Consider the following 44,695-nt stretch of genomic DNA (forward strand, 5'->3'; position numbering starts at 1 on the left):
GGTATCGGCGGGGCAGGGCCTGGCTTGATGGGCAATCACGGAAAATGCGTGCAGCATGTTTCCGGTAGCGCCAGCCCACGCCCGGCGAGCGCGACGGAACGGGCACGCAGAAACGAAAAAGGCCGCGATGCAGGGCATCGCGGCCTTTCAGGGGTGACGCAGGAGATGCGTCAGCGGATCTTGTTGAACAACGACATCGACTGCATCTGCGAGAAGATCGTCTGTGCCGCCTGCAGCGCGGTGCTCTGCAGCTGGTACTGGCTCAGTGCATCGGCATAGTCCAGGTCGCGCATCTGCGACAACGTGGTCTTCAGGGTCACGCTGTTGGCTTCACGCATGTCGGCGGCATTGTCCAGTGCCTTCAGCTGCGCACCGCCGGCCGCACGCGAATCGATCATCCGCTCCGACGCACGGGCCACATCGCGCAGGGCGCTCTGCAGTTCGTTCTGCTGCGCGCTCATCTTGGCGGTGGTGCCGGTGTCGGCATCAAGCGCGGCAATCAGCTTGTCCATGGTGTCGAAGATGTCGCGGCTGGTGGCCGGCTTCACGTTGAAGCTGTCACCGGCAGCGGGTGCGCCGGTGATCTGCAGGCGGACACCGTTGACTTCCACGTTGTCACCGGCCTTGAACGTGCCGGTGCCGGTCACGTTGCCAGCGCCGTCCAGTACCTGGTACTGGTCGGCGGCGGTGAAGCGGATGCTGAAGGACTGGCCGTTCCAGCTGTCGCTGCCATCGCGGGTGATGTTGGTCAGCACGCCGTTGCCGGTATTGCCGGCCGCGGCAACACCATCGACGAAGCCGTCGCCGGTAGGAATGCGCATGAAGATTTCGCTGCCGGGCAGGGCATCCCGCACATAGGTATCGGGGCCGACTTCAATCTGGCGCTGGGTCTGGTCGCCACGGTAGACCACCTTGCCATTGATCTTGGCGAACGGCGGATCGCCATCGTTGGTGCCGCCGAACACGTAGCGGCCGGTGCCGTCGTCGGCGTTGGCCAGCGACAACAGGCCCTCGCGGATCTGGTTCAGTTCGGTGATCAGCGTTTTCTTGTCGGCGGCGCCCAGCGCCGGATTGCTGGCCTGGATGGTCAGGTCGTTGACGCGCGCCATCAGGTCGTTGACCTGGGCCAGGGTGTTCTCCTGTACGCCCAGTCGGTTCTGCACGTTGCCGGCATTCAGTTTCATCCGGTCCAGTGCGGCCAGGCTGCGGTCAAGCCCGACCGCCGCACCAGCGGCAACCGGATCGTCCTTGGCGCTGACGATCTTGCTGCCGGTGGCGATCTGCTGCTCCAGGTGGCTGAGCTTGGCCTGCTTGGCCATCATCAGCGACACGGACTGGTTGAACATCATGCTTGTGGAGATACGGCTGCTCATCGACGGACGGCTCCCAGGATGGTCTGGAACATGCTGTCGGCGGTGGAGATCAGCTGCGAGGCTGCCTGGTAGGCCTGTTGCAGGCGAAGCATGTCGGCCGCCTCTTCGTCCAGATTGACGCCGGATACTTCATCGCGTGCTTCCTGCGCCTTGTCATTGATCACCAGCTGCGCTTCCAGCGAATACTCGGCCGAGCGGGCGGCTGCACCGACCTGGGTGGTCAGGCCACCCAGGGCGCCGTTGAGGGTGACCGTGCCGCTGTTGAATGCCTTGGCGCTCTCCACCTTGGACAGCCTGGAGGCGTTGCTGTTGTCCGACGAGCCCGCCGGAGTCGGGGTGATGTTGAAGGTGTCGCCAACCTTCGGCGCACCGTCCAGCACGAAGCTCCAGCCATTGGCACTGATGGTCTGGCCGGGAGTATAGGTCTGCGGCGGGCCCCCATCGATGGTATAGGTGGTGGCCGAGGTGAACACGATCGCGGCCGGATTGCGCAGGTTGGCGTTGGTCGAATCGCTGACGGTGACACCGCTCAGCTTGCCGGTGCCCGTGTTGGACGTCGCCGCCGCGCCCTTCACCGCCGCGGCAGCGGCGATGCGCGACGGATCGGTGATCGCCACTTCCATGCTGCCCGCCACGCCTGCGGTCGGCTGCAGCAGGAAGCGGTCGTTGGCCGCCGGGGTACCGCCGACCACCAGCTTGACGCCGTTGATCACCAGTGGATCGGCGGCCGTACCGGTGCCGGTCAGCGGAACGTTGGCACCGGTGTCGGCACGGCTGGCCTTCCAGTTGGTGCCATCGAACTGCAGCACCACGTTCTGCGCGTCCAGCTTGCCGAGGTCGCCATAACTGGCGCTGAGGCTGGCGGTGCCGGTGTTGGCATTGTTGGCGGTGACGCGCGGGTTGCCGATGTTGAAGAAGTCACCCCCCAGCTGGCCATACAGGTCCACGCCCTGGTGATGCACCTGGTTGAAGCTCTCGGCCAGGCCTACCGCCAGCTTGCCCAGTTCGGCCTGGGCAGGTGTCAGCACGGTGTCGCGGAATTCCAGCAGGCCGCCGATCTGGCCACCGACCGCCTTCGGGTCGAGGCGGATGGTGTTGCCCTGCGTTTCCAGCGCCAGCTGCAGGCGCTCGGGCTGGTACGGGTCGGCCACGGTGGTGACCTTGGTCGCCGTGGTGCCCACCACCAGTGCGTTGCCGCCGGCGGTGTAGACATTCATGATGCCGCCGTCCTGGATCACCGCCGTGCCACCGGTGTAGCCGATCAGCTGGGTGATCAACTGGTCGCGGCGGTCGAGCAGGTCCGGTGCGGCGGTAGCGATGTTGGTGCCGATCGCACCGTTGATCTGCGCGATCTCCTGCGCCAGCCGGTTGACCTCGGTGGCACCGGCCAGCAGGCCGTTGTTGACCTCGCTGTTGAGGTTGTTCAGGTGGGTGTTGAGCTGCACGAAGCGGTTGGCCAGCGCCTTGCCACCATCCAGCATGTTCTGGCGGTCGGCGGTGCCGGCGGCATTGGAGGACAGGCCGCTGACCGAATCGAAGAACTTCGACCAGACGCCGGACACGTTGGTTGCCGCGTCGGAGAACAACGAATTGACCCGGTCGGCCATGCCGGAGAGCTGCTTCAGGCGCGCCAGCTCGCCGCTGCTGTCGAGCAGGCGCGAGATCGCCAGCTGGTCGGCGGTACGGCGGATGTCGGTGATGCGGGTGCCGTTGCCGACCGTGCCGTAGCCGTAGTTCTGGGGATCAGCGGTGGCGAAGTTGACCTTCTGCCGGCTGTAGCCCGGGGTATTGAGGTTGGCCACGTTGTGGCTGGTGGTCGCCAACGCACGCTGGAAGGCGAGCAGGGCACCGGTACCGGTGGAAAGTACGCTGGACATGGGGTTCCTCAACGACGGGTGATACCCAGCGCCGCGGTTGCGGTGCTGGCGAAGGTCTGGCCAAGGCGCGAGCCGGCATCGGCCACGGCGCTGACGGCGCGCTCGATGGTCGGTCCGCCGGCGATCGCGGCGATCTTGGCCGCGTAGCGCGGGTCGGTGGCATAGCCGGCGCGCTGCAGGCCACGGGCGAAGCCCTGCACGTCGGTGCCGGCCTGCAGGGCCTGCTGGTAGCGCGGGCTGGTCTTCAGCAGGCGCACGTAGTCGGCAAAGCTCTCGGCCGGCGAACTGTAGGCGCGGAAGCTGGCGGTCTCGTTGCGGCGCACGCCATCGACGTACTCGTGGGTGCCGGCCACGGCGCGCTGGCCGTTCCAGCCATTGGCCTTGATGCCGAACAGGTTGTGCGAGGTGCTGCCGTCGGCATGCTTGATGTGGCGCTTGCCCCAGCCGGTTTCCAGCGCCGCCTGGGCAACCAGGGCGCGGGCATCCACGCCCAGTTCCTTGGCCGCACGCTGCGCGTGCTGCCAGATGCTGGCGACGAAGCCTTCCGGGGTGTGTTCGCCCAGCTGGGCGACGGCGGTACGGGTCGCCATCGCATCGGCCGGGCTGATGGCCGTACCGCGGTTGCTGGCGGTGGCCGCCCACTGGTCGCTGTTGGCAGCCCAGTCCTCGCCTTGCAGGCCGCCGATGTACGGATCTTCGGTACCCAGCGAGCGGTGCATGCTGCTGCTTTCGCGCCCGGCGATCAGGTCCAGCGCCTGTTCCATCGGTGCAACCGCCGCGTGTGCGCCGGACTGCGCGCCGGCGGCCATCTGCTGCAGAAGGCGCACGGCCTGGCTGCCGTCTTCCAGCGGCAGCGACGGTGCCGGCTTGGCCGGTGCATTGAGCTGATAGGCACGGCTGGCCTTGGCCGGGTCCACGCGGGTATCCAGCGCCGGGCCATCGGCGGCCTGGCCGGACAGCTGCCGGCTGATCATGCCAGACAGGCCAAGGCCCTTGCCGCGGGTCATCGCCTCGGCAATCTTCTGGTCGTACATCTCGCGGAACATCTTGTTTTCGCCGGGGAACAGCGAGTCGCCGAAGCTGGCGTCACGCATGCTCTTGACCAGCATCTGCGCGAACTGGCCTTCCAGCTGGCGCGCGACCTTGTCGATCTTCGCCGGATCGTTCTGTTGTGCCGGGTGCAGATCGAATGCGGGATTGATGCGCATATCAGATCACCTCGAGCTCGGCACTCAATGCGCCGGCCTGCTTCAGGGCTTCCAGGATCGCGATGAGATCGCCTGGTGCTGCGCCCACGGCGTTCACCGCGTGCACGATCTCGTCCAGGGTGGTGCCGCCGCTGAACTTGAACATGCGGCTGCCGTCGTTGGTGGCGGTGATGGTCGACTGCGGGCTGGCCACGGTGCGGCCGCCGGACAGCGCATTGGGCTGGCTGACGTTGGTGTTTTCCTGGATGGTCACGGTCAGCGAACCGTGCGAGATCGCGGCAGGTCCCACGCGCACCTGCTGGCCGATGACCACGGTGCCGGTACGCGAATTGACCACCACCTTGGCCGGAGCGCTGCCCGGGGTCAGTTCCAGGTTCTCGATGCGCGCCAGCAGGCCGATGCGTGCGCCCGGATCGGTCGGCGCGGTAACCGCCACGGTCACGCCGTCGACCGCACGCGCCGCACCGTCGCCGAACGCATTGTTGAGCGCAGCGACCATGCGCGAGACCGTGGTGAAGTCATTGTTGTGCAGGTTCAGGGTGATCTCGCCGCCGTTGGCCAGCGGATCAGGCAGCGCACGCTCCACGGTCGCACCGTTGGGAATGCGGCCGACGCTGGGCACGTTCACCGAGACACGGGAACCATCCTTGCCCTGTGCACCAAAGCCGCCCACGATCAGGTTGCCCTGGGCGATGGCATAGATCTGGCCGTCGGCGCCGCGCAGCGGGGCCATCAACAGTGAACCGCCACGCAGCGAGACCGCGTTGCCGATCGAGGACACGGTGATGTCGATCGGCTGGCCCGGCTTGGCGAACGGCGGCAGTTCAGCGTGGATCGCCACGGCGGCCACGTTCTTCAGCTGCGGGTTGACGTTCGGCGGAACATTCACGCCCAGCTCGCCGAGCAGGTTCTTCAGGCTCTGCACGGTGAAGGGCGCCTGGCTGGTGCGGTCGCCGCTGCCATCCAGGCCGACCACCAGGCCGTAGCCCACCAGGGCGTTACCACGCACGCCGCCGACCTGGGCCAGGTCCTTGATGCGCTCGGCGCTGGCCGGGGCTGCCACGATCATCAGCATCAGCGCGACGAACGACGCCACGCGGCGCTGCCAGGAAGAAGAGGGGAGGAGTTTCATGGCCATACTCAGAACGGCGTCAGGCCGGAATTGAAGAAGCGGCTCAGCCAGCCCATCGCGTTGGACTGCGCGACCGGGCCGCGGCCGCCGTAGACGATGCGGGCTTCGGCCACGCGGCTGGAAGGAATGGTGTTGTCCTGGCTGATGTCGCCCGGGCGCACGATGCCCTGCACCTGCACCAGTTCATCACCCTGGTTCAGCCGCAGGTTCTTCTGCCCCTGTACCACCAGGTTGCCATTGGGCAGGCGCTGGATCACCGTGACCGTGACACTGCCCTGCAGGCGGTTGCTCTGTGCGCTGTTGCCCTTGCCGGTGAAGTCACGCGCGCCCTTGGCCGTCGCACTGAGGATGTCCTTGCCGCCCAGGGTGACCGGCGCACCGAGGATGGACGGCGTGCCCAGGCTCAGGTTGGATTCCTTGTTGGTGGCCGTGTTGGCGCTGGTCTGCGCGGTGGTGTTCTCCAGCAGGGTGATGGTCAGCAGGTCGCCGACATCGCGCGCGCGACGGTCCGAATACAACTGCAGGGTCGGGCCGGCCGCGTAGATCGCGCCGGCGGTCGGTTCGGCCTGCGGTGGCATGATCGGCTGGATCGGTGCCATTGCCGGATAGGGGCGCACATCGCCGGCAATGACGCAGCCACCGAGCAGGGCAGCCACGGTGCAGGCGAGGGCAGTGCGGGCGAAGTTGGAAATGGGCGACATGGCGGTTTCCCGGGTTGGCCGGTCAGAGCTTGTTGTTGAGGTAGCCGAGCATCGAATCGGTGGTGGAAATCGCCTTGGCGTTCATTTCGTAGGCGCGCTGGGTTTCGATCATCGACACCAGCTCTTCCACCACGTTGACGTTGCTGCCTTCCAGCGCGCCCTGCACCACGGTGCCGAGGCCGTTGAGGCCGGGGTTGCCGTTCTGTGCCGGGCCGGAGGCCGTGGTCTCGAGGAACAGATTCTCGCCACGGGCCTGCAGGCCGGCCGGATTGACGAAGTCGGTCAGGGTCAGCGCGCCGACTTCCACCGAGGCGGCGCCGTCGGCCATCTTCACGCTGATGGTGCCGTCGGTACCGATGGTTACCGACTGCGCGCCTTCGGGAATCTGGATGCCTGGCTGCACCGGGTAGCCGCTGTTGGTGACCAGCTCGCTGTCCTGGTTGATCTTGAACGAGCCATCACGGGTGTAGGCCGAGCTGCCATCAGGCATCTGAACCTCGAAGAAGCCGCGGCCATTGACCATCACGTCGAGGGCGCGGCCGGTCTGCTGCTGGCCACCCTGTTCAAAATTCTTGGCGGTGGCGACCACGCGCACGCCGGTACCCAGTTGCAGGCCGGTTGGCAGCTGCGTCTGTGCCGAGGAGGAGCCGCCGGGCTGGCGCACCTGCTGGTACAGCAGGTCTTCAAAACTGGCACGGTCCTGCTTGAAGCCGGTGGTGTTGGTGTTGGCGAGGTTGTTGGAAACCACCGACATGCGCATCTGCTGCGCATCCAGTCCAGTTTTCGCGATCCACAATGCCTGGTTCATCTTCGATGTCCTGTCTGGTGAAGCCGGCCGCGTGGTGCGGCCCTTGTATGCGGGTGTGCAAGCGGTGTGCCAGCGCCGCTGTCAGCCGGCGCCGGAATTCCGTCAGCTGCCCAGGCGCAGCATGCTGTTGGCGCTGCGCGCGTTCTCGTCGCCGTGCTTGATCACCTGCACCTGCATTTCGTACTGGCGCTGCAGCTGGATCATCTGCACCAGCGCGCCAGCGGCGTCCACGTTGCTGCCTTCCAGCTGGCCGCTGTGCACGGCCGTGCCCTGTGCCGGGGCGAACGGCTGGCGCGGGTCGGTGTTGCGGAACAGGCCATCCAGGCCACGCTCAAGGCGCTCGTCCGGCGCCTGCACCACCTTGATCCGGCCGATCTGCGCCATCGTCTGCGGGCCTTCGCCCTGTGGAATGATCGAGAGCGTGCCGTCGGCGCCGATCTCCATGGCCTGGTAGGGCGGAATGGCGATCGGATTGTTGTTGTCATCCAGTACCGGACGGCCGCTGGAGGTCACCAGCTGGCCGTTCGGGGTGACCGACAGTGCAGCACCGCGCGTGTACGCCTCGCTGCCGTCGCTGGACTGCACCGCCAGCCAGGTGCCGGTCTGCAGGGACAGATCCAGCGGCTTGCCGGTAATGTGCTGCGAGCCGGGCGTGCGGTTGAAGCCGGCGTCGACGTGCAGCGCATCCACCCGCGAGGCAAAGCCCGGGCCCTTGATCGGGAAGGCTTCGGTATTGGCCAGCGCTTCCTTGAAGCCAGGGGTGTCCGAGTTGGCGAGGTTGTGGCTGAGCGTTCCCTGCGCCTGCAGGGAGGCGCGGGCACCGGTCATCGCCACGTAAAGGGCTTTATCCATGCGGGGAGTTCCGTGACAGGGTCAGCAGCTCATCAACGGATGTTGATGACGGTCTGGGTGATCTGGTCCTGGGTGGTGATCATCTGCGCGTTGGCCTGGAAGTTGCGCTGCGCGGTGATCATGTTGACCAGCTGCTCGGTGAGGTCGACGGTGGATGCTTCCAGCGAGCCAGCCTGGATCTTGCCGAGGTTGGAGGTATCCGGCATGCCGGTGCGCGGCGTGCCCGAGCTGAAGGTGTCCACCCACAGGTTGTTGCCCTTCGATTCCAGGCCCTGCGGATTGTTGAAGGTGGTCAGCGCGACCTGGCCCAGCGGCTTGTCGGCGCCATTGGAGTAACGCGCGTAGACCACGCCGGTTTCCGACACGGTGATCTCATTGAGCTTGCCGGCGGCGTAGCCGTCCTGCTGGGTGTTGCGCAGCGCGAACTTTTCGCCGTACTGGGTCGAGCCGCTCACGTCCAGCGTCATGTTCAGCACGCCGGCACCGGTGGTCGGGGTGAAGGTGCCGAGACTGACCTTGCCGTTGGCAGGTGCGACCAGCTTGCCGCTGTTGTCGAAGGTGACCGGGGTCGGTGCGCCGGCCGGCTGGCCATCGACGTAATTGCGCACGGTCCATTCGTTGGGGTTGGCGCCCTTGACGAAGTACGAGACCTGGATGTGGCTCACGCCCAGCGAGTCGTACACGGTGATGCCACCGCTGGAGTGGTTGTAGCTGTTCGAATCGGCCGGGTCGAAGGTCGCCACCGTCGGTTGCTTGGCGTTGGCCGGCAGGGTGAAGCCAACCTTCACTTCGCTGGTCTGCTTCGGCGGGCTGTCGGTGGTCAGCAGCTGCAGGTCGACCAGGCGGCCGGCATCGAAGTTGGTGCCATCGGCATTCGGTGCGAACACCTGCAGGCGCGCGCCCTGCGGGTTGACCACGTAGCCCGATGCATCGGTCTGGAAGTTGCCGGCGCGCGAGTACACGCGGGTGCCGTTCATGTTCATGGTGAAGAAGCCTTCACCGGAAATGGCCATGTCCAGGCTGCGGCCGGTCTGTTCGTTGTGGCCCTGCTTGAACTGCTGGGCGACATTGGAAACGCGCACGCCAGAGCCGACCGCGTTCTTCGACAGGCCATAGCCGGTGGCCGAGAAGAGGTCGGCGAATTCGGCGCGCGATTCCTTGAAGCCGGTGGTGTTGACGTTGGCGACGTTGTTGGCAGTGACGCTCAGGTCGGAATTGGCGGCATTGATGCCGGACAGCGAGACATTGAAGCCCATGGGATGCTCCTGGTAAGTGCGGGGTGTGCGGCTCAGCTGACGCGGAGCACGTAGTCGATCGGGGCCGTGCCCAGGCCCTTGAGGTTCAGGTACAGGCCGTCGGAACCGACGGTCACGCTTTCCACCGGCGCCTGCACGTAGGTGGACAGCTTGGTGCTCTTGCCGGCGGTATCGACGTGGTTGGCAACGATGGAGTACTTGCCCGGCTCCATGCGCTTGCCGTTGGCATCCTTGCCGTCCCACTGGAACGCAGTCTCGCCGGCGGCCTTGGCTTCCACGCTCAGCGAGGTGACCTTGGCGCCGGTGGCATCGGTGATGTCGACGGTGATGATGCCGGCCGAAGGCGCGGCCACCGTGCCTTCAACGTTGCCTTCCTTTTCCAGCACCAGCTTTTCCGACGGCACCAGCACCTGGTGGCCGACCAGCGCCGCACCACGCAGCACCTGGTCGCTGGCCATCGATTCCTGGAATCCCTTCACCGTCTTGTTCAGATCGGTGATGCCCTGCACGGTGGACATCTGCGCCATCTGCGCGACCATCTGCGTGTTGTCCATCGGCTTCAGCGGATCCTGGTGCTGAAGCTGTTCGGTCATCAGGCGCAGGAAATCGGCCTGGTCCAGCGTGTTCTTCTTCTTGGTGGCGTTGCTGTTCGGGGCGTTCAGACCGAGTGCGGTGTAGACGTCCTGGTTGGTCTGGTTGTTGACGGCGGTGGTCATGGCGGTATCCGGTACTGCGGGCCTCAGCGGCCCATGGTCAGGGTGGCCAGGGCCAGTTCCTTGGCGGTGGTCAACATCTCCACGCCGGCCTGGTAGTTGCGCGAGGTCGAGATCAGGTTGACCATCTGCGCCACCGGGTCGACGTCGGGCTGGTAGATGTAGCCATCGCCATCGGCCAGCGGGTGGCCCGGCTCATAGCGCTTGATCGGCGCCGCATCGCTCTGGGTGATCTCCTTCACCTTCACCGAGGTGATGTTCGGATCGTTCTTGCTGGTGACGGCCTGGAAGATCGGCTCCAGCGGCTTGTACACCGCGTCGGCGGAACCGGCGACGGTATCGGCGTTGGAGAGGTTGGAGGCGATGGTGCTCATGCGCACCGACTGCGCCTGCAGCGCGGAGCCGGCGATATCGAAGATCGGCAGGTTGCTCATGGCTTATTGCCCCGTGATCGCGGTCAACATGGAACGCACCTTGCTCTCGACGAAGCTGAGCGAAGCGCGGTACTCGAGCGCGGCGCGGCCATAGGCCGCACGCTCGGCATCGGGATCGACGGTGTTGCCGTCCAGGCTGGGTTGCACGCCTTCGCGCGCGATCTGGAACGGGTTCAGGCCACTACTGATTTCGTAGTGCTGCTCATGGGTGGTGGCCATCAGGCCATTGGCATCCTGCCCCTGGGCATGGCGCAGGGCGGCATCGAAGTCCAGGTCCTGGGCCTTGTAGCCGGGAGTGTCGGCATTGCCGAGGTTGCTGGCGATCAGCTTCATCCGCTGTTCGCGCAACGGCATGGCCTGGGCATGGACGCCCAGGTAGTCGGTAATCAGGTTGCGCACGGTGCACTCCCACGGGAACGTTGCCCGGGAAGCTGCAAGGGGTGTGCCAAATTCGAGAGGGTAGTGCCGGCCGCTGGCCGGCTCCCCGATGGATCTGCGGTTGCCGGCCAGCGGCCGGCACTACCGGATCAGTGGCCTCAGGCCGCCAGCGCCACCTTGCGCAGGCGGTCCAGCACGAAATCGGCCAGCTCGTGCGGCGAGTACTTGGCGACGAAGGCGTTGGCGCCCACGCGCTCGACCATGGCGTTGTTGAAGACGCCCGACAGCGAGGTGTGTAGCAGCACGTACAGGCCGGCCAGGCCCGGATGGCGCCGGATTTCCGTCGTCAGCGTATAGCCGTCCATGGCCGGCATCTCGATGTCCGAGATGACCATGGCATAGCGCTCGGCCGGGTTCTCGCCCGAGGCGTGGATCTGCAGCAGATGGTCCAGCGCCTGCTTGCCATCGGAGAGCAGGGTGGCACCCACGCCCAGCTGGTCGAGCACGCTGCGGATCTGCTGGCGGGCCACGCGCGAGTCATCCACCACCAGTACCTGCAGCTGCGGGCCGTCGGAGGGCATCGCCATCGCCGGATCGAGCACCGCTTCGCCGCGCACCTGGGCGATGTCCGCCAGCACGCTTTCCACGTCGATCACCTGGATCAGTTCACCCTGGAAGCGGGTCACGGCGGTCAGGTAGCTCGATTCGGCGCCCAGTTCCGGCGGCGGATGGATGTCTTCCACCGCGATGTTGACGATGCGCTCCACGCCGCTGACCAGGAAGCCCTGGATCGAGCGGTTGAACTCGGTAACGACCAGGTAGCCGGGCGAGGTGTCCGCCTCCGGCTCGCGCTCGGGATGGCCGATCGCCAGGCCGAGGTCCAGCACCGGCACCGAGCGGCCGCGCACGTCGGCCACGCCGGAGAACTGGCTGGGCAGCCCGGGCACCTGGAACAGTTCCGGGCGTCGCAGGACTTCCTGCACCTTGAAGACATTGACGCCAAAAAGCTGACGTCCGCCGAGACGGAACAGCAGCAGCGCCAGGCGATTGTGGCCGGCCAGACGGGTCCGCTGGTCGATCCGGTTGAGCAGGTCATGGGACATGGCTGCTGTATCGGCGGGGTAGGCGCCGAACTTGAGGGCGCTGTGCCGCCCGCGCGCTCCACACCGCTTCTGTAGAGTCGACTGTTAGTCGACTGCTCTTCTAGCAGACTGCGCTTCGCGGTCGACTGCTCTTATCCGATCGCGGGAAATCCCGCGCTTCGCGCGAAAGTCGACTGACGCGAAAGTCGACTAACAGTCGACTCTACAGGCCCCATCCCGAGACCTCGTCTCTGGCACACACCTTGCACGCAGCTGGGCCAGGTCCCATCGACAGGAGGCGCCATGCGCCGGGTCACATCTCTATTGGCCATCGCGCTTGCTGTGGCCTCGCCGTGGGCGACGGCCGCCGACTGGCAGCCCGTAGCCAGCATCCGCGCCGCAGCGTTGTCGACGCTGCCGGCCGGCAGCGAGGGTGAGGCCCAGGTGGCCGATGCGCTGCGCCTGCCCAAGTGTGGCGGCGCGCTGCAGGTACAGCCAACCGCCAACACCACGGTGGAGGTCAGTTGCCCTGATGCGGGGGGCTGGCGCCTGTTCGTGCCGGTGAAGGTGCGGCGCAACCAGACCGTGCTGGTGCTCAATCGTGGAATCGGCACTGGAGAAACCCTCACCGCCGCCGATATCACCACTGCCCAGCGTGACGCTGCCCGGATTGCCGGTGCGGTGCTGACCGATCCCAATGCAGCGATCGGCCGCATCGCCCGCCGTCCGTTGCAGGCCGGAGCCCTGCTGTCGAACAACGACCTGGTGGTTCAGCGTCTCATCAAGCGAGGAGACAATGTGGCCCTGGTGTCGCGTCGCGGTTCGGTCGAGGTCCGAATTGCCGGCCGTGCGATGGGTGATGCCGGTGAGAACGAGCGGGTCTCGGTCGAGAACCTGTCCTCGCGGCGGATCGTGCAGGGCACGGTCGATGCCGCAGGTGACGTAATCGTGGCGCGTTGAATTACCGCAAAATATCCCTAAAGATCACGGCCCTGCGGCCGTTATCCCTTGTGAACGGCAACTCCAGGACACCCCATGAGCCAGAAAATCGACGGCAACCTGCAGGTCCCCCAGGCACTGCGCAGCGTGACGACCCCGGCCAACAAGCCCGGCGTCAGCACCGATGCGGCGGCGCGCCCGGTCGAGGCGGCCGACAGCCTGCGCCTGACCGGCGAGGCCACCAATCTGCAGGCCATCGAGCGTGAGCTGACCACCGCCCCGGCGATCGACGCCCAGCGCGTGGCCGCCGTGCGCGAGTCGCTGCAGAACGGCACCTACAAGATCAATCCGGACGCGATCGCATCGCGCATGCTCGATCTGGACCAGCAGCTGCACGGATGACCGCGGCGATGAGCGAGCCGCTGCAGCGCCTCGCCCAGGCCCTGGACGTTGAACGCCAGGCCCTGGTCGAGCACGACGTACACGCCTTGATCCGGGCCACCGGCGCCAAGCTGGAAGCGCTGCGTGCGCTGGAAGGCGCGCCGCCGGTGGGGCAGGGCGAGCAGCTGCAGGAACTGGCCGAGCGCAACCGCGCCAATGGCGTGCTGCTTTCGCGGCGCCGACGCGAAGTCAACTGGGCATTGCGCCAGTTGGGCCGTACCGAAGACGCCTCGGCCTATGACGCCAAGGGCCAGTCACACACCGTCACTGCCCGCCGCCCACTCGCCGTCGCCTGACGCGACGGCGGTCGCACTACCCACCCCCGCGGGCTGAAGCCCGCTGCGTGACCGCGTATATTGGGCGCCTGTTCGAACGTCCCGAGTCGCCGTGTCCGCTGCCAACGCCCTGGTTACCGCCCCCCTTCCTCCGCAGCCGGTGCTGCAGGCCCTGCTTGAGCGCCTGCGCGAAGGGCTGCTGCTGTTCACTGAAGACGGGCAGGTGGCGCTGGCCAATCCGGCTGCGCAGAACCTGTTGGCCGGTGGGGAGGACGGTGCATTGCCGCCGCAGCGGCTGCGTGAGCTGCTGCCACCCGATGCGCTGGAACAGGCGCGGCAGCATGGTCACTGGAACGGCAGCCTGCCGCTGGGGGAGGGTGTGGTCATCGCCCACCTCTACCACCACGGCCCGGTCGGCCAAGGGCACTTCCTGGCGTTGTTCCGCCATATCGAAGGGCAGGAAGACTACGAGCGCGAGCTGCAGCAGCGCCATGCCGAGCTGCGGCAGGCCTACCTGCGCCTGAACGGTACCCAGGAAAAGCTGCTGCAGTCGGAGAAGATGGCCTCGATCGGCCAGCTTGCCGCCGGCGTTGCGCACGAGATCAACAATCCCATCGGCTACGTCCACTCCAACCTGGGCAGCCTGCAGGAATACCTGCGCAGCCTGTTCACCGTCATCGAAGCCTATGAGCGCGCCCTGCGCGCGCCGGACCCGAAGGCATTGATTCCGGAAATCGACGATATCCGTGACCGCCTGGACATCGATTTCATCAGCCGCGACCTGCCGCAGCTGATGGCCGAATCGCGCGAAGGCATCGAACGGGTGACCCGCATCGTGCGTGATCTGAAGGACTTCTCGTATTCCGGCCGCGACGAATCGTGGAAGCTGGTCGACCTGCACGCCGGGCTGGAATCGACCATCAACATCATCTGGAACGAGCTCAAGTACAAGGTCACCCTGGTGCGTGAGTTCGGCCAGCTGCCGCTGGTGGAATGCCTGCCGTCCGAGTTGAACCAGGTCTACATGAACCTGCTGCTCAACGCCGGCCACGCCATTGCCGAGCGTGGCACCATCACCGTGCGTACCGGTGTCGACGGTGATCAGGTATGGGTCGAATTTGAAGACACTGGCGGCGGCATCTCGCCGGAACTGCGCCAGCGCATCTTCGATCCGTTCTTCACCACCAAGCCGGTGGGCAGCGGTACCGGCCTGGGCCTGTCGATCTCCTACAGCATCATCAACAAGCACCATGGCCGCATCGACCTGGACAGCACCCCGGGCGTGGGCTCGCGCTTCCGCGTGGTGCTGCCGGTGAAGCAGCCGCGCTGACCCCTTCGGGTAGTGCCGGCCGCTGGCCGGCAACCTCATTGAACCGGGCATCGAGAGCAGCCGGCCAGCGGCCGGCTCTACCAGGGCTTGTCCCCGACCTGGGTTCGCGCTTCGGGTAGTGCCGGCCGCTGGCCGGCAACCCCATTGAACCGGGCATCGAGAGCAGCCGGCCAGCGGCCGGCTCTACCAGAGCTTGTCCCCGACCGGGTTCGCGCTTCGGGTAGTGCCGGCCGCTGGCCGGCAACCTCCTTGAACCAGGCATCGAGAGCAACCGGCCAGCGGCCGGCTCTACCAGGGCTTGTCCCCGGCCTGGATTCGCGCTTCGGGTAGCGCCGGCCGCTGGCCGGCAACCTCATTGAATCCAGCATCGAGAGCAGCCGGCCAGCGGCCGGCTCTACCAGGGCTTGTTCCCGACCTGGATTCGCGCTTCGGGTAGTGCCGGCCGCTGGCCGGCAACCCATTGAACCGGGCATCGAGAGCAGCCGGCCAGCGGCCGGCTCTGCCAGGGCTTGTCCCCGACCGGATTCGCGCTTCGGGTAGTGCCGGCCGCTGGCCGGCAACCCCTTTGAGCCAGGCATCGAGAGCAGCCGGCCAGCGGCCGGCTCTACCAGACGGGATCGTTACCGCAACGGGCGATCCTCGCCGCCATCGCCGCTCTCCGCAGGCGCCGGACCGGCGTTGCTGCGACGCTGCTCCTCATAGGTGCGGAACGCCTGGTGGATGTGCTTGCGGAGCTCATCGTCGTTCCACGGCTTGGTCAGGAAGCGATAGATCGCGCCGCGGTTGATCGCGTCGGTCACGGTGTTCAGATCGGTGTAACCGGACAGCACCAGGCGGATCGTGTCCGGGTACAGCATCTTCACCCGGCCCAGGAACTCGGTGCCGCTCATGTCGCTCATGCGCTGGTCGGACAGGATCACCTGCACGTCGTTGATCGCCAGCAGGTCGAATGCATCGCGCACGTTGCCAGCGGCCAGGATGCGGTAGCCATCGCGCCGGAACAGGCGAACCAGCGAGCGCAGTACGTTCTCCTCGTCGTCCAGCAGCAGCAGCGTGCGGTCCGGGCGGGTCTCGGCGAAGGCTTCCGGGCGCAGGTAGCGGCGGCGCAGGGTCATGCCGGCGGCATCGGCCGACATCGGTTCGCCGAACAGGTAGCCCTGGAACACGTCGCAGTCGTTGCGGCGCAGGAAGCCCAGCTGCGCCTGCGATTCCACGCCGTTGGCAATGACAGTCATGCCCAGCTGGTGGCCCATGGCGATGATCGCGCGTGCGATGGCCGCTTCGCGGTTGCCGGCTGGTGCACTCTTGATGAAACTGCGGTCGATCTTCAGCTTGTCCACCGGGTAACGCACCAGCGCACTGAGGCTGGAATCGCCGGTGCCGAAGTTGTCCAGGCTCAGGCTGATGCCTTCGTTGCGCAGGTTGGCCAGTGTCTCGTGCACGAAATTGACATTGTTGGTCAGCGCGCTTTCGTTGATCTCCAGCGTCAGCATCTGTGCCGGCACGCCCGCGGCCTGGATCAGGCCCATCACTTCAGCGAAGAAGTTCGGCCGCAGCAGCTGCAGGGTGGAGACGTTCACGGCAATGGTGAAGTCGTCGAAGCCCTGGTCGCGCCACAGGCGGGCCTGCTTGAGCGCGCCCTCCAGCACCCAGGTGCCGATCTGCACGATGATGCCCAGTCGCTCGGCGGTGCGCATGAAGCGCTCCGGCACCAGCATGCCCAGCGTGGGGGACTGCCAGCGCAGCAGCGCCTCCATGCCCACCACATGGCCGTCGCGGGCACTGACCAGCGGCTGGTAGCGAAGCTTCAGCTCACCGTTGGGGATCGCGTCGACGATCTGGCGCGCGATGATGCTCTCGCTGTGCGCGCTCGGCGGGGTATCCACTGCATGGATGCGCACCGCGTTTCCACCTTCGCGGGCCGCCTGGTACAGCGCATCCTCGGCGTGGTCGAGCAGTCGCGAGGCGTTACTGGCGTGTTCCGGGCACAAGCTCACCCCCAGCTTGCCGGTCATGAACAGCGTGTACGGCAGCACCGACAGGGGCAACTCCATCTGTTGCCGGATTTCCTCGGCGAAGTCCTCCGGCAGCGGCACGTCGGCGTTGCGCGGGACTGCGATCAGGAACTCGTCGCTGCCATGCCGCCACAGTTTGCCGCGACCCCGCAGGTAGGACTGCAGCCGCTGCGCCACCAGCACCAGCGCCTGGTCACCCACCTCGGCGCTCATGTTCTCGTTGACGGAAGCGAAGTGGTCGATGTCCACGTGCATCAGCATCAGCGCGGTGCCGCCGGAGGCCGCTTCGGCGACCATCGCCTGCAGCTCGGGGTTGCCGGCACCGAGGCGATCGGGTGCATCATCGATGCTGACCGGCGGCTGGTTGGGATTCCACATAGGCTCAGTATTCCGGTGACTCAACGGCGGCCATGCTGGCCGCTTGGTAGGGGAGGTGAACGTCGATCAGGGTGCCTTCGCCATGTGCGGACTCGATACGCACATGGCCGCCGACACTCTGCGCGCGCTCGCGCATCACGATCAGGCCCAGGCCGCGCGGGCCGTCCGGGTCGAAACCTTCGCCGTCGTCGCGGATCTGCAGGTGCAGGCTGCGCTTGCCGATGTCGCGCAGCTGCAGGTGTACCTGGCTCGCGCGCGCGTGCCGCAGCACGTTGGTCAGGCTCTCCTGTGCGATGCGGAAGCAGGCCTGTTCGATGCTGTTGTCGGGGCGATGAGGCAGGGGCTCGATCTCGGCCAGCAGCTCCACCTGCGAAGAACGGAACAGCACCCGCGCCTGCCAGCTGAGGGCTGCTTCCAGGCCCAGCGCGTCCAGCTGCGGAGGGCGCAGCAGGGTGGAGATGTCGCGCAGCTTGGCTACCGTGGTGTCGGCCAGGCTGACGATCTGTGCCAGGTCCTCGGCGCGGCGTTGCGGATCGTGCTCGTCCTGCGCGGCATGGGCGGACAATTTGATCGCCGTGATCGCCTGGCCGATGTCGTCGTGCAGATCGCGCGAGATCGCGCGGCGCTCGTCTTCCTGCAGGGAGAACAGGCGGCCGGCCATCGCCTGCAGTTCGCGGTTGCTGGTTTCCAGTGCACTGCGCGTCCGTTCGGAATCACTGAGGTCGCGCACGATCAGCAGCTTGCAGTCGCGGCCACCATAGCGGACCTCGCCCACCGCCAGGCCGGCATGGAAGCTGCGGCCGTCGGCGCGCTGCATGGCCACCACGCTGCTGTGGCCGGGGCCCAGGTGTGGCTGCCCTGCACGCAGCTGGCCGCGGACGCGGGCCAGATCACCGGCAGCGACCAGCGCCGACAGCGGCTCACCCAGCAGGGTATGGCTGCCATAGCCGAACAGGCTGGCCGCCCAGGCGTTGGTGTACAGCACGTGCTCGTCGGAGAGGATCACCACGCCATCGGGCAGCACCCGCACCAGCTCTCGGAACTGTTCTTCGCGCTCGCGCAGCAGGCGTCGCGATTGCTCCCGCTCGGTCACGTCCTGCAGGGTGCCCAGTACGCGGCTGCGGCTGGACTCATCGACACCACTGGCGGCACGCAGGTGCACCATCAGGGCGCGTCCGTCCATCGACAGCAGGGGCAGCAGTACGTCCACCTGCACCGGATCACCCGAGCAGAGGTCGGCCAGCAGCTGTTCGGTCTGGGTGGCGGTGGCAGGGTCGGCGGGAACCAGCAGCTCGTCGAAGCGGTGCCAGCGGCGGGCTTCCGGCGGCCGGCGGCCAAGCAGTCGGTAGACCTGGTTGGAATAGCGGCCCATGCCGGTGGACGGGTCCAGTTCCCAGGCGCCGATGCGCGCCAGTTCGTGGGCTTCTTCCACCCGCGCAAGCGCCTGGTCACGGCGCAGCTGGGCCAGGTCTTCGGCAGTGCGGTCGATGGCAATCAACAAGCGGGCGTTGTGGCCGTCATAGCTGATGGCGTTGGAGCGCAGTTCCATCTGCCGCAGCGAGCCGTCACGCAGCTGCAGCTGGGTACGCAGGATGCACAGTTCCTCCGGCGCCTCGCGGATCGCCTCCAGCTTGGTCTGCAGCGCCTGGTCCTGGCCTGGCGGCCACAACGCATCGATGGTCTGCTCCAGCAGTTCGTCACGCTCCCAGCCGAAGGCGGTACAGGCAGCCGGATTCGCATCGAGGATCGCCAGCGTGTCCAGGTCGTAGACCAGGATCGGGCCGGGGTTGCCCTCGAACATCTGCCGCAGGCGCAGCTCCGAGGCCTGCTGGCGCGCATGGGTGTGCAGCACATGCTCGGCCAGCGGCCGCAGCAGCAGGTACAGCAGGCCGGCACTGGCCAGTGCGAAGAACGAGCCCTTCACGCTCTGCCACATCGCCGCCTGCTGCGGATCCGGCACCAGCGCCTGCACGGCACTGTCGGAAGCGATCATCCAGGCCAATGCCATCACCAGGTAGCTCAGGACCACCCGTCGCCGGTCGCGGCTCAGCGCCTGCGCCATCCGCGGATCGGGTACAAGGGCGGTGCCGGTCGGTTCTGCAGGCATGGACGGGCTGGTTGAAAGGGGCGCCGGCCATCTTACCGCGCAGGTGCGCCCAGACCACTCAATTATCCGCCGCAGGCGCCGTTAACCACTGCGTGCCCCGCTGACGGGCGTGTCATCCGGAGCAAGATCGCGTGGACCAAGGGATCATCGCCAGCCTGCTGCAGCACCCGCTTGCGTCGGCGCTGGTCATCGTCGACCGCACGGGTCGCCCGCTGGCGGCCAATCCGGCTGCGCGCGAGCATGGCCTGCCGGCCACCGTGGCTGCGTATGCGCCGATGCTGGAAGATCTGCGCCTGATGGCTGCCGATGGCGGCATCGTGGCCTGCACGCTGCCGGGTGGCCCGCACGGGCACTACGATGGCCACCTGCGCGCCGTGCACGATGGCGCCGGCAACCTGCTGGCCTTCACGTTGAGCATTCCCGAACCGGTGCCGCTCGGCGGCGGTGGGCGCTGGGAGCTGGCGCTGGACAGTGCCGGCCACAGCCTGTGGGACTGGGACATTCCCAGTGACCGTGTGGTGCGCACCCCGGCAGTGGGCGATGAAACCGCCACCGAGATGCTGGCCCGCGTGCACGGCGAGGACATCGCCCAGGTGCGGGCCGCACTGGAAGAGCATCTGCGTGGCTTGAGCGAGCAGTACAGCGCGCAGTTCCGTTTCCGCCAGGCCGATGGCCAGTGGCGCTGGGTACTGGACCGGGGCCGCGTGGTCGCGCGCACCGCCGATGGCCAGCCGCTGCGCATGGTCGGTACCCATACCGATATCGAACAGCAGAAGCAGCTGGAAGGGCTGCTGCAGGAACAGCAGCTGCACCTGAGCGAGGCCCAGCGCATCGCCAGCATGGGCAGCTGGTCGTTCGACCCCAACAGTGGTGACTTCTGGTGGTCGCCGGAGCTGCGTTCGATGCTTGCGCTGGAGCAGGGCGCCGTACCCGGCCAGCGGCGCTGGCTGAAGCAGCTGCACCCACGTTCACGTGGCGCATTGCGTGCGGCGTGGCGGCGGTTGTGGCGCGATGGCCGTGCCGCCAATCTCGAACTGGAACTGACCCGGGGCAATGAGCCGTCGCAGCACCTGCGGCTGTGGATGCAGCCGTTGCTGGACATGGACGGACAGCCCAAGCGACTGCTCGGACAGGTGCAGAACATCACCGAGCAGCACCAGACCGACGCGTTGATCCGCTGGCGCACCGAGCTGCTCAACCGCGTCTCCGCGCTGGGCCGCATCGGCGGCTGCGAGATCGAGGTGAAGACCCGGCACATGCAGTGGACCGAGGAGTGCTATCGCATTCACGGCCTGCGCAAGGAACCGATCACCCTCGACCAGGCGCTGGCGTTGTACACCGAGGACTCACGCAATGCCTTCGAAGCGGCGTTGGCGCGCATCGCCAACGGCGGGCTGCCCGAGCAGCTGGACCTGTGCTTCTACCGCCAGTCCGGCCTGCGCGTCTGGGTGCAGGTGCTGATCGAGCTGGACCGCCGTGACGGCCTGCCACCGCGCTTCGTGGTGCTGTTCCGTGACATCACCCGCGAACGCGAGGCCAACGAGCGCATCGAACTGCTGGCCCACTACGATCTGCTGACCGGCCTGCCCAATCGCGTGCTGCTCGGCGAGCAGACGGCAGAGGCCATCGAAGAAGCACGTGACCGTGGCACATCGCTGGCGATGCTGTTCATCGACCTGGATGGCTTCAAGACCATCAACGACAGCTTCGGCCACGCCACCGGTGATGCACTGCTGAAGGCCGCGGCGACGCGCCTGCACCAGAACCTGCGCAACAACGATCTGTTCGGCCGCTTCAGTGGTGATGAATTCATCGTGGTACTGCGCGACCTGGCCGAGCCGGAAGACGCCGGCCACGTCGCGCGCAAGCTGATCGCTTCGCTGGCCGAGCCACTGCGGCGTGGCGAGACCACGTTGAAGGTCGGCGCCAGCGTCGGCATCGCGATGCTGGGCGATGCACAGACCGATTTCGATTCATTGCTGCGTGCCGCCGATGCCGCGATGTACGCGGCCAAGGAAGCGGGGCGCAACACCTACCAGTACTACAGCCAGGACGCATTGGCCCGCATCCAGCGCAAGCTGGAGCTGGAGCATGCCCTGCACGGCGCCATCGAGCGCGAAGAGTTCAGCCTGGCCTACCAGCCGCTGCTGCACGCCCACCACGGCGAGCCGCCGGCGATCGAGGCACTGTTGCGCTGGCACCGCCCCGGGATCGGCTACTGCAGCCCGGCCGAGTTCATCCCCATTGCCGAAAAATGCGGCGAGATCGTGCGGATCGGCGACTGGGTGCTGAATGAGGCCTGCCGCCAGGCAACCGCCTGGGACCGTGCCGGACTGCGTTTCGACCGCATTGCGGTGAATGTTTCTGCGGTACAGCTGCGAGACCGCGGCTTTGCCGAGCGCGTGATCGAAATCTGCCACGCCCATGGCTGGCCACCACAGCGGCTGGAGCTGGAACTGACTGAGTCGGCGTTGATCCGTGACACCGACATCCTGCGCCATTGCTTCGACGTGCTGGAACGGCACGGCGTGCCGCTGGCGGTGGATGACTTCGGCACCGGCTTCTCCAATCTCAACTACCTCAACCGCTTCCCGGTGGGGCGCCTGAAGATCGACCGCAGTTTCGTGCAGGGCATGCTGCACGATTCGGGTACGGCCGAAGTGACCCAGGCCATCGTGCACCTGGGGCATGCGCTGGGCATGAAGGTGGTGGCCGAGGGCGTGGAAACGCACCAGGAAGAAGACATGCTGCGCCGCCAGGGCTGCGACGAGATCCAGGGCTACCTGTACTCGCGCCCGCTCAGCCCGCGCGACCTGGCGCAGTGGCTGCGCCAGCCACAGCCGGTTTCGCTACGCACCGATGCCAGTGGGGAAGTGATGCTGGTGCGGTGATCAGCTGCACTGGTTGGAGCTGACCCTGGCCGCTGTGTCTATCCACGCATGGCGTGGATCTATCGCAACCCGCTTTGGTGGGGGCCGACCGTTGGTCGGCACGGATGTCTGTGCCTCTCGATCATCCACGCATGGCGTGGATCTACCTCGGAAAATCCGCCTTCAACTGCATGCGCAGCGCTTCGACGATGGCCGCATAGCGCCGCTTCTGGACCAGATAGCTGGCCAGGAACAGCGGAAGCACCAGCAGCATCGGCGCCACCATCGGGCGCATCGCCACCAGCGGCAACAGCAACAGCGACAGGATGGCCACGAACCAGCTGCACAGTCCGATCACCCGCACCTCGTGCCGTCGCGCGTTGAGTACGATGCGACCGCGCATCACCGGGAAGTAGCGCAGGCCGAAGCTCGGCGCGAAGCTCTCGCGGAACGCCATGCTGCCATCGGGCAGCGCATGGAAGGCCAATTGCAGCCATCTGTCCTGCGGCAGGTCACGTTCCAGGCTGCCCAGCGAGAGCCGGGCCTGCATGGCCGGTGACGCCGCGATGCGTTCGTTGAACAGGGTGATGCCCCAACTGAAATAACCGGCCACCCAGGCCATCAGAAGGACGGTCTCGATCAGCAGGAGTGCGATCAGGGTGATGGCCATCGGTCTTCCATGAACGGGATCGGTGGATCATGCCACAACGATTTCGCCACCCCGGTAGATCCACGCCATGCGTGGATGTTGCGGCGAGGGCCAGGCGTCACACCGGCGGATGAAAGCTGTCCACCCATGGCGTGGATCTACTTCAGCGCTTCCCCGTCCAACCCCAGGTCCCAGGCCAGTCCCAGCAGTGCCTCGTCCGCCCGCGACGGGGCGGGGCGCGCGTCCGCCAGCTGCTGCAGTTCGCGGATCTCCTCGCGTGCCACATCCTCCAGCTGCTGCAGCTGCTCACGCACGCTCGCGTTGCGCGGGCGCTCGGTATCGGTGAGAGAGGGCAGGGCGCGGATCAGTGTCATGGTGCGGGTACAGGATGCATCCAACGGCGGGTTACAGGCAAAGGCCCCGGTCGAACCGGGGCCTTGCGGGCTGCCGGCGAGGGCAGCGGACATCAGGATCAGAACAGCTCGACGGTGCCGGCGCCCATGCTCTGCTGGGCAACCGGCTTGTGCGGCGGGCGCTCCCATTCGCTGCGCAGTTCGCGCAGGCGGCTGCCGGTGCGCTGCAGGGCGGTGGCGATCTCTTCGTCGAATACGCCGCCATTGCGGTGCAGCAGTTCCTGCAGGGCCACCGCTTCGCGGTTGATCGCGGTCAGGCGGTCCAGGTGGGTGTGCACGCCGCCCAGCGCCTGGGTGGCGATGTCTTCGAACTGCAGGGCGCGCACGGCTTCGGCTACGCTGCCATCGATCGAACGGGCGCACTCGGACACTTCGCGCATGCCGTCACCCAGCGAGGCGTTGATCTGCGCGACGTTGTCGAGCATCGCCGCCGCTTCCTGGCGCGCTTCGCGGGAGCGGTCCATGTCGCGCGAGGCCATGTGCGAAACCGTCTCGCGCACCTTGGCGATGGCGTCCTTGGAGCTATGCGCCAGCTTGCGGATCTGCTCGTTGAAGGTGGTCGAGCGCTCGGACAGGTTGCGCACTTCGTCGGCGACCACCGCGAAGCCACGACCGGCTTCACCGGCACGTGCCGCTTCAATGGCAGCGTTCAGGGCCAGCAGGTTGGTCTGGTCGGCGATCGACTTGACGTCTTCCAGCAGCGCGAAGATGCCATCCAGGTGCTGCGCCATCTGGTCGATGTGCTGCACGGTGGTGCTGCTCTGGCCGCTCACCTGTTCCAGCGCTTCGACCAGCTGTTCCATACGGTGGCTGGCGTGCTGGGCGAAACGGGCAACGTCGAGGCCGGCATTGCCTTCGTCACCGGCGCGGTCGACGATGCGCGACAGGGCCTGGCTCTGCTGGCGCGACTTGCGGTTCATCGCATCGAAGCTGCCACCGAGGCTGGAGACGGCCTGGCGGATCAGGTCACGGGCGCGTTCCACTTCGCCGCGCGAACCCTCGATCTCGTTGCCGACGAAATTGCGCAGTTCGGTCAGCAGCTGGTCCTGCTCACGCAGGACACGGGCGTGTTCCGGGGAACGGTGTGCCTGGGCGCGGGTGGTCCACCACGCAAAGCCGAGCCAGCTCAGCGTCATCGTGGTCAGGATCGCCCAGCGCAGGGCGGCCGGCCATTCGAAACCGATGGCGAAGGGGAGCAGCAGGGTCAGAGCCAGGGGGGCGGCCAGACGGATGAAAATGCGTGAGTACATGGACGTTCTCGGGAGGTGCACGGAGGATGTATCGGCCGTACCCCCTTTCTCTTTAACGTCGATGTGCCTCGAAGTGCATTCTGAATGCGCCGGTTTTCCGGCGCCTTGGCGGCTTCGGGGGCCGAGCCCTTTCCGTGCCGGAAAGGGATCCGACCCCACACCCTCAGGCCAGCTGCCGGTCCACGGCCTCGATCATCGCCTTGCGGCTGAACAGGAAGTCCCAGTAGCTGCCGCCCAGCTGCCGCCACAGCACCGCAGCGCGCACCGCGGCCAGCAGCAGGGCGCGGATCTCGGCCACCACGCCAGCCTGGCCCAGGTAGTGCGGGTTGCCCTGCACCATGACCCGCGGCTTGAGGTGGCTGATGGTGTCGGCGTAAAGGCCTCCCAGGTTGGCCAGCACGTCCGGGTGGCCGCTGTCGCCCAGTTCGGTGGCCTGGCGCTGGGCGCGCTCGATGCCCGAGGCGACCTTGTTCACGGTGGCGCCATCCTGAACGAAGCGACGCTCCAGCTGCAGCACCGACAGGGCCAGCTTGGGCAGGATCGGGTCCTGGCCCTGGCTGCGGAAGTAGTTGTGCAGCAGGCGCAGGCCGGACTTCAGTGCATGGCGGTCACCGAACACCTCCTGCGGCGAGGACGCATCGACACGGAACACGCTGTCCACGGCGGTGCGCACGGCGGCGGCGTCGGAATGGCCGGTATCGGCGATACGGCGTACCTGCTGCAGGGCCTGGGCAATGCCGGCCAGGGCCAGGACGCGGTCGTCGACAGTGAAACTCATGCAGCGATTACCTCAAAAGGGGAAGGGGTGGTGCGCAGGCGCTGTTCCAGCGGCGCATCGGTGGCGGCGATCACCGCGCCACCCAGGCACACGTCACCGTCATACAGCACCAGTGATTGACCGGGGGTAACGGCGCGCTGTGGGCGCGCGAAGGTGACCAGCACGCTGCCATCGTCCAGCACCTGGACCGTACACGGCTCATCGGGCTGGCGGTAGCGGGTCTGGGCGGTGCATTCGAAGCGCCGTGCCGGCGGCGAACCGGCGATCCAGTGCGCGGTTTCCGAACGCAGGCGCTCGGACAGCATCCACTTGCTGTCGCGGTCCTGGTCCACGTACAGCACGTTGCTGGCCACATCCTTGCCGACCACGTACCACGGCGCGGCCGGGCGTCCACGCACGCCGCCGATGTTCAGGCCCTCGCGTTGGCCCAGGGTGAAATAGAACACGCCCGGATGTTCGGCGATCACGCTGCCGTCGGCCGGGTCGAGGATCTGGCCGGGCCTGGCCGGCAGGTAGCGGCCAAGGAACTCGCGGAAGTCACGCTCGCCGATGAAGCAGATGCCGGTGGAGTCTTTCTTGGCGTGGGTCGGCAGGCTGACGTCACGCGCGATCCGGCGCAGGTCGGTCTTTTCCAGGTCGCCGATCGGGAACAGGGTGGCCGCCAGCTGCTCCTGGCCCAGCTGGTGCAGGAAGTAGCTCTGGTCCTTGGAACGGTCGGCGCCGCGCAGCAGCAGCCACTGGTGGCCGCGCTGGGTCACCCGTGCATAGTGCCCGGTGGCGATGCGTTCGGCGCCCAGCTCGCGGGCGGCATCCAGGAAGTGCTTGAACTTCACTTCGCGGTTGCACAGCACGTCCGGATTCGGAGTGCGACCGGCGGCGTACTCGGCCAGGAAGTGCTCGAACACGCCCTGCCAGTACTCGCTTGAGAAATCGCGGAAGTGGAACGGGATGCCGAGCAGGCCGCAGACGGCCACCGCATCGCGGCGGTCGTCCTCGGCGCGGCAGTCGCCGCTGCCATCGTCGGCCCAGTTCTGCATGAACAGGCCGGCCACGGCTTCGCCCTGCTGTACCAGACGCCAGGCGGCGACCGAAGAGTCGACACCTCCGGAGACGCCCACCATCACGCGCGGAGTGCTCATGCGACCTCCCGGACCAGCGAAAGCGGATGGCGCTGGCCACCCAGGTAATCAGCCACCACCTGCCAGACCAGCGGGCTGCGCTGGCGCTCGCCGGCGGCCTGCAGTTCGGCCGGGGTCAGCCACAGCGCGCGGTCGATGCCGGTGTCCAGTGGCTGCGCCGGGTCGTGCGAGACCGGGCGCGCCGCGTAGCAGAAGCGCAGGAAGGCGGTACCGTCGCCGGCAGTCCACTGGTAGCAGCCGATGAAATGGGTCAGCTGCACCGTCCAGCCGGTTTCCTCGCGGGTCTCGCGCAGGGCTGCCTCGGCCAGGCTTTCGCCCGGCTCGAGGTGGCCGGCCGGCTGGTTCAGCACCTGCCGGCCATCGATGGTCTCTTCAACCAGCAACACGCGGCCGCCGTCGACCACCACCGTGGCGACGGTGGCGTGCGGTGCCCAGCGCGGGTCCGGCGTGGCGTTCAACTCAGAACTCGTCCTTCTTGGTCAGTTCCAGCTCCATGGCGTCGGCGGTGCGGATGGCCGCATCGATGGCGTCGCTGAGCTGGTCGGCAGTGGCATCGGCGTCGATCTTGACCACGAACATGGCGGTGGTGTCCTGCTTTACCCAGCCGCCCATCTTGGCATCCTGCGAATCTTCCAGCAGGCGGTTGGCCACGGCCACCGGGAACTGCTTGGTCTTCGCGTTGTAGGCCGGCGACCAGATCTCGCGGATGTTGTGGGTACCGAAATCTTCCACCGACGAACGCACGTAGACCATCTGGGTGCGGTCACCCTCGACGTCGAAGACCATGCGGTAGTCGCCGTCCTCATCGACTTCGTAGGTGTAGCCCAGCTTGTCCAGATGGCGGGCCACGGCCTTGTCGGCGTCTGCGGCGGCAGCGGAGCCGGTGGCAGCCAGAGCGATCAGGAGGGCGGGGAGAAGGGTCCTTTTCATGAAGATCCTGTGAAACAGTGTTGAGAGAGGGTGCAATTGTGACGGTGGGCGTGCGTGCCGTCCAATCCGCGGCAGGCCGACGCAGGCGCGCCCGAGCCTCTATAATGGCCCGATGCCCCATGAGTCTTCCCCCGATTCCCAGCACGAGCACGGCGTCGCCGTAGAGGCCGCGCGCCCGGAAGTGGCGCCGCCGCCGTTCTACCAGGTGATGCTGCTCAATGACGACTACACCCCGATGGATTTCGTGGTGGATGTGCTGCAGCAGTTCTTCAGCATGGACCTGGACAAGGCCACGCAGGTGATGCTGCACGTCCATACCCGCGGCCGCGGCGTGTGCGGGGTGTTCACCCGCGAAGTGGCCGAGACCAAGGTCGCCCAGGTCAACGAGTACTCGCGGATGAACCAGCACCCGCTGCTGTGCACGATGGAAAAGGCCTGACCGGCTGCTGATTCTCGTCCGGGCACATCGATCCCGGATGGGTGTGCCCACCAAGGTGGGCACCTACCAAGGCAGAAGCCCGTATCGACCGTGGATGGGTGCCCTCCAAGGTGGGCACCTACCAAGCGCGGGTCTCACCTCTCCGCCAGCGCCTCCAGGGCCATCCGGGCGACTGTCTCGTCGATATCGGCCGGGTCGCCGTCATCCCTGAACCACACTGCCGACAGCGCAGTGCTGGCCGCGATCCAGCGCAGCAGGCGTGTGCGTTCCAGTTCGGCCAGCGCACAGACCTGCTCAAGGCGGATCGCAAACCGCTCGGGCCGCGTCGCAACGTGGATGCCCGGACCACAGAGGTCCGGGTTGCTGAACATCGTCGTGTAATCGAACGCACGGTCCCCCAGCAGTCGCTTCGGGTCGATCGCCAACCAGCCGCGCGGGCCGAAATCCAGCACATTGTCATGATGCAGGTCGCCGTGCAGCGGCCGGATCTCCTGTTCATCACGCAGCAGCCCCTCCGCCAGTGATCTGCACTGTTCCAGCAGTGGCGGCAGCACAGCCCTTGGCTGCAGCAGGTCGGCGAACCATGTACGCAGGCAGACCAGTTCCGCTGGCGGCGCGCTCCGTGGCCGGTGCAGCCGCTGCAGGACCTGGCACAGGATCGCGGTGCAGGCGTCATCGTCGCCCTCGATCGAGCGTTGCCGCAGCGAGTCACCGCGGGCACGCTCGATCAGGATCGCAGGCCCCTCGTGGGCCAGCAGGCGGGCGGCGCCATCGCCGTTCCACCAGCGTAGCAGGCGATGGCTGTTCTGCTCCTCGGTCTCGCTGCTGATCTTCAGCATCGCTGGCTCGTCCGCAGCGGTCAGCACCGGCCAGAGCCGGGCGTGGGGCGTACGGAGGGCCGGGCCATCACGCCGCAATCGCCAGCGGCTCAGGTAGGGTTCGCTCATGCTGGGTGGGCTGTCCTGGAGTGAATGAAGATCAAGCGATCTGTACTGCTAACGCCATCTGAACGCAGCAATCCGCTAGGGTGATGGAAATCGCGTAGTCAGGCCGCATATTGTCCCCATCTGCCGCCGGAGTAATCCATGTTCAGCAAAGACCTCGAACACACCATCGGCCAGTGCTACAAGCGCGCCCGTGAGGCCCGGCATGAGTTCATGACGGTCGAACACCTGCTGCTGGCACTGCTCGACAACCCGTCAGCCCAGGCCGTACTGAAGGCCTGTGGTGCCGATGCCGACCGCCTGCGCCAGGAGCTGGAGCAGGCCATCGAGGCCTCCGTGTCCCGCCTGGCGGAAGACGATGGCCGCGACACCCAGCCGACCCTGGGCTTCCAGCGTGTGCTGCAGCGGGCCGTGTACCACGTGCAGTCCTCGGGCAAGAAGGAGGTCACCGGCGCCAATGTGCTGGTCGCCATCTTCGGCGAAAAGGACTCCCACGCCGTCTATTACCTCAACCAGCAGGATGTGACCCGGCTGGATGTGGTCAATTACCTGTCCCATGGCATCGCCAAGCTGGGCGATGAAGGCGAGCAGTCGTCTTCGTCCCCGGAGGGCGAGAGCCGCATGGAAGGCGGGGAGGGCGAGCCCAAGGGGGATGCCCTGACCGAATTCGCCAGCAACCTCAACGACCAGGCGCGGGCAGGTCGCATCGACCCGCTGGTCGGCCGTGCCGACGAGATCGAGCGCACCATCCAGGTCCTGTGCCGCCGCCGCAAGAACAACCCGCTGTACGTCGGTGAGGCGGGCGTAGGCAAGACGGCCATCGCCGAGGGCCTGGCCCGCCGCATCATCGAAGGCTCGGTGCCCGACGTGCTGGCCGACGCGGTGATCTACTCGCTCGACCTGGGCGCACTGGTGGCTGGTACCAAGTACCGTGGCGACTTCGAGAAGCGCCTGAAGAGCGTGCTGACGGCACTGAAGAAGGTGCCCAACGCGGTGCTGTTCATCGACGAGATCCACACCATCATCGGTGCCGGTTCGGCGTCGGGCGGCACCATGGATGCGTCCAACCTGATCAAGCCGGCGCTGGCGTCGGGCGAGCTGCGCTGCATCGGCTCGACCACGTTCCAGGAATACCGCGGCATCTTCGAGAAGGACCGCGCGCTGGCGCGCCGCTTCCAGAAGATCGACATCGTCGAGCCGACGGTGGGCGAGACCTACGAGATCCTGCAGGGCCTGAAGTCCAAGTACGAGCTGCATCACGGTGTGACCTACTCCGACGAGGCCCTGCAGGCCGCAGTGGACCTGTCGGTGAAGCACATCGGCGACCGCCTGCTGCCGGACAAGGCCATCGACGTGATCGACGAGGCCGGTGCCCGCCAGCGCCTGCTGCCCGAGGAGCAGCGCAAGGAGCTGATCGACGTCGAGGAGGTCGAGGCGATCGTGGCCAAGATGGCGCGGATCCCGGCCAAGCAGGTCAGTGCCACCGACAAGGATGTGCTGCAGCACCTGGAGCGCAACCTGAAGATGGTGATTTTCGGCCAGGACCCGGCCATCGAGACGCTGTCCTCGGCGATCAAGCTGGCCCGTTCGGGCCTGGGCAACCCGGAAAAGCCGATCGGCAATTTCCTGTTCGCCGGCCCGACCGGCGTCGGCAAGACCGAAGTGACCAAGCAGCTGGCGTTGCAGCTGGGCATCGAGCTGGTCCGCTTCGACATGTCCGAGTACATGGAGCCGCATTCGATCAGCCGCCTGATCGGCGCGCCTCCGGGCTACGTCGGTTTCGACCAGGGCGGCCTGCTGACCGAGAAGATCGTCAAGACGCCGCATTGCGTGCTGCTGCTGGATGAGATCGAGAAGGCGCATCCGGACATCTTCAACATCCTGTTGCAGGTGATGGACCGCGGTGTGCTGACCGATACCAACGGTCGCGAAGCGAACTTCAAGAACGTGGTGCTGGTGATGACCACCAATGCCGGCGCCGCGCAGGCCTCGCGGCGGTCGATCGGCTTCACCAAGCAGGACCATGCCACCGACGCGATGGAGACCATCCGCCGCAGCTTCACCCCGGAATTCCGCAACCGTCTTGACGCGGTGGTGCAGTTCCAGGCGCTGGGCTTCGAGCACATCCTGCGCGTGGTCGACAAGTTCCTGATCGAGCTGGAGATGCTGCTGCAGGACAAGCACGTCAGCCTGTCGGCCACCCCGACCGCGCGCGACTGGCTGGCCCACCATGGTTTCGACCCGCTGATGGGTGCCCGTCCTATGGCCCGCGTGATCCAGGACAAGATCAAGCGTCCGCTGGCCGACGAGCTGCTGTTCGGCAAGCTGGTCAACGGCGGCAAGGTCAGCATCGACGTGCGCGACGACGAGCTGGTGGTCGAGACCCAGGCCGAGCCGGAGCGGCTGCTGCCGGTCACGGTGGAATGAGCTGACGCCGCAGGCTTGGCGTGAAAGACTGGAAATGACAAGGGCGGCTTCGGCCGCCCTTGTCGCATGCACTGCAACTCAACGCCCCTGCTGCGCCAGCCGCCTGAAGGTCGCCGCATCGATCGGTTCGATCCGGGTCACGGTGCAGTGATTGCTGTCGGTTTTCAGTGTGCTGCGGGCATCGCCGCAGATCCGTTCAGGGGTACTGGGCGTGAAGAAGACATAGCTGGCCGAGGCGGCAGCGCCCAGGCAGCGCTTCTGCAGGTGCACCCGATAGTGGTTGTCACCGTCGCGCAGCAACACCTCGCGTTCCGTGCTGGAGGGGCGGATATCGCGATTGGCGCTGAGGGCAATGCACTCGGACGCGTTGGAGGGCTTGCTGGGTTCAGCGGCGAATGCCGCCAGGGGGAGGCTGACCAGCAGAACTGCCGGCAGCAGGACGTGCGGGAGCAGGGCGTGCGGGAGCAGGGCGTTCATGATCGGGAGGGGGTGGCGATCCGGACTGGATCGGATCCCACGATGCCGCGGCGGCTGCAGGCGCGAATCTGCCGCAAGCGGGGCTGACCGACGCCACGGTGAGCTCGGTCACGGTGACCTCCGGCAGGGCCGGATTCCGGGCATGACAAAAGGCCAGCAACCAGGGCTGGCCTTGTCGAGTGGCGCCAGGCGCCGACCGCTTACTTCATGCGGTAGGTGATACGACCCTTGGTCAGGTCATACGGGGTCATTTCAACCTTGACCCGGTCACCGGTGAGGATGCGGATGTAGTTCTTGCGCATGCGGCCGGAGATATGGGCGATGATTTCGTGCCCATTTTCCAGGCGAACGCGGAAAGTGGTGTTCGGCAGCGTCTCGCTGACGGTGCCCTCGAACTCGATGGAATCGTCTTTCGACATGTAGTCCTGTGCGGTTCAGAAAACGGCCACGCTGGGCCTAAGGCGCGGTATTTTACGCGTGACGGCGCCAGCTTGCAAAGTTTGTGTTAACCCCCGGCCAAACGCCGTGCTGGCAGGCGTCCAACCGCTTGGGTCCACGGGCCTTCCCGGCCGTCACCGCGCACGGCCCGGCGCACGTGCTGCAGGAATTCCGCGCGCGGCAGGTGCTCGGCGCCCATCCGCAGCAGGTGCGGATTCTCCACCTGGGCATCGATCAGTTCCCAGCCCCAACCATGCAGGGTGGATGCCAGGGCGGCCAGGGCGATCTTGGAGCCGCCGCTGGCACCACTGAACATGCTTTCGCCGAAGAACATCGACCCGATTGCCACCCCGTAGATGCCACCGACGAGGGTCTGCTGGTCCCAGACTTCAAACGAATGGGCGAAGCCCAGGTCGTGCAGCTGGCCGTAGGCCTCGACCATCGCCGGGCTGATCCAGGTGCCGTCCTGGCCGGGCCGCGGTGCTGCCGCACAGGCGCGCATCACGCGGCTGAAGGCGGTGTCGGCGGTGACCTCCCACGTACTGCTGCGCAGCTGGCGGCGGAACCGGCTGGACAGATGCACGCCCTCGGTGCGGAACACCATGCGCGGGTCCGGCGACCACCACAGGATCGGCTCGCCCTCGCTGAACCACGGAAAGATGCCGCCAGCGTAGGCATTGAGCAGGCGCACCGGGTGCAGGTCACCGCCGACGGCGAGCAGGCCATCGGGCTGGCGCAGCGCGGTCTCGGCCGGCGGGAAGGGGGCGTCCGGCGCATCAGCCAGGCGCCAGGGCAGCTGGCGGGTCATGCCCTCATTGTATTCGCCGTGGTGACCGCTGATGTCTGGCACCATCAACGTCCAACGGCAAGGAGCCCACGCATGAGTGACGCGATCACCGCCATCCTCGATGTGCACGACAACCCGCGCACGTGCAACGACAGCCAGAGCATGCTGCTGGCGCTGGCGACTGAGCAGCCGGGTCAGCTCGGTGCGCTGATGCGGCTGGCCCTTGCCCGGCGTTCACCCAGCTCGGCCTTTCTCGACATGACGCTGGATCTGCTGCCCGACGAAGCGGTTGCGCCGGTCTGTGCCGAGGCCTGGCGTCGCTATCGTGATGGAGAGCGCGGTGAGCTGCTGGCCAGCGTGATCGAATTCGCCAGCTACCAGGCGCCGCAGGTGCTGCAGGACGACTGGGAGGCCTTGCTGGCGATTGTCAGTGAGAATGAGCTGCAGCTGGCTTCGCAGGTGTGGCGGGGCCTGCCGTCTGCCACTGCCGGGCAGTGGGCGCAGATTCTGGCCGAAGCCGATGACGATCGCGAAATGGCGCGGGCCAGGGCGCTGCTGCTCGCGGCGCAGCCCGAGAGCTATGCCGTTGCCCGCGGCTACCTCGCTGACTGGGGCGCGCTGGATGCTGAGGTCTGGGCGCATTGGGCCGGCGTGGCTGATGGGCCGCTGCCGCGCCGCCTGCATGGGGAGCGGCCGCTGCACATCCGCTTTGGCCGCGAGCAGCATCGCGCGCAGCAGGCGGACGAACCGAGCTGGCGCAAGCGTATCTGGCGCCTGCACCCGACCTGGAATGGTGGGCAGGTGCACCATGCGGGGCAGATGGGAGGACCGCTGGAAGCGTTGTGTGGCAGCTGCCATGCACCGCTGCAGCGCCTGATGCGAACCGACGCTGCCGCGCTGCAGCCGGGCGCGGCGGGTGAGATCACGCTGGGCCTGTGCCTGGACTGCTGCGGCTGGGAAGACCCGCCCGTGCGCTTCTATCGCCACGATGCCGTCGGCCTGCCCAGCTGCCACCCCAGCCAGCGTCTGGAGGTGCCGGCCACGCCGACCGACAGCGGTGACCTGGTGCGTGCCGAGATCGGCCTGGTCGCCATGGATACCAGGCGGTGGCAGCAGCAGGACTGGGGCCAGTCCAACCATCGGCAGAACCTGTCGCGCGTGGGCGGCGCGCCCAGCTGGGTGCAGAGTGCCTGGTACCCGGCATGCATCGATTGCGGCGAGGAGATGCCCTTCGTGATGCAGCTGGATTCGACACTGCCGACCACCAGTGGAGGCGCGCTGCTCTGGGGTAGTGGCGGCATGCTCTACACGTTCTGGTGTGCGAAGTGCCGGGTGAGCGGGCACTTCTGGCAGTGCACCTGAGCACAGCGCCCTCGCCATTGTCCTGATAGGTGCCAACGTTGGTTGGCGCGCCCCACTGCCCTGGTAGGTGCCAACCTTGGTTGGCACGCTTCTCGGCGCCGCGCCAGTCGAGCCAGCTCGGCACTACGGCTCTACGCGGAACGGCCCATGCCCCTGCAGCTCCTGCTGGTAGCGCCGCACATCGCGCCGTTCCCGCCGGCACCAATCCTGCAGTGCTTCTGCGAAATCCGCATCGGCCACCCAGTGCCGGCTGCGCACCAGCGTCGGCAGGAAGCCCCGCGCCAGCTTGTGCTCGCCCTGTGCACCCGGTTCGAATCGGGTCAGCCCTTCGCGCAGGCAGTACTCGATACCCTGGTAGTAGCAGGCCTCGAAGTGCAGGCCGGGCAGGGTGGCGCCGCCCCAGTAGCGGCCGTACAGGGTGTCGCCACCGCGAAGGCACAGCGCGCCGGCAATCGGCTCGCCGTCCTGTTCGGCCAGGAACAGCACCAGCCCGCGGCCCAATGAAATGGCCAGATGGCGCAGGAAGGCCTCGGTGAGCGCCGGGGCGTTGCCGTACTCGAGGAACGTCTGCAGGTAGAAGCGATACATCGCCTGCAGGTCGGCACGGCTGGCTTCATCGCCGTGCACCACGCGGAAGGTGATGCCCTGGCGGGTGACCTTGGCCCGTTCCTGGCGGATGTTCTTGCGATGCTTGTGGTTCATCGCACCGAGGAACTGGTCGAATGTCGCCCAGTCACCCGGGTTCTGCCACTGGAACTGCACGTCTTCGCGCAGCAGCCAGTCATCGCCGAACAGCGCCTCGTCCACTGCGGTGTGGAAGTTGATATGGGCCGAGGACACGTCCAGTGCCGGCAGCGCCTCGCGCAATGCCGACAGCAAGGTGGCGCGATCTGAATCGTGACGGGCCAGCAACCGCGGGCCGGTGACCGGTGAGTACGGCACCGCGCCCAGCCACTTCGGATAGTAGTCGCGGCCATGACGGGCATACGCGTTGGCCCACGCATGGTCGAACACGAACTCGCCGTGCGAATTGGTCTTCAGGTAGCCCGGAATGGCGCCGACCAAGCTGTCGCCTTCCCAGAGCGTGAAGTGCCGGGGCTGCCAGCCCCAGTCCTCGCGCAGGCAGCCGTGCTGTTCAAGGCCTGAGAGAAAGGCGTGGCTGACGAAGGGGTTCTGCCCGTCGTGCAGGGCATCCCAGTCGATGGCGGGGATGGACTGCAGGGAGTCGAGGAAGCGGGGGGAAGGCATGAGGGAAGGATAGGGCAGATGAAACAGAAAGGCCGACGCACTGGCGTCGGCCTTTCATCCGGAGTCGGGCGTGGCTCGGCCCTACAGGAGCGGGTCAGCCTCTCAGCTGGCCTTGCCCTGCGCGTCCAGGTAGCGCTCGGCATCCAGCGCGGCCATGCAGCCGAAGCCGGCCGAGGTGATCGCCTGGCGGTAGTGCTGGTCGGCCACGTCGCCGGCGGCGAACACGCCTTCCACCGAGGTCTGGGTGGCATTGCCGCCCAGGCCCGAGCGGATTTCCAGGTAGCCGTTGTTCATCGCCAGCTGCCCGTCGAACAGGGTGGTGTTCGGGTGGTGGCCGATGGCCACGAAGAAGCCGTGGGCGTCGATGTCGCGAGTGCTGCCGTCCAGGGTGGACTTCACGCGCACGCCGGTCACGCCGGCATCATTGCCCAGCACTTCTTCCACCTGGTGGTGCCAGACGGTCTCGATCTTGCCTTCGGCCACCTTCTTGAACAGCTTGTCCTGCATGATCTTTTCCGCCTTCAGTGTGTCGCGGCGGTGGACCAGGTAGACCTTGCGGGCGATGTTGGACAGGTACAGGGCCTCTTCCACGGCGGTGTTGCCGCCACCGACCACGACCACGTCCTGGTCGCGGTAGAAGAAGCCGTCACAGGTGGCGCAGGCGGACACACCGCGGCCCTTGAACTCGTCTTCGGTCGGGATGCCCAGGTACTTGGCGGTGGCGCCGGTGGCGATGATCAGCGCATCGCAGGTGTACTCGTGGCTGTCGCCGATCAGCTTGAACGGACGCTGCGACAGGTCGGCGGTGTGGATGTGGTCGAAAATGACCTCGGTCTCGAAGCGCTCGGCATGGGCCTGCATGCGCGCCATCAGGTCCGGGCCCATCAGGCCGTGTGCGTCACCCGGCCAGTTGTCCACCTCGGTGGTGGTCATCAGCTGGCCGCCCTGCTGCAGGCCGGTGATGACGACCGGCTTCAGGTTGGCGCGGGCGGCGTAGACGGCGGCGGTCCAACCGGCCGGGCCGGAACCGAGGATGACGAGGCGCTGGTGGCGGGAGGGCAGGCTGGTGCTCATGTAAACTCGCGAAAAGGTAGATGGGACAAGGCGCTGGCGATGTTTGCGCAGCATCCTTGGCTGGTCATAGAGTGGCGGCTGGGGCAGGGCGATTCAAGCCGATGAACGGAACGCCGTCATCCAGCAGTGGTTTCGGCCCCCGGATTGGCCTGCCGGACGTCGCATAACTGAAAACTGACGCCGTCTCATTTATTATCAATCACTAACAGCGCATTCCAAAGGTATGGTCTAAGGTGGCGAAGCAGGTCCCCGAACGCTCCAAGTCCGACGACAGCAAGGCGTCACGTCGCACGGCCGCGGCGGCGACGACCGACAATCCACGCCGCCAGCGTCTCTGGCGCGATCTGGGCCTGATCGCCATCGCGCCGGCCCTGCTGTACCTGGCGGCCAGTCTTTTCACCTATTCAGCGACTGATCCGGGCTGGTCGCATACCGGCAGCGTGGTCGCGCCGGTGCACAACCTGGGTGGCCGCGCCGGGGCCTGGATCGCCGACGTGCTGCTGCAGCTGTTCGGCTACATCGCCTTCCTGCTGCCGGTGGTGCTCGGCGCGCTGGCGTGGATCGCCATGTTCGGGCTCAAGCGCGAGAGCAAGGGCGAGAACGACCTGGATCCTGCGCTGCGCCTGGTCGGCCTGGTCGGTTTCCTCATCGCCGGCACCGGCTTCCTGCACGTGCGCCTGTTCAGTGGCGACGTCTCCAGCGCCGGCGGCATCCTCGGCAAGCTGGTGGGCAATTCGCTCACGGTGGGCTTCGGCGCGCTGGGCGCCAACCTGTTCGTGCTGGTGCTGCTGCTGGCCTCGATCACGCTCGCGACCGGGCTGTCCTGGTTCACGGTGATGGAGAAGATCGGCCGCGGCGTGATGTCGCTGGCGCCGTTGCTGGAACGCAAGAAGGAAGAAGTCACCGAGTGGAAGCAGACCCGGGTGATGCGCGAGGAGCGCCAGGAAGTGCGCAAGGCCGACGCCGAGGTGCGCGCCAAGCGCGAGCCGGTGAAGATCGAGCCGCGTCCGGAGCCGGTGATCGAGAAGAGCGATCGGGCCAAGCGCGATACCCAGATTCCGATGTTCCGCGGCGTCAACGGTGATGGCTCGGACCTGCCGCCGCTGGCGCTGCTGGATGATCCCAAGCCGCAGCCCAAGGGCTACGACGAAGAGACGCTGGAGACCCTGTCGCGGCAGATCGAGTTCAAGCTGAAGGACTTCCGCATCGATGCGCAGGTGGTCGGCGCCAATCCCGGCCCGGTCATCACCCGCTTCGAGATCGAGCCGGCACCGGGCATCAAGGTCAGCCAGATCAGTTCGCTGGACAAGGACATCGCGCGCGGCTTGTCGGTGAAGTCGGTGCGCGTGGTCGACGTCATTCCGGGCAAGTCGGTGATCGGCCTGGAAATCCCCAACGTCACCCGCGAGATGATCTTCCTGTCCGAGCTGCTGCGCTCGAAGGAATATGACAAGTCGGCCAGTGTGCTGACCCTGGCGCTGGGCAAGGACATCGCCGGTCGCCCGACCGTGGCCGACCTGGCACGCATGCCCCATCTGCTGGTGGCCGGTACCACCGGTTCGGGCAAGTCGGTGGCGGTCAACGCGATGGTGCTGAGCCTGTTGTTCAAGGCCTCGCCGAAAGACCTGCGGATGCTGATGATCGACCCGAAGATGCTCGAACTGAGCGTCTACCAGGGCATCCCGCACCTGCTGGCACCTGTGGTCACCGACATGAAGGAGGCCGCGAACGGCCTGCGCTGGTGCGTGGCCGAGATGGAGCGCCGCTACAAGCTGATGAGCGCAGTGGGCGTGCGCAACCTGGCCGGCTTCAACAAGAAGGTGAAGGAAGCCCAGGACGCAGGACAGCCGCTGATGGACCCGCTGTTCAAGCCGAACCCGGAGCTCGGCGAGGCGCCGCGCCCGCTGGAAACCCTGCCGTTCATCGTCATCTTCATCGACGAATTCGCCGACATGATGATGATCGTCGGCAAGAAGGTGGAAGAGCTGATCGCGCGCCTGGCACAGAAGGCACGTGCGGCCGGCATCCACCTGATCCTGGCCACGCAGCGCCCGTCGGTGGACGTGATCACCGGCCTGATCAAGGCCAACATCCCGACCCGAATCGCCTTCCAGGTCAGCTCCAAGATCGACTCGCGCACCATCCTCGACCAGTCCGGCGCGGAAACACTGCTGGGCCACGGCGACATGCTGTACCTGCCGCCGGGCACCGCGCTGCCCGAGCGCGTGCATGGTGCGTTCGTGTCCGACGATGAAGTGCATCGCGTGGTCGAGCACCTCAAGGCGATGGGACCTGCCGACTATGTCGACGGCGTGCTGGACGAAGTGCAGACGATGGGCGACGGCGTGGTCGTCGGCGCCACCGGCCTGCCCGAGAACAGTTCGTCCGGCGACGAGTCCGACCCGTTGTATGACGAAGCGCTGCGGGTGGTCACCGAGACCCGCCGTGCATCGATTTCCGGCGTGCAGCGCCGGCTGAAGATCGGCTACAACCGTGCAGCGCGACTGATCGAGGCCATGGAAGCGGCCGGCGTGGTCAGCCCGCCCGAGCACAACGGCGACCGCACGGTGCTGGCACCGCCGCCGCCGAAGTAAGACCCGACGTATCCCCCACGACGTCCAAGGAACCGACGCATGCTTCACCCCGTACCAAGCGCGCTGGCACTGGCGCTGGCAGCCTTCCTGGCTGCCGGCCCGGCACTGGCAGACACCGCCACCTCCGCGCCCGCCACGGCGCCGCCTTCCACCAGCGGCGATACCGAAGCCAGCAATAACTTCAGCATTGTCCGTTACCGCGCCGACTACCAGGTGCGGCCGGATGCCGGCAATGTGCAGACCGAAACCTACGAAGTGCTGCTCAAGACCAAGGCCTCGGTCGAGCAGTTCAGCCAGGTGCGGCTGAGCTACAGCGAGAAGATGGAAACCCTGGAGGTGCTTGGCGCCTACACCATCACCGCCGACGGCCAGCGCCGTGACGTGCCGGCCGACCGCATCTACACCCAGGAAAGCTACTCCAGCGCCTCGGCGGCGATGTATGCCGACCGCAAGGTGCGGGTGATCGTGTTCCCGAACCTGGCCCCGGGCACCCGTCTGTACTACCAGGTGCGCCGCACCCAGGCCACGCCGTACTTCCCGGGCTATTTCGGCCTGTGGGAGACCTTCAATGTGTTCACCGAGTACGAGGACGCCGAAGTCACCCTGAGTGCGCCGGCCAACCTGCCGATGTTCATCGACAGCCGCGGCGTGCAGGGCAGCGATCGGCCGACGGTGAAGAACGGCCAGGCGCAGTGGCGCTGGCGCTACCAGCGTCGCGAGGCGATGCCGGCGCAGAACTGGTCGGCGGCGGGCTGGGAGTTCGGCCCGAACATCATGGCCAGTACCTATCGTGCCTGGTCGCAGATGGGTCGCGCCTACCAGCTCAAGGCGGGCCCGGCGGCCGAGGTGACCCCGGCGCTGCAGGCGCTGGCTGATGAGATCACCGCGGGTATCAGCGACCGCCGCGAGCAGGCTGATGCGCTGTATCGCTGGGTTGCGCAGAACATCCGCTACGTCGCGGTGTACCTGGGCAATGGCGGGCTGGAGCCGAACAGCGCGCAGAGCATCCTCGACAACCACTACGGTGACTGCAAGGACCACGTGACGATCCTGGAGGCGCTGCTGGCAGCCAAGGGCATCGCCAGCTCGCCGGTGCTGATCGGTGCAGGTGGCGGCCCGACGTTGCCGAAGATTCCGGTGCTGGGCCGCTTCAACCACGCCATCACCTACATTCCCGAGTTTGATCTCTACCTGGATTCGACCACCGCGTGGGCGCGCTTCGGTCAGCTGCCGGAAGGTGATCTGGGTGCGCCGGTGATGCGTACCCGCGACGCCACGCTGGCACGCACCCCGGCCAATACGCCGGAGCGCAATGCCACCTCGATGGAGGTGCGTTTCACCTTCGACGCCAACGGCAACCTGCGCGGCGAGACCATTCCGAAACTGGGCGAGAACGCCGAGATCGGCATGCGCGCCCAGTTCTCCCAGCTCAACGCGCAGAACCGTGCGCGCGCTGAAGAGCAGATCATGGCCGCCTCAGGTTTCGATGGGCGAGGGCAGCTGCAGATCCAGGGCGTGCCGGTCGACCTGACCCGGCCGTTTGGCTATCGCATGGCGTTCCAGGCCGAGGACTACGCCGACTTCAGCGTGGCCGGCGGCATGGCCGTGCCGGACCCGCCGGGTGGCGAGTCGGTGCGTGGCTTGTACGCCACCGCCTCGGCGCCGGCCAACGAGACACCGTTCTACTGCAATGCCAGCCTGCGCGAGGAAACCTATCGCCTGCAGTTCCCGGCCAATGCGCCGATCATCGCCATCCCGGCCAGCCAGCGTTTCGCCAATGCAGCCGGCGAGTACCGGGTGGACTGGAGTCGCGAGGGCCAGGAGGTGATCGTGCACCACCGCTTGCAGCAGAATGCAGTGCGTGGGCCAGAGGCGTTGTGCCAGCCGCAGGACTATCCGGCGTTCCGCGCGCTGTATCGCGAAGTGCGGCGTGGCTTCCGCGGCCAGGTGCTGTACGGCAAGCTGCCGGGATCCGGTGGCTGAATCGCCGATGGACGTTCAGGGCGGCATAATGTCGCCCTGATCGCCCATTCATCTTTCCCCGGGCACACTGGCAACCACCTTTCCTGGCGCCCGCGCCCACAGGATTCCCGCATGAACTTCCGCTTCCGCCGTTTCCTTGCCACCACCACCCTGGCCGTGGCCTGCGCCGCCGCCGGCAGCGCCTGGGCTGGCGCCCGCGATGACCTGAAGACCTTCACCAGCGGCCTGAAGGGCCTGGATGGCCAGTTCAGCCAGCAGGTGTTCGACAGTCGCGGCAAGGTGAAGGAATCGACCAGTGGCCGTGTGGCACTGTCGGCGCCGCGCCTGTTCCGTTGGGAATACGTGCGCCCGCACGAGCAGTTGATCGTGGCTGACGGCAGGAAGGTCTGGATGTATGAGCCGGACCTGGAGCAGGCCACCGTACGCGAGCAGGGCAAGGAAGAGCAGAACAGCCCGCTGACCGCGCTGATCAACCCGGCGCTGCTGGAGCAGCAGTACGACGTCAGCGAAGAGGCCGCGCAGCGCGACGGCCTGCAGTGGCTGTCGCTGTCGCCGAAGCGCGAGACCGAAGCCAGCTTCCAGTACGCCGCGCTGGGCTTCAACGCGCAGGGGCTGGCCAAGATGGAAATCACCGATGCGGTTGGCCAGCGTACGGTGATCAGCTTCAGTGGCTGGAAGCGCAACCCGGGCTTCGCCGCCGGCACCTTCAGCTTTACGCCGCCGAAGGGCACCGACGTCATCGGTAATTAATGGTGGTCGCCGGGCATGGCCTGGCGCTACCTGCTCTGGTGGGTGCCAACCGGCACCGCCTTGGTGGGTGTCAACCTTGGTTGACACGCTTTTGATCTGCCGGCCAGCGGCCGGCACTACCGAATCCTGTGGCCCGGCGCCAACCGCTCTGGTGGGTTTCAACCGGCACCGCCTTGGTGGGTGTCAACCTTGGTTGACACGCTGTTGATCTGCCGGCCAGCGGCCGGCACTACCAGACATCGCGTCCCGCCCGCCGGGCACGGCCCGGCGCTACCGTTGGGCGGCGCGGTACAATGACCGGGTGCCAAGACATCGCTCCACTTCATTCCCCGGCCCCGATCTGCTGAGCGTCGATCGGGAACACATGCGCCCGCTGGCCGAGCGCATGCGCCCCCGCACCCTGGACGAAATGGTCGGGCAGAAGCGCCTGCTGGCGCCGGACAGTGCGCTGCGCCGCGCGGTCGAATCCGGTCGCGTGCATTCGATGATCCTGTGGGGGCCGCCGGGCTGCGGCAAGACCACGCTGGCGCTGCTGCTGGCCGAGTACGCTGATGCGGAATTCCGCGCCATCTCTGCCGTGCTGTCCGGCCTGCCGGAGGTGCGCCAGGTGCTGGCCGAGGCCGCGCAACGCTTCGCCGAAGGCCGCCGCACCGTGCTGTTCGTGGATGAGGTGCACCGCTTCAACAAGGCGCAGCAGGATGCGTTCCTGCCGCATATCGAGCGCGGCACCATCCTGTTCGTCGGTGCCACCACCGAGAATCCATCGTTCGAGCTGAATTCGGCGCTGCTGTCGCGTTGCCGCGTGCACGTGCTGGAAGGCGTTTCGCCCACAGACATCGTTGAGGCGCTGGAGCGTGCGCTGGGTGACCGCGAACGCGGCCTGGGTGAAGAGCACATCGAGGTCGCTCCCGAGCTGCTGCTGGAAATTGCGACCGCCGCCGACGGCGACGTGCGCCGTGCGCTGACCCTGCTGGAGATCGCCGCTGAGCTGGCGGGCGGGGAGGGTGGGCGCATCACGCCGCAGACCCTGACCCAGGTGCTGGCCGATCGTACCCGCCGCTTCGACAAGGGCGGCGAGCAGTTCTACGACCAGGTCTCGGCGCTGCACAAATCCGTGCGCAGCTCCAACCCGGACGCCGCGCTGTACTGGCTGACCCGCATGCTCGATGGCGGCTGCGATCCGTCTTACCTGGCGCGCCGGCTGACCCGCATGGCCATCGAGGATATCGGCCTGGCCGACCCGCGTGCGCAGAGCATGGCGCTGGAAGCGTGGGACATCTATGAGCGGCTGGGCAGTCCGGAGGGAGAGCTCGCGTTCGCCCAGCTGGTGCTTTATCTGGCCAGCACGGCGAAGTCGAATGCCGGCTATGCGGCCTTCAACCAGGCCAAGTCCGATGTGCGCGAGAGCGGCACAGAAGAAGTGCCGCTGCACCTGCGCAATGCGCCGACCAAGCTGATGAAGGAACTGGGCTACGGCGCCGAGTACCAGTATGACCACGATGCGGAGGGTGGCATCGCGCTCGACCAGACCGGTTTCCCGGATGCGATGGGCGAACGGTTGTACTACAACCCGGTGCCGCGCGGGCTGGAAATCAAGTTGAAGGAAAAGCTGGATCGTTTGCGCGCCGAGCGCGAGGCTGCGCGCGCCGCGAAGGGCCGCTGACCCGGTTCATGTGGCGTCGAGCCATGCTCGACTTCGCTCTTGGCAGGCGTGTTGGCATATTCGGTAAGGCAGTCGAGCACGGCTCGACCCTGCAGTGGCAACATTGTTCCCGGCACGTTCATTTGGCACACTGCGCGGCTACTTTTTCAAGGATCGATGCCGTGCAGGAAATGATTCTGCCGTTGAAGCGCTACGCCCAGTTCGAGGGCCGCGCGAACCGCCGCGAGTACTGGATGTACCAGCTGTTCCTGTTCCTGGTCGCAACGGCAGTGATGCTGCTGGCCGGCGTGCTGGCGATCCTCCTGCGCAACAGTGCCGAAGCGCTGGCCGGCATCCTGATCGGCATGGTGGTGCTGCTGTGTGTGATGTGGCTGGCCACGATCGTGCCGCTGATCGCAGTGACCGTACGCCGCCTGCATGACTGCAACCAGTCGGGCTGGCTGTTCCTGCTGGCGCTGGTGCCGGGGGGCGGGATCGTGATCATGATCTTCTCGCTGCTGCCGGGCACGCCGCAGGAGAACGTTTATGGTCCGGTGCCTACGGGGCCGTGATGATGCATGAGTCGAGCATGGCTCGACGCTACAGAGGCAAAGAAATGAAGCCGGCATTTTGCCGGCTTCATCTTTACTTGATGGTGCAATCGCCGAAGGACAGGTAATCGGTGCCCGAGCTGAACTGCAGCGTGCAGCTGGCGGTGAAGGTCGCGCCTTCTTCCAGTGCGCCCAGCTTGGCCGCCTGCTGTTCGTCGTCGCTGGTCAGCCGGGCCAGGACATTGCCCTGGTCATCGCCGGCCTCGATCAGTGGCTCGCCCGCCAGGTTGCTGGAAACGCTCAGTGCGACGGCAGTGAATGTCACCGTCTGGTTGAGTTGGTCCATGCCCAGTGACGAATTGCCGGCCTCTTCAAAGGCCTGGTAGAGCGTTGGCAGGTCCTGTGCGGCATGGGCGGCCAGCGGTGCGAGCAGGCCAAGGGAAAGGGCGATCAGGGTGGTGCGCTTCAAGGTGTTCTCGCAGTCACGGGATCCATTCCCGTGGGTGGTGGTCAGTAGCAACTGTCTTGTCAGGGGCAGCCGAGGGCCACCTCGGCGTCTCGCTTACGGGCGTTGAGGATCACCAGCATTTTGCGCATGACCGCCACGAGCGCCACCTTGCTCGCTTTGCCCTTGGCCTTCAGGCCAGCGTA

General features: G+C 66.5%; 41 protein-coding genes and 1 pseudogene. 13 read left to right on the top strand and 29 right to left on the bottom strand.

Annotated features, from left to right (window positions below):
* Positions 1 to 170: 170 nt before the first annotated feature.
* The 12 genes from flgL to AC5P67_RS19390 all read right to left on the bottom strand — a co-directional run bounded on the left by flgL (position 171) and on the right by AC5P67_RS19390 (position 11,835).
* Positions 171 to 1,373: a flagellar hook-associated protein FlgL gene (gene flgL, locus AC5P67_RS19335; RefSeq protein ID WP_049402743.1), complete on the bottom strand. Its 1,203-nt coding sequence runs from the start codon at positions 1,371 to 1,373 to the stop codon at positions 171 to 173.
* On the bottom strand, positions 1,370 to 3,250 hold the full coding sequence (gene flgK / locus AC5P67_RS19340) for a flagellar hook-associated protein FlgK (RefSeq protein ID WP_005413269.1): 1,881 nt from the start codon (positions 3,248 to 3,250) through the stop codon (positions 1,370 to 1,372). The genes flgL and flgK overlap by 4 nt, the downstream gene beginning before the upstream one ends.
* An 8-nt stretch (positions 3,251 to 3,258) precedes the next feature.
* Positions 3,259 to 4,458 (bottom strand): flagellar assembly peptidoglycan hydrolase FlgJ, encoded by a 1,200-nt coding sequence (gene flgJ / locus AC5P67_RS19345; protein WP_043033570.1) that lies wholly within the window; start codon positions 4,456 to 4,458, stop codon positions 3,259 to 3,261.
* Position 4,459: 1 nt separating this feature from the next.
* Positions 4,460 to 5,596, bottom strand: a complete 1,137-nt coding sequence (locus AC5P67_RS19350; RefSeq protein WP_032966707.1) for a flagellar basal body P-ring protein FlgI — start codon at positions 5,594 to 5,596, stop codon at positions 4,460 to 4,462.
* A 2-nt stretch (positions 5,597 to 5,598) separates the two neighbouring features.
* Positions 5,599 to 6,291, bottom strand: a complete 693-nt coding sequence (gene flgH / locus AC5P67_RS19355) for a flagellar basal body L-ring protein FlgH (protein ID WP_005409570.1) — start codon at positions 6,289 to 6,291, stop codon at positions 5,599 to 5,601.
* Between the two features lie 22 nt (positions 6,292 to 6,313).
* Positions 6,314 to 7,099: a flagellar basal-body rod protein FlgG gene (gene flgG, locus AC5P67_RS19360; RefSeq protein WP_005409571.1), complete on the bottom strand. Its 786-nt coding sequence runs from the start codon at positions 7,097 to 7,099 to the stop codon at positions 6,314 to 6,316.
* Between the two features lie 102 nt (positions 7,100 to 7,201).
* Positions 7,202 to 7,951, bottom strand: coding sequence for a flagellar basal body rod protein FlgF (locus AC5P67_RS19365; RefSeq protein ID WP_005409572.1), 750 nt, complete (start codon positions 7,949 to 7,951; stop codon positions 7,202 to 7,204).
* A gap of 32 nt (positions 7,952 to 7,983) precedes the next feature.
* Positions 7,984 to 9,207 (bottom strand): flagellar hook protein FlgE, encoded by a 1,224-nt coding sequence (gene flgE / locus AC5P67_RS19370; protein ID WP_099484549.1) that lies wholly within the window; start codon positions 9,205 to 9,207, stop codon positions 7,984 to 7,986.
* 32 nt (positions 9,208 to 9,239) lie between these two features.
* Complete coding sequence (locus AC5P67_RS19375) at positions 9,240 to 9,923, bottom strand: flagellar hook assembly protein FlgD (RefSeq protein WP_005413273.1); 684 nt, start codon at positions 9,921 to 9,923, stop codon at positions 9,240 to 9,242.
* 23 nt (positions 9,924 to 9,946) lie between these two features.
* Positions 9,947 to 10,354: a flagellar basal body rod protein FlgC gene (flgC, locus tag AC5P67_RS19380; RefSeq protein WP_005409575.1), complete on the bottom strand. Its 408-nt coding sequence runs from the start codon at positions 10,352 to 10,354 to the stop codon at positions 9,947 to 9,949.
* 3 nt (positions 10,355 to 10,357) lie between these two features.
* On the bottom strand, positions 10,358 to 10,753 hold the full coding sequence (gene flgB, locus AC5P67_RS19385; RefSeq protein WP_005409576.1) for a flagellar basal body rod protein FlgB: 396 nt from the start codon (positions 10,751 to 10,753) through the stop codon (positions 10,358 to 10,360).
* 137 nt (positions 10,754 to 10,890) lie between these two features.
* Positions 10,891 to 11,835 (bottom strand): chemotaxis protein, encoded by a 945-nt coding sequence (locus AC5P67_RS19390; protein ID WP_005409577.1) that lies wholly within the window; start codon positions 11,833 to 11,835, stop codon positions 10,891 to 10,893.
* A 282-nt stretch (positions 11,836 to 12,117) separates the two neighbouring features.
* On the opposite strand from AC5P67_RS19390, the gene flgA reads away from it, so the two are divergent.
* The 4 genes from flgA (at position 12,118) to AC5P67_RS19410 (ending at position 14,799) form a co-directional block, all read left to right on the top strand.
* Positions 12,118 to 12,774 (top strand): flagellar basal body P-ring formation chaperone FlgA, encoded by a 657-nt coding sequence (gene flgA / locus AC5P67_RS19395; RefSeq protein WP_495215116.1) that lies wholly within the window; start codon positions 12,118 to 12,120, stop codon positions 12,772 to 12,774.
* Positions 12,775 to 12,849: 75 nt separating this feature from the next.
* Positions 12,850 to 13,155, top strand: coding sequence for a flagellar biosynthesis anti-sigma factor FlgM (flgM, locus tag AC5P67_RS19400; RefSeq protein ID WP_005409579.1), 306 nt, complete (start codon positions 12,850 to 12,852; stop codon positions 13,153 to 13,155).
* The gene (locus AC5P67_RS19405; RefSeq protein ID WP_005409580.1) at positions 13,152 to 13,490 is read left to right on the top strand and encodes a flagellar protein FlgN; all 339 of its coding nucleotides are present in this window, start codon (positions 13,152 to 13,154) and stop codon (positions 13,488 to 13,490) included. The genes flgM and AC5P67_RS19405 overlap by 4 nt, the downstream gene beginning before the upstream one ends.
* A 91-nt stretch (positions 13,491 to 13,581) precedes the next feature.
* Positions 13,582 to 14,799, top strand: coding sequence for an ATP-binding protein (locus AC5P67_RS19410; protein ID WP_005409581.1), 1,218 nt, complete (start codon positions 13,582 to 13,584; stop codon positions 14,797 to 14,799).
* 620 nt (positions 14,800 to 15,419) lie between these two features.
* Here AC5P67_RS19410 and AC5P67_RS19415 read toward each other — a convergent pair.
* Together AC5P67_RS19415 and AC5P67_RS19420 are read right to left on the bottom strand one after the other, a co-directional pair.
* Positions 15,420 to 17,192 carry an EAL domain-containing protein gene (locus AC5P67_RS19415; RefSeq protein WP_005409582.1) on the bottom strand — a complete coding sequence of 591 codons (1,773 nt, stop codon included), beginning with the start codon at positions 17,190 to 17,192 and terminating at the stop codon, positions 15,420 to 15,422.
* A gap of 4 nt (positions 17,193 to 17,196) precedes the next feature.
* Positions 17,197 to 19,299: a sensor histidine kinase gene (locus AC5P67_RS19420; protein WP_262095092.1), complete on the bottom strand. Its 2,103-nt coding sequence runs from the start codon at positions 19,297 to 19,299 to the stop codon at positions 17,197 to 17,199.
* Between the two features lie 131 nt (positions 19,300 to 19,430).
* Here AC5P67_RS19420 and AC5P67_RS19425 point away from each other — a divergent pair, with 131 nt between their 5' ends.
* Complete coding sequence (locus AC5P67_RS19425; protein WP_049403812.1) at positions 19,431 to 22,190, top strand: bifunctional diguanylate cyclase/phosphodiesterase; 2,760 nt, start codon at positions 19,431 to 19,433, stop codon at positions 22,188 to 22,190.
* Positions 22,191 to 22,332: 142 nt separating this feature from the next.
* Here the strand turns inward: AC5P67_RS19425 and AC5P67_RS19430 are convergent, their stop codons facing one another.
* From AC5P67_RS19430 to AC5P67_RS19460, 7 genes are all read right to left on the bottom strand, one after another.
* On the bottom strand, positions 22,333 to 22,839 hold the full coding sequence (locus AC5P67_RS19430) for a hypothetical protein (RefSeq protein ID WP_060380211.1): 507 nt from the start codon (positions 22,837 to 22,839) through the stop codon (positions 22,333 to 22,335).
* Between the two features lie 137 nt (positions 22,840 to 22,976).
* Positions 22,977 to 23,192, bottom strand: coding sequence for a hypothetical protein (locus tag AC5P67_RS19435; protein ID WP_032966708.1), 216 nt, complete (start codon positions 23,190 to 23,192; stop codon positions 22,977 to 22,979).
* Between the two features lie 98 nt (positions 23,193 to 23,290).
* The gene (locus AC5P67_RS19440; RefSeq protein WP_005409587.1) at positions 23,291 to 24,481 is read right to left on the bottom strand and encodes a methyl-accepting chemotaxis protein; all 1,191 of its coding nucleotides are present in this window, start codon (positions 24,479 to 24,481) and stop codon (positions 23,291 to 23,293) included.
* A 163-nt stretch (positions 24,482 to 24,644) separates the two neighbouring features.
* A complete protein-coding gene (hflD, locus tag AC5P67_RS19445) occupies positions 24,645 to 25,259 on the bottom strand; it encodes a high frequency lysogenization protein HflD (RefSeq protein ID WP_005413279.1) in 615 nt (204 codons plus the stop codon).
* Entirely contained in the window at positions 25,256 to 26,398 is a 1,143-nt protein-coding gene (mnmA, locus tag AC5P67_RS19450; RefSeq protein WP_005413280.1) for a tRNA 2-thiouridine(34) synthase MnmA, read from the bottom strand. Before mnmA ends, hflD begins: the two co-directional genes overlap by 4 nt.
* Complete coding sequence (locus tag AC5P67_RS19455) at positions 26,395 to 26,856, bottom strand: NUDIX hydrolase (RefSeq protein ID WP_005409590.1); 462 nt, start codon at positions 26,854 to 26,856, stop codon at positions 26,395 to 26,397. Before AC5P67_RS19455 ends, mnmA begins: the two co-directional genes overlap by 4 nt.
* Before the next feature lies 1 nt (position 26,857).
* Positions 26,858 to 27,328, bottom strand: coding sequence for a hypothetical protein (locus tag AC5P67_RS19460; protein WP_005409591.1), 471 nt, complete (start codon positions 27,326 to 27,328; stop codon positions 26,858 to 26,860).
* Positions 27,329 to 27,440: 112 nt separating this feature from the next.
* On the opposite strand from AC5P67_RS19460, the gene clpS reads away from it, so the two are divergent.
* A complete protein-coding gene (gene clpS, locus AC5P67_RS19465; protein WP_005409592.1) occupies positions 27,441 to 27,767 on the top strand; it encodes an ATP-dependent Clp protease adapter ClpS in 327 nt (108 codons plus the stop codon).
* Positions 27,768 to 27,901: 134 nt separating this feature from the next.
* Here the strand turns inward: clpS and AC5P67_RS19470 are convergent, their stop codons facing one another.
* A complete protein-coding gene (locus AC5P67_RS19470; RefSeq protein ID WP_165710444.1) occupies positions 27,902 to 28,714 on the bottom strand; it encodes an APH(6) family putative aminoglycoside O-phosphotransferase in 813 nt (270 codons plus the stop codon).
* Positions 28,715 to 28,852: 138 nt separating this feature from the next.
* Between AC5P67_RS19470 and clpA the strand changes: the two genes are divergently transcribed.
* The gene (clpA, locus tag AC5P67_RS19475) at positions 28,853 to 31,138 is read left to right on the top strand and encodes an ATP-dependent Clp protease ATP-binding subunit ClpA (RefSeq protein WP_005409594.1); all 2,286 of its coding nucleotides are present in this window, start codon (positions 28,853 to 28,855) and stop codon (positions 31,136 to 31,138) included.
* A 78-nt stretch (positions 31,139 to 31,216) separates the two neighbouring features.
* Here clpA and AC5P67_RS19480 read toward each other — a convergent pair whose 3' ends face one another.
* The 3 genes from AC5P67_RS19480 to aat form a co-directional block, all read right to left on the bottom strand.
* Complete coding sequence (locus tag AC5P67_RS19480) at positions 31,217 to 31,615, bottom strand: hypothetical protein (protein WP_099484211.1); 399 nt, start codon at positions 31,613 to 31,615, stop codon at positions 31,217 to 31,219.
* A gap of 200 nt (positions 31,616 to 31,815) precedes the next feature.
* Positions 31,816 to 32,034: a translation initiation factor IF-1 gene (gene infA, locus AC5P67_RS19485; protein ID WP_005409596.1), complete on the bottom strand. Its 219-nt coding sequence runs from the start codon at positions 32,032 to 32,034 to the stop codon at positions 31,816 to 31,818.
* 86 nt (positions 32,035 to 32,120) lie between these two features.
* Complete coding sequence (aat, locus tag AC5P67_RS19490) at positions 32,121 to 32,861, bottom strand: leucyl/phenylalanyl-tRNA--protein transferase (protein ID WP_088428762.1); 741 nt, start codon at positions 32,859 to 32,861, stop codon at positions 32,121 to 32,123.
* Between the two features lie 72 nt (positions 32,862 to 32,933).
* On the opposite strand from aat, the gene AC5P67_RS19495 reads away from it, so the two are divergent.
* Positions 32,934 to 34,202: a hypothetical protein gene (locus tag AC5P67_RS19495; protein ID WP_099484210.1), complete on the top strand. Its 1,269-nt coding sequence runs from the start codon at positions 32,934 to 32,936 to the stop codon at positions 34,200 to 34,202.
* Between the two features lie 123 nt (positions 34,203 to 34,325).
* On the opposite strand, the gene AC5P67_RS19500 is transcribed toward AC5P67_RS19495, so the two are convergent.
* Positions 34,326 to 35,450, bottom strand: a complete 1,125-nt coding sequence (locus AC5P67_RS19500) for a GNAT family N-acetyltransferase (protein WP_138970229.1) — start codon at positions 35,448 to 35,450, stop codon at positions 34,326 to 34,328.
* A gap of 102 nt (positions 35,451 to 35,552) precedes the next feature.
* The gene (gene trxB, locus AC5P67_RS19505) at positions 35,553 to 36,524 is read right to left on the bottom strand and encodes a thioredoxin-disulfide reductase (protein ID WP_005409600.1); all 972 of its coding nucleotides are present in this window, start codon (positions 36,522 to 36,524) and stop codon (positions 35,553 to 35,555) included.
* A 233-nt stretch (positions 36,525 to 36,757) separates the two neighbouring features.
* On the opposite strand from trxB, the gene AC5P67_RS19510 reads away from it, so the two are divergent.
* The 5 genes from AC5P67_RS19510 (at position 36,758) to AC5P67_RS19530 (ending at position 44,065) form a co-directional block, all read left to right on the top strand.
* Entirely contained in the window at positions 36,758 to 39,118 is a 2,361-nt protein-coding gene (locus AC5P67_RS19510; RefSeq protein WP_005413288.1) for a DNA translocase FtsK, read from the top strand.
* A 39-nt stretch (positions 39,119 to 39,157) separates the two neighbouring features.
* Complete coding sequence (locus tag AC5P67_RS19515; RefSeq protein ID WP_049397466.1) at positions 39,158 to 41,101, top strand: DUF3857 domain-containing protein; 1,944 nt, start codon at positions 39,158 to 39,160, stop codon at positions 41,099 to 41,101.
* A 111-nt stretch (positions 41,102 to 41,212) separates the two neighbouring features.
* On the top strand, positions 41,213 to 41,851 hold the full coding sequence (gene lolA, locus AC5P67_RS19520) for an outer membrane lipoprotein periplasmic chaperone LolA (protein WP_024958744.1): 639 nt from the start codon (positions 41,213 to 41,215) through the stop codon (positions 41,849 to 41,851).
* A 364-nt stretch (positions 41,852 to 42,215) separates the two neighbouring features.
* Positions 42,216 to 43,514 carry a replication-associated recombination protein A gene (locus tag AC5P67_RS19525; RefSeq protein WP_495215121.1) on the top strand — a complete coding sequence of 433 codons (1,299 nt, stop codon included), beginning with the start codon at positions 42,216 to 42,218 and terminating at the stop codon, positions 43,512 to 43,514.
* A 161-nt stretch (positions 43,515 to 43,675) separates the two neighbouring features.
* Complete coding sequence (locus tag AC5P67_RS19530; RefSeq protein ID WP_005413291.1) at positions 43,676 to 44,065, top strand: DUF805 domain-containing protein; 390 nt, start codon at positions 43,676 to 43,678, stop codon at positions 44,063 to 44,065.
* 73 nt (positions 44,066 to 44,138) lie between these two features.
* On the opposite strand, the gene AC5P67_RS19535 is transcribed toward AC5P67_RS19530, so the two are convergent.
* On the bottom strand, positions 44,139 to 44,513 hold the full coding sequence (locus AC5P67_RS19535; protein WP_005413292.1) for a hypothetical protein: 375 nt from the start codon (positions 44,511 to 44,513) through the stop codon (positions 44,139 to 44,141).
* A gap of 59 nt (positions 44,514 to 44,572) precedes the next feature.
* Positions 44,573 to 44,695 (bottom strand): annotated as a pseudogene (locus AC5P67_RS19540) (IS110 family transposase); the annotation flags it as partial.

The sequence above is a fragment of the Stenotrophomonas sp. YJH_SMC_21 genome (assembly GCF_059369555.1).

Coding starts and splice junctions, on each gene's coding strand:
- flgL (WP_049402743.1), bottom strand. CDS start 1,373: ATGAGCAGCCGTATCTCCACAAGCATGATGTTCAACCAGTCCGTGTCG.
- flgK (WP_005413269.1), bottom strand. CDS start 3,250: ATGTCCAGCGTACTTTCCACCGGTACCGGTGCCCTGCTCGCCTTCCAG.
- flgJ (WP_043033570.1), bottom strand. CDS start 4,458: ATGCGCATCAATCCCGCATTCGATCTGCACCCGGCACAACAGAACGAT.
- AC5P67_RS19350 (WP_032966707.1), bottom strand. CDS start 5,596: ATGGCCATGAAACTCCTCCCCTCTTCTTCCTGGCAGCGCCGCGTGGCG.
- flgH (WP_005409570.1), bottom strand. CDS start 6,291: ATGTCGCCCATTTCCAACTTCGCCCGCACTGCCCTCGCCTGCACCGTG.
- flgG (WP_005409571.1), bottom strand. CDS start 7,099: ATGAACCAGGCATTGTGGATCGCGAAAACTGGACTGGATGCGCAGCAG.
- AC5P67_RS19365 (WP_005409572.1), bottom strand. CDS start 7,951: ATGGATAAAGCCCTTTACGTGGCGATGACCGGTGCCCGCGCCTCCCTG.
- flgE (WP_099484549.1), bottom strand. CDS start 9,207: ATGGGCTTCAATGTCTCGCTGTCCGGCATCAATGCCGCCAATTCCGAC.
- AC5P67_RS19375 (WP_005413273.1), bottom strand. CDS start 9,923: ATGACCACCGCCGTCAACAACCAGACCAACCAGGACGTCTACACCGCA.
- flgC (WP_005409575.1), bottom strand. CDS start 10,354: ATGAGCAACCTGCCGATCTTCGATATCGCCGGCTCCGCGCTGCAGGCG.
- AC5P67_RS19390 (WP_005409577.1), bottom strand. CDS start 11,835: ATGTCCCATGACCTGCTCAACCGGATCGACCAGCGGACCCGTCTGGCC.
- flgA (WP_495215116.1), top strand. CDS start 12,118: ATGCGCCGGGTCACATCTCTATTGGCCATCGCGCTTGCTGTGGCCTCG.
- flgM (WP_005409579.1), top strand. CDS start 12,850: ATGAGCCAGAAAATCGACGGCAACCTGCAGGTCCCCCAGGCACTGCGC.
- AC5P67_RS19405 (WP_005409580.1), top strand. CDS start 13,152: ATGACCGCGGCGATGAGCGAGCCGCTGCAGCGCCTCGCCCAGGCCCTG.
- AC5P67_RS19415 (WP_005409582.1), bottom strand. CDS start 17,192: ATGTGGAATCCCAACCAGCCGCCGGTCAGCATCGATGATGCACCCGAT.
- AC5P67_RS19420 (WP_262095092.1), bottom strand. CDS start 19,299: ATGCCTGCAGAACCGACCGGCACCGCCCTTGTACCCGATCCGCGGATG.
- AC5P67_RS19430 (WP_060380211.1), bottom strand. CDS start 22,839: ATGGCCATCACCCTGATCGCACTCCTGCTGATCGAGACCGTCCTTCTG.
- AC5P67_RS19435 (WP_032966708.1), bottom strand. CDS start 23,192: ATGACACTGATCCGCGCCCTGCCCTCTCTCACCGATACCGAGCGCCCG.
- AC5P67_RS19440 (WP_005409587.1), bottom strand. CDS start 24,481: ATGTACTCACGCATTTTCATCCGTCTGGCCGCCCCCCTGGCTCTGACC.
- hflD (WP_005413279.1), bottom strand. CDS start 25,259: ATGAGTTTCACTGTCGACGACCGCGTCCTGGCCCTGGCCGGCATTGCC.
- mnmA (WP_005413280.1), bottom strand. CDS start 26,398: ATGAGCACTCCGCGCGTGATGGTGGGCGTCTCCGGAGGTGTCGACTCT.
- AC5P67_RS19460 (WP_005409591.1), bottom strand. CDS start 27,328: ATGAAAAGGACCCTTCTCCCCGCCCTCCTGATCGCTCTGGCTGCCACC.
- clpS (WP_005409592.1), top strand. CDS start 27,441: ATGCCCCATGAGTCTTCCCCCGATTCCCAGCACGAGCACGGCGTCGCC.
- AC5P67_RS19470 (WP_165710444.1), bottom strand. CDS start 28,714: ATGAGCGAACCCTACCTGAGCCGCTGGCGATTGCGGCGTGATGGCCCG.
- clpA (WP_005409594.1), top strand. CDS start 28,853: ATGTTCAGCAAAGACCTCGAACACACCATCGGCCAGTGCTACAAGCGC.
- AC5P67_RS19480 (WP_099484211.1), bottom strand. CDS start 31,615: ATGAACGCCCTGCTCCCGCACGCCCTGCTCCCGCACGTCCTGCTGCCG.
- infA (WP_005409596.1), bottom strand. CDS start 32,034: ATGTCGAAAGACGATTCCATCGAGTTCGAGGGCACCGTCAGCGAGACG.
- aat (WP_088428762.1), bottom strand. CDS start 32,861: ATGACCCGCCAGCTGCCCTGGCGCCTGGCTGATGCGCCGGACGCCCCC.
- AC5P67_RS19495 (WP_099484210.1), top strand. CDS start 32,934: ATGAGTGACGCGATCACCGCCATCCTCGATGTGCACGACAACCCGCGC.
- AC5P67_RS19500 (WP_138970229.1), bottom strand. CDS start 35,450: ATGCCTTCCCCCCGCTTCCTCGACTCCCTGCAGTCCATCCCCGCCATC.
- trxB (WP_005409600.1), bottom strand. CDS start 36,524: ATGAGCACCAGCCTGCCCTCCCGCCACCAGCGCCTCGTCATCCTCGGT.
- AC5P67_RS19515 (WP_049397466.1), top strand. CDS start 39,158: ATGCTTCACCCCGTACCAAGCGCGCTGGCACTGGCGCTGGCAGCCTTC.
- lolA (WP_024958744.1), top strand. CDS start 41,213: ATGAACTTCCGCTTCCGCCGTTTCCTTGCCACCACCACCCTGGCCGTG.
- AC5P67_RS19525 (WP_495215121.1), top strand. CDS start 42,216: ATGCGCCCGCTGGCCGAGCGCATGCGCCCCCGCACCCTGGACGAAATG.